This window comes from Acinetobacter sp. UBA6571 (assembly GCF_002434085.1).
Lineage (GTDB): Bacteria > Pseudomonadota > Gammaproteobacteria > Pseudomonadales > Moraxellaceae > Acinetobacter > Acinetobacter radioresistens.
The window spans coordinates 1-49769 of sequence record NZ_DJJJ01000037.1; the positions used below are offsets into that span (position 1 = coordinate 1).

Consider the following 49769-nt stretch of genomic DNA (forward strand, 5'->3'; position numbering starts at 1 on the left):
ATAAATCTCATGTGGACTATTATATGTTATAGCTTCTGTAAGTATATCCATTAAATCTTTAACGGCATTTTTATTTTTTTTAAGCTTACTTACGTATAGCAGCCTCACCAGAATCATATATATTTGCTCAAGGTAATGATTTTAGTTCCTCGGTTTATTTTATAGAATTATTAATAAAAAAATAGTTATTACAACAAGTTGCATAAAATCCAAAAATCGGTTTTTAAAAATTAAATTTATAAAAAACGAAGAGTTAATTTTTTAATCAGGTTTTAAATAACTTGTTTTTTTGTATGAAAAATGTGATAACCCTATGATATTTTTAATTTTATATAATAATTTTTATTTTATAGTTTTAAGGGGATGGTACAATATATTTAGATAAAAACAAAACATTAGTCTCTTATATTGATATAAGGTCAGCATTTTACTTTACATTTAAATATTATATAATTTTATTAAATGAAATAATTAAATACTTATTATACAGATTATTTCTGTCGTTTTATTATAATTAGCTATATTTAATCTGATTACGGCCATTGTTCTTTACATAGTAAAGATTATTATCAGCAATCTTTAAAACTTGTGCAAATTCTTCTGCACTGTCTGGCCAAGATGCGATACCTATAGAAATGGTAATTCTACCTACATTATTAATTTCAAATGCTTCTACAATACGTCGAAATCTCTCTGCACTTTCATAAATTTCCTGCTTATTATTATTTGGAATAACCACAATAAACTCTTCACCTCCGTAACGACAGCACAGATCTTCTTTACGAAAATTTTCCTGTATAAGTTTCGCTAGAATTTTTAATACCTCATCTCCTATATCATGGCCATAAGTATCATTAACGCGTTTGAAACGGTCTATATCTATAAGTAATATAGAAAAATGTATATCAGAATCTATCATTTCTTTAACAAAAATTTCCATACCTCTACGGTTAAAGAGTTGAGTAAGGGCGTCAGAATTAATATGAAAGTTCATTTCATCAATTTTACTGCTAAATTTTTCAATACTAGAAAGTAATAAAAATTTGAATTTTTGTACTTCGTAATACCATGGCTTAATTTTCTTAATTTTCTTAATTTTTGTTTTAGTCTCAGGTTGATTCAAAGCACTCGCCATCTTGGCAAGCTCATGGAGAGGTGAGGCTATAAAAGCAGATGCTCTCCAGACAATATAGAAAATTAATAGATAAAATATAAAGATTACACCACTTAATCTAAAAATAATTGATTTGGTTTCATCAATTAAATCGGCCAATGGTTCTTGTGAAACAACAATCCATCCGGTTGTAGGTATGTAGGCGAAACCAGCTATATATTTTGTTCCTATATCATTGATTAATTCAGTTTTTCCACTTTTTCTATACTCTATAGAGGCCATACTACTATTCTGGGCTACGAGACCCCCGATTTTTTTCCTATTCGGATCAAATACAATTTTTCCATTTCTATCAATGATATAGATATTGTTATTTTTATAGTTATATTCCAGTGGCAGTAATTCATTAATCATGTTAGTTTCTTTTAAATGAATTAAAGTGCCTACATACCCCTTATAGATATGTTTATTATCAAAGATTGGCTGTGAGATAAAGATTACCAAATTATTTCTGACTGAATAATAGGGCGGTGAGATATAAGCATGCTTACTTCGTAAAGATCCCTGAACTCCCAGTGAGGTAGACACTTGTCTTTGATCAAGATTAAGCTGCTTTAATGTGTATTCAGTAACCGATCCTTGGCTATTACCTATAATTAAAGTGTCAAAGTGATGAGAAAGATTTTTAAGTCGCTCAACTTCATGTTCTTTAAATGTACGCTGATCAAAGCCCTGACCTATTATATCTGCGCTGTATTTCAGTTCGTTTAAAGTAACTTGAAGTTTCCTGTCAGTATTCGAAGCAATTTTAGAAGCATATTCATAGTTGAGAAAAGTGATTTCTTGACTAATTCTTTCTTAAAAAGGATATAACTTGCTACTAAGGAGATAACAAATAAAAATGAGACTGCTAAAGCAGTTAAAATTAGAATTAATTTTCTTAAATTAAGTTTAAAAATTTTTCTTTGGTAAGTATTTGGCATGCCAGAAAGTTAGCCAGCTATTAATTCTATTAAATATACACTACGATATGAGTATCCAGGTAGTAATTTGTTTTTGTAAATTCTATCACAAGAGTAAAAAAATTATATAAATAGATAATTAAAATGAATCATTTTTTACTTAAATATATATGTAGTTTACAGGAGAAAAGATAAATTTTATATATTTTCAAAGACAAATTTTTATACGTATTTATAACATTTGTACTATATAAGTAGAAAGAATTAGTAATTTATATCTTCTATAATAACGAACTAGGTAATGAAAAGTTAGGAAAAATATGAAAAATTTAACTATAACTGGTGTTATTTTAGCTGTAACTCTTAGTCTAACTGCTTGTGCGAACAAGAAAGAAGAAAGTGATAAAAACCAACCTGAGTCTCCTCATACATTAGAGCAGGATTCATAAAAATTTATTTATGAAGTTAAGTAAATTATCAAAATATCTATTTTAGTTAATAGTAGCTCATTTATTAAATATTAGAGTTTATTTAAAAAATAGACTACTTAATTTATATGTAGGCTCTTGTTAGATGAATTTATTTTTCATGATTTTGGGTCTAATTTTATTATGTGTTCTGTATGTTTTAATAAATATAGAGCTTTTTAGAAAGAAGAGCAAAAATGAATCCTATAACAATAGATATCCAAAAGATAATAATTCTGCGTCAGATAATAATTCAACCTAATACGAATAACAAAATATTTAATATATTAACCTCTAAGCTTTAAAAGTAAGTTATACGTTAACAACAGAGTAATTATTATGCTTTATGTAATCTCTGGTTCAATTATATTACTCTTAATTTTTATAGGCTATAAAAAATTTAGGCATCGAAAAATTAAAAGTTTACGCTACTGCGAACCAATTAAAAACTCATTTCATGAAATTACTTGTAGTTATCATTATATAAGCACCCTAGAGCAGGATTCCTCATCAAAGCATACAGAATATACAGGGAATAATGGTTCATTTAGTGGAGGTGGAGCTACTGGCTCTTGGGGTAATACTAATAACGATACATCTTCAAGCTCTGATGGTAGTAGTTCGAATGACTAGTTAATTCTACAAACGAACTATATATATTTATTGATTATAAGAATACTTTTTTGTTAGGGTTGTTTTTTTGAAGAAGGGTAGTAAAGATGATGAAAAAAATTACTTATTTAGCTTTAACGCTGGTAGCTACAGGATTAACTGCTTGTGCAAACTCTCCAGAAAATGGAGTATCCAATAATACTAATATGGGTCAGGCTCAGTGTCTTCCGGCAGAAGCTAAAAAACTGGTTGGACATACTGGTTTAAGTGATGAGCAAATTAAACAGAAAACTGGTTCTAAAATTGTTCGCACTCTCACTCCTAATCAGCCAGCTACGATGGACTATCGTATTGAGCGCATTACAGTAATTATAGATCCTGTAACTAACCAGATTAAAGATGCTTCATGTGGTTAAAGAGTTTAAATCATAACTACAATATAGTTACATCTTGTGGGTAGTATGTTTTTTGATTAAAAAAGAGTCTACTACAGGGATGAAGATTTATTAAGTTTACTCTATGAATATGCAAAAAAAGCTTGTCATTTGACAAGCTTTTTTTATATACATCCTTTTACATGAGGTACAGAAAGTAAGAGAAAATGGGTTGGAAGGCTACATATTAAGATGATAGTTTTATATTCAGTCAGTTAAATAATTTGAGGTGAGCAATGAAATTGTTGACTTTATTTGGTATGAGTATGGCAGTTAGCTATTGCTATAAAAATTTAAAACATAATAAGCTAAACTTTTCACAAGCTAATTTTGATGAAACTATTAAACAGTTTATATTAAGGGATTTTCATAGTTAAAGTAACTAATAAAACTCATATGTGAATACAATTTAAAAAGCTCATTGAAAGATGAGCTTTTTAATTATCTATAATATATTAAAATATTAATATAATAATGCTAAAAAAGACATCTAAATTTCTAGCTTATTATTCATTTTTTAATACAAGAGACCTGGGACCTGTTTCTTAGTTAAAAATAGTTTAATATCCATTGAGCAAATAAAGTCACTTTTAGTTTTTTCAATCCAGACATTAGGCTGCATAAAGTTAAATCAAGATATATTAAAAACCATAAAATTTTTAATTAATTCTAGTTAAAACAATGAACTTTCAATATATATTTGAATCTAATAAAGAGTAAATTCATCTTTTAGTCATAAAAATAGAAGAAAATTGAGTCTTAACTTTTTGAGTAGCTCAATTATGCCAAATATCAATGTTAAAAATCTAGACAATATGCTTGCTAGAATTAAGGAAGAAAATCAGTCGCCAGAAAAAATATTGATTGGTTATAAGGCTTATGGGGAATTAATGAATGATAGAGCCTTTTTTGAAGAGGTAGCAGGCTCTGCTATAGACCCTAATAAAAGAAGATATAAAAAGATTAAAATTAAAGTTACTCAAGATGAGTATCAGATTGAAGTAAAGTGTAAGAACTAAAGCGACTTATTTGGGATAACTTCACACCCAGGCAGCAAGCAAAGTCGGGATCAGGCATTAGATAGTACTTATATGGGGATGAGGTATAGCATCAGACAATGCACTGGAAGGCTATTACTGGCAGATCTTGGAGGGGTAGACTGTTTTTATGATTACAAGCGCGTCAAGGTCAAGCGAATATTAATCTTTGTATAGAATTCGACAAATCATTCTGAAAAAATATTAGAGTCTTAATTTATAATTTTATATATAAACTGCGCTTATATATAAAATCGCTGAGGTTTCATACCAACTGGAATGAAGCCTGTGTGATAACAGGCTTTTATAGAGCTAGACCTTAATTTCTTGATACTTGCTTATCCATGGTTGAGCCTGTTCTAACTGAGCAGCCAATTGGAAGAGGAGGTCTTCACGGGCAAACGGTGCAATAAATTGCGAACCTAGTGGGAGATTTTCCTTGTTCCAATATAGTGGAACTGACATTGCTGGAAGTCCAGTAATATTTGCCAGCTGGGTAAAGGGTACCCATTTCAGATTTTCACGAATAATTTGTTCGACCAGTTTTCCGCGTACAAGATAATGTGCTTTACCTAATTTAATTAACATTTTCAGGATCGGTTTTTGCCAGCTTGGTGTGGTAACCTCTCCATTTCTAGGGGCTACTGAAGCAGTAGCTGGTATTAAATAAAGATCATACTGATCAAAAAAATAATTCATTTGTCTGACATAATCGCCCCAGTTATTGAGATTATGAATATACTCATTAGCACTAGTTTGTGCTCCAAAAGCAGCCAAGGCTAGAGAATCCAGTTCAAAATCCTGATCTTTAGCATGAGTCTGCTGCTTGATCTGTGCCAACATATAAGAGAACTGGCTAAACCATGTCGTAATAAAATCTTTGGCTAAGGCCATACCATCGATTGCGGGCTGGTCTTCTATAACAATATGCCCTAAAGACTCTAAAATTTTAGCAGTATGCTGAATTGCATTAACAGCATCTTTAGAAACTGGTGTACCAATAGGTGAAACAGTAGAAAAAGCTATTTTTAATTGCTTGGGTGGCTGCTGAATAACTTCACTATAAGGCTGTAAAGGAGCCTCAATTTTAAAGAGCGAGCTAGATTCAAATCCTTGTGTTGCATCAAGCATAGCTGCACTATCTCGTACTGTTCGTGTCAGAACATGCTGCATAGCTGCGCCGTGCATGGCCTCACTCATACCAGGGCCCCATGGCGTACGACCACGACTAGGTTTAAGTCCGAACAAACCACAATAGGATGCAGGAATCCGGATAGAACCTCCACCATCTCCTGCACCTGCTACCGGTACAATACCTGCTGCTACAGCTGAGGCAGAACCACCAGAAGAACCGCCACTGTTGTGTTTTAAATGCCATGGGTTAGCACAGCTCCCCCATGCATCTGGTTCAGTAATTCCTTTGATACCAAATTCAGGTGTATTGGTGCGGCCTAATGTAATAATACCTGTATTCTCCCAGCGATTTACAATCTCCGCATTAAACTCGGGAATGTAGGGGAGCTTTTTTAATGCCTGACAGCCATAACTGGTCGGTATGCCTTTGTATTCTTGAAACAGGTCTTTTACTAAAAAAGGTACACCGGCAAATGGACCATTTAAATCCAGTTTTGTCCGCTTTTGAGCATACTCATACATAGGAATAATAATTGCATTGAGCTCAGGGTTTGCAATTTCTACGCGTTGTATAGCAAGTTCTAAAAGTTCGGAAGCCTGTACCTGTTTATTCTTAACAAGATGAGCTAGTCCCAAGCCATCATATTGCATATATTCTTGAATTTTCATTATTTAAATATTTCCTATGTATTTTTATATCTTTGATCTTTTATTTCTGGGATGTACACGTATATTATGATACGGAGCAATTTAGCTTAGCTGATTTTTATAATATTACCTAATTGTAAAACCCCTCTGCAATAAATCAAGAGTGAAGATAAATATTGTTTTATAACGTTATTCAAACAAGTTTTTTTACAAATTTATGCTAACTTAAATTTTATGGGGACAAGGTTAAAAAATTCATGAAAAAACTATATCTTACAGCTCTTATTACACTTTGTTCAGGTTGGGTATGGGCAGAACAGCAACCAGTATCAACATCTTCTGCGCAAACTGAAGCCCAGTCAGAAAAATTATCTGCTAATACGATCCGTATTTTTACTCGTCCTGAAATTATGGGTCTATGGGGCATGGAAATTCCTAACAATAAAAAATGTGTAGAATATTATAATTTTCGAAATGACAATGAAGTAATGATTAAAAGTGGTCAAGAGTGGTCGTATGCACTTTATGATTATCAACCTTCAGATGACTTAAAAGACAAGTTGCCTGCGTTAATCATGCAGGTAAGATACGATAATAATCAGACGGATTGCTCTGGTCGACGAGAAGACCAGACGGGTGAGATTTCTCAGTACTTTGTCCAATGGAAAAATACTCATACGATCAATTTTTGTGCTACAGAAAAAGGGCAGGAGTGTTTTGCTACATTAAAGCGAATTTTGCCTTAAACTTCTTTGTACTATTTAACTTTAGTTTTCATAAACCATAAAAAATCAGGTAATAAAAAGCCTCTTGAATCAAAAGGCTTTTTTATCATGATACATCACTAGCTGGCTTTGGTGGCCTCTTGCTGACCTTCAAGCTGTTTAAGTAAATGCTTTTCCAGATAGTGAATATCCATAGCTTGGCTACAGAAATTCTTATCTTGTAAAATAAGATCTTTATGCAATGGAATATTGGTTTTAATTCCAGAAAGAATCATTTCATCTAGTGCCTGTTTCATCCGGGCAATTGCAGTTTCACGATCTTTACCGTGTGAAATCAGCTTGGCAATCATAGAGTCATAATAAGGTGGAATACTGTAGCCTGGATATATGTGTGAATCTAAGCGGATACCTGCGCCACCTGGAGCATAAAATTGCTCGATTTTACCTGGTGACGGCATAAAGGTTGAAGGATCTTCTGCATTGATTCGACATTCGATTGCATGGCCGCGTACTTTAATATCTTCCTGTTGAAGATCAAGCCCGATACCTGCTGCAATACGCAACTGCTGTTCAATAATATCTACACCCGTTACCATTTCAGTCACCGGATGTTCAACCTGAACTCGCGTATTCATTTCAATAAAGAAGAACTCACCATCTTCAAATAAAAACTCGAATGTTCCTGCGCCACGGTATTGCATTAATTTGCAAGCATTCACACATGCTTCAAGAATATCTGCACGTGCCTGTTCTGGCAGAAATGGTGCAGGTGCTTCTTCTAGAACTTTCTGATGACGGCGCTGTAAAGAGCAGTCACGGTCATAAAGATGAATGGCATGACCATTGCCATCACCCAAAATCTGAACTTCTACATGACGAGGTTTTTGCAGAAAACGCTCCATATAAACCGTGTCATCACCAAACCACATTTCAGCATCACGCTGGGCAGCTTGGACAGATTCAAGCAGAGTGTCTACACGCTCGACAATACGCATACCACGGCCACCACCGCCTGAGGCAGCTTTAACAATCAGCGGAAAACCGATTTCTTTTGCTTCAGCAAGAGCATTATTGGTCGTTACAGCATGAGCTGAACCAGGTACGGTCGGTACACCAGATTTTTTCATCGCCATGATTGCTGAAACTTTATTACCCATCAGGCGAATATGTTCAGGACGTGGACCAATAAAAATGAATCCTGAACTTTCTACGATTTCTGCAAATTCAGCATTTTCAGATAAAAAACCATAACCCGGATGAATTGCATCTGCACCGGTAATCTCTGCTGCTGTAATAATAGCCGGAATATTTAGATAGCTTTCACTGCTGGTACCAGGCCCTATACATACTGCTTCATCACAAAAGCGTAGATGCATCAGATCCTTGTCGGCATCGGAATAAATACCAACGGTTTTAATTCCTAAAGTTTTACAAGCCCGGGTGATGCGCAAGGCAATCTCACCTCGGTTTGCAATTAAAACTTTCTGCAACATATGAATCCCCGGGTATTAAGCGCGATAGCGGAATAATGGTTGACCAAACTGGATGACTTCACCATTTTTGACCAGAATTTCTTCAATTACACCGCTTTGAGTGGCTTCAATCGGATTCATGATTTTCATTGCTTCAATAATACCTAACGTATCACCGGCAGAAACAGTCTGGCCAATTTTAACAAATGGCGCTTCACCTGGGCTTGGTGCTGCATAGAACACGCCGACCATTGGAGACGTTTCTACTGCACCACGTGGTGCTTTAGCTGCAGGGGCTGATGCAGCTGGAGTTGGCATCGCAGGAGTAGCCGCCGCTGCAACGACCGGCATACGGCGTGTCAGGGCGATAGACTGATCGCCTTCTTTGACTTCAATCGCCTGCAGGTCGGATTCAATCATCAAGTCGATGAGTTTCTTGATTTTGCGGATATCCATGGATGAGTCTTCCTAATTATGATTGGTGAGAAGAGGGTTTAATTTTTTCGATCGCATAGTCCAGAGCAAAATGATAGCCTTTTGCTCCTAAACCACAGATCACACCGACTGCTTTGTCGGATAAATAAGAATGATGACGAAAAGTTTCGCGGGCATGCACATTAGAAAGATGGACTTCAATATAAGGAAGCGCAACGCCAAGCAAGGCATCGCGTAAAGCTACTGAAGTGTGCGTCAGTGCAGCAGGGTTGATAATAATAAACTGTGTACCATCATCTTGAGCCTGATGAATCCGGTCAACAATTGCACCTTCCCAATTGCTTTGAAAAGTATTCAGAGAAAATCCTGCTTTTTGAGCATGTAAAGTCAGACTTTGATTGATATCCTGAAGGCTAAGACGACCATATACTTCCGGTTCACGTTTACCTAGCAAATTTAAATTCGGTCCATGAATAACCAAAATGGTTGAACTCATCCAGCCTGCTCCAATATCAAAAATATATGCATTCTTTGCAAGATGTCAGCAAAGTTTGCGTATTATGGCATATTATTCTGCAAATTCTTTATAATTTGTATTAATTGAAACAGAAGATCAATGCCAAAATTGAGCTATATATTGAAAACTTTGCAGGGAATTGGCAATGTTAAAAAATGACAAATTTATAATTTTTTTAAATTTTAAAAGATATCATGAACTGGCTAGATGTATTAAAATTTCTAGTAATGGGTTAAAAGTTTACTTATTGCTCTTCTAAAATATTTTTATTTACGAATTTTATCATTAAGTTTTCTGTAAATATTTTTTTATAGATTTAAAAATTATTACATAAATTTTTAAATCTAATTAAATGTTTGATTTATGCAGAAATTCGAGGATTCTATTTTTTGATTTAATATCTTAACTGAATGAGAAATAAAAAATTTATTTTTAATGATATATAATTAAAATATTGAAATTAAATAAATATTTTAAAAAAAATGAGGATCTTAACGAGAGTCCTATTAAAGAAGGTTTGCATACATAAAGTTGGGTTTTTCTTCATTTACTCATGAATCTATTTAAAAATTTTTAATTGAAAAATTTACTAAAGGTGAATTTATAGTTATTAAGTAGCCAATAGATCTAAATGAAATAAATAGGTGATTTACTTAATCTAAATAAATTTTCAGTAAAAATATATAGTATAAATATCATACAGCAAGTTGACCTTTTTGTTCATACTAGCTGGAACTTGATCTCATCCCAGTCTGAATATTCAGCAAGTCATATTGGCAAAATCTTAATTACCAGTAAGTTTCCTGTTTATATCTTGAGCAAAAAGAAGAGGAAACAAGAAGTTATTCTATTTTAATTGGCTTCATCTTGCTCATTTCCTATTTAAAATACTCTTAAAGGCAGTTAGCAGGTTTAGGAATACCAGCAAGACGGCTCAAGTGCCGAGCAACTAGGCCGGTATTAAATTTTTCCTGTAAAAGGGCATTATCAATTAATGGATCATCCAGAGTCTTGATCAGATACTTAATTAGCGGGCGGGTGGCAGGAGAATGCCCATACTGATGGTAAAACTGACGTACGGCTTGTAAGACTCTGAAGTGCCAAGGAGTTAATTCAAGCTCCAGTGATTTTGCCAGTTGCTGAGCAACCTCTTCATTCCACAACGTATAATCGACCAGATGGCCGTCCTGATCCAGTTTAAGATTCATAAAAATAGCCTAAGTATTATTTCAAGCGAATACAACGATTGAATTGCAAAATAATATCTGCAAATTTTAAATAATCAATTAGATCAATAAAATCAGGGAGTTTTTCTATTAAAAGTTCTGTATCAGTTCTTAATATGTAAAGGGAGGCACACTCTTTTAACCACTCGACAGAAAAATACAGCACTGCTTCACCCATAAGGACTATGGTATCTTCAGGACTATAAATTTTCTGTAATTTGCTTAATGCCTGAGGAGCGGAGGAGTAATCTGACTGTACAAGAAAAAGGGTTTTATCTGTCATATATATTACTCGTGAAAATTACCAATACAGAACATGATCAAAAGAGCGGATGAATTCCGCATCAAACTTTACAATTTGAATTTCCTGCTGTGTATTTTTTACAAAAGAAGAGTTTTGGTCTTCTTCCTCTATAAGTACAGGTGTTAAATCATAAAATTCAAAACTATCTAACAGATTTGAAGCAATCTTGAAGGCATGGCGTAACTGGTCAAATTCTAATTTGGAGCGTAATAGAGTGAGAGCTGCATCTTGCAGTAACACTTTGACTTGACAGCCAAAAGTCGCCAAAACCATTGTGGCTGAAAGGCTTTCATGTATCTGTAAACTACCAAGGTTAGGCTGGGTTAATATAACAAGTACAGTTCTCACACAATTCACCTTTTAAAAGCAACAATCTATTGAAAATAACAACTTAGAATTGAATTAAACGTTGAGCAGACTGTACGGCATCTGCCAGTTCACCTAATCCAACCAGTTCAAATCCCTGAGCAAGGTTGTATTGACTGATCTGATGACGCTGTGCATTCTGCTCATCAGTAATGCCACGTGCTAGTGCTGCACTGACACATACCGGTAAGCGAATATTTAGTTTTTGCCACTCGTGAGTCAAACTGCGCTGATCATCTGGTAACCATTGCAAGCTATTGGCTACCATTACACCATCTTGGTAAAAAAATACACGAAAGTTTTCATCTTTAGTTTTTAAGGCCTGAGCAAGACCAAGTGCATGCCAGGCATATATTGAAGTCGGAGCAGAGGTAATTAGTAGTAAGGTACTCATTAAATATTCATTCGGTTTAGATCAGTGATTTGTTTCGATCAGGGTTATGACGGAGCAATACGCATTATCATTTAAGGGTAGTATACAATGATTTTAGGTGACATACTTCCAATTTTAGACAGAAATTAAAAATTAATTAAAAATTAAATAATAAAAAACAATGTATTAAGGCAAAGTAGTCAAGCAATAGAATAACTAAATCCAAGATTTATCTGCACAAAATCCCCTCTATTTCCTTTCATTTTTTAACTTTATCGCTAGAATAAAAAGTAATCTGCACCAAATCTGCACCAAGAAATGAAACTACCAAAACCCATCCAACGCGGGTCAAGTTGGCGCATTACTGTGACTTTCCAAAAAAAACGCTATTCAGTCACTAGAGACTCTGCAAAAGAATGTGAGATTTGGGCGATGGATAAATTGTCCGAGCTCCGGTCCGGTAAAAAAGCAATCGAACAGGGTGAAAAGCCTAAATATCTTTTTAGAGATTTATGCGCAAAATATTATCAAGAACATGGTCGGCATATGCGATCTGCACGAACCATCAATTTCAAGATTAAAAACCTTGATCGTATTGCGCCAAACTTGGCAGACAAGTCTATTTATGATTTTAAACCTGCTGATATTGCAGAGTGGCGGAACAACAGAAAAAAAGAAGTTAAGGTGGCAACGCTTAGAAATGAACACGCAATTTATTCAGCCGTGTTCACATATGCCATGAAAGAACTATTTTTAATTGAGTCTAATGTATGGCATTCGGTTACGATGCCAGGTAAGGAAAAATCAAGAAGTCAGCGGATCACAGAAGAAGATCAAGCCTTGATGCTTAAATCATTAAGCTGGGATGGAACCACAACACCTGAAATATCACGCCACTATGTTGCGTGGGCCTTTCTATTTGCTTTGGAAACAGCAATGCGTCAGGGTGAAATCCTTGCCATGAAAAGACAAAATATTAAAGAAGGTTTTGTGCATTTACCCGTAACGAAAAACGGTGACTCCCGAAACGTACCGTTATCCAAAGAAGCGAAGCGGCTCTTAGTATTACTCCCGAAAACCAATAAGCAGCTTGTACCACTCGATAAGGACAGATTCTGTGCAACATGGATGCGAGCCAAGAAAAGAGCAGGGCTACCGCATATTAATTTCCATGATTCAAGACATGAAGCGATTACAAGAATGGTAAAGGTTCGGAAATTGCCAGTTGAAGTATTAGCCAAGATCACTGGCCATAAAACTATCTCGATGCTGGTGAATACTTACTATAATCCTGATGCTCAGGACCTGGTGGAAATGTTTAATGACAGTGAGAGCTAATTAGCTCTCGGCCTGCCTCTTTTTACTTTTGTGGTGAGCATATCGTGTGCAAGACGTGGATGGTATAAAGCCTTGCCTTGTGTGCCCTGGTTGATCGATACAAGCTTGTCCCTGATTGTTGTCACAGATAAGTTGTATTTTTGAGCCAGGTACGAAGCAGAAACCAACTCCACTTCGACTTCTTTTAACTCCTTCACTATTGCTCCGCCGATTTGCTGGCCCAGCGTGATTTGCGGAGGTCGCTCAGCTTCAACAATGATGGTATAGCGAGCCATTTAAGTCACCTCCTTTACCTTAGCTTGATTTAACTTCTCCATGTGGCCTCCTTAAATTTTGCATTAGTCAGCAGTGCTTCAATTTCAAACAGGCCTACATTGGTAAAGATATGATCCATCTTGCAGCCAAAGACAGTCAGGGTGCGGGTGATAGATGAGTATGTGTATTTCATAGTGATACCGCCGTATATCTATTATGGAATTTGCCACCCCATAGGGCGGCATGGCCCTTATTCACTGATCTCTGCATAGCGACGGTCATAAGCTTCATTGATCCGCGCCGTATCATTGTCTGGAAGGCTATTGATTGCCGGATCACTCATGATGTCATTCAGACGGTCTACACTTTGGGCAGCATCAATATGGGCTATATAGGAATCCACCAGACTTGCCGCATCAGCGAAAATATCCTGCTGTGACAGCACTTCTTTGCGCTGTGCGTAGAGACTCAACAGCTCGTTATAATCTTCCACCGTCATTTTGGCCTTATGGTTTTTAATACTCTGAGCTGTTTCAGTCTCTAGCTGATGCACATCCTGAGTATCTGCAATCATTCGTTCCAGTCCTGCCCGGGTAGAAGTGCTCTTGATCTTGTCTACTGGTGCCTGTCCTTGCTGATAAACACTTTCCTCATCAAGACGCTGTTTGACGTAAGCCAATAAGTAATTTCTATCGACCTCAGTTAATTTGGTCTCCTTCTCGATCTGACTTTTTAAACCATTAATAGAGCTAGCTTGAACGGTACTGGTGAGCGTCTTCATATAGCTCTTTTTAATTTCAGCAGATTTGTTTACATCGACCTGAGCAGTTTCTGATGTTTTATTTTGCTGGATTAAGTTCTCAGCTTCTTGCTGTAGCTGTTTAAGATCTTCCACAGTCAACTCTGCCTCTACGACCTCATTCTCTGTAGAATTCTGGACATTTTCAGCTTCAACAACTTTTGGCTGTTTACGTGCACGTGGTTTCTTTTCTTCCTGAACTGGCTGTTGCTCGGCTTGCTGCTCTACAGGTGCTTCTTTAACGACATTGGCCTTAAGGTCAGAGGTAGTCACCGGTGAGGTCTGCTGTACTGGTTCTGGCGTCACATCAATAATGGCGTCCTGTTCTTCTTCCTGAGTCCGGATACCCATTAAGACTTCTGGTGCGTAGATCCGGCCAAAGAATGAGGCAGCACGATAACGTAGCATCTGTTCAGGCATAGTTTGCCATTTAGATCCGTTCTTTTGATACCAGCCTTCTTTCACTGCCATTTCCATTGAGATTTCAGCAGATTCAAGGCGTTCACCTGTAGCTGTTTCAATGGCCCATGCTTTACAGGTGATATTGCGTAGCTTGACAGTATGGACTTTTTCTTCTGGCAGACTCTTGCGGGCGCGCTCATTCCACTTCCATTCCTTGGTGGTATAGGTCACTTCCACTTCACCACGGTCTTCCATTTCAAAGCGCAGCGGTGAGTACTTGCCAGAGGTATTAATTGCCCCGATCACGAACTGTGATGACCAGGCTGGACGACCTTCGACAATATAAAGGTTCTGCATAATCATCAGCGGATCGGCACCCATGCGGTTTGCCATATTCAGGGCAATAACACAGTTGGCCAGACCATTCGGGTTAGGTTCACTACGGTACAGCCAGTTTCCATTCTGGTCTTTACCGTCTTTGATCTTTAGTGTATCGCGGTAAACTTCCGGTACCATGGTTGAGGCGGCAAGCATTTTGGCAATACGTTGTGCCAGTTCAAAACCTTCCAGTGAAGTCAAGCTGACTTCAACGGGTCTAGGTGCTGCTACAGCAGTCTGACGTGAGGTACGGATCTGTTCAGCGGTCATTACTTGAGAAGTCATTGTTTTAATCCTTATAAAAATTATTTGCGAAATTTGCAGGTGTGGTAAACAGGGCAGTATTTGTCGTGACACATCATTGATTTTGAGTTGCCGTAAAATACGCCGTGCTTAATGAGTTTTGCTGCGTGGTGCAGTAGTCCAGGTTCTTCTTCGGTACCTAGCAGTACCTCTGCTGGTGAGTCGATTTCACCGATACCGACGTGCTGACCTTTATCTGTTTTTCCGGTAGTCAGGCCGTAGATACGGGCAGGGGCCAGTACCGGTTCTTGCAGTGCATGACTGGCCAATACGGTATAAATCCCCATTTGTGGTGTATGGCCTACGGTTTTGACTGTACCGTCTGAAGCAACAGCATTCTTGCCAGATTTAAGGTCACCAATGCCCAGTTCACCCTCATTATTTTCATAGATGCGGTCAATGGTACCTGTAAGCTCAATGCCCAGATCAGCAAGGATGAGAGATTCACAGCGCACTTCCACACCTATAAATTTTTGGGTTGGCGCAATATGAGTGATGTACTTTTGCACTAATGAATGACCAATTGCCTCAGCAGCATTCTGATCCAGGTCGGACCAATCTACTTCTTCACCTGGCTGCCAGATCTGGTGATGCAGGATCTCGCGGCATTCTTCCAGAGTGACGTCTTCACCAATCAGGTTCAGATAGTCCCACTGGGTCACTGCTTCATGAACTGCTGTACCTAAGCGTGTGCGTGCACCGGCTGGAGTTCGTCTGTTTAAAAGATTCTTGGCTTCCCAACGTGCCGGACAGTCAAACAGGTCGGACAGGGAGCTGGCTCGGATTGGAATAATTTTGTCTGGATTTACGGCCGCATTCATTAACGCGCCTCCACAACCTGAACTAAAGCAGAATCAGTTTTAGAGAACTTCGCGTTATAAGCATGGGCTTGCACTGCCTGAGTTTCAGCTTCATTCGCACAGCTACGCAGCATGCATACCAGTGCAAAGACTGAACTGGCAATGAGTAAAATGGCGCAGATGTTAGAGAAGACCGAACCGGGCTTGCTTTGCATTTCTTCAGCCGTGGGTTCTTGAAAAAGAATCTGGGTGGTTTGACTCTTTGGGTGTTGTTGTTTCATAATTACCTCGCAGTGATGCAAAGCACCCATGAGTTCGAAGGCAGGGGTGCTTTTTTATTGTCTACGAGATAAATATTACCAAAAAGGTAATTTATTGCAAGCCTAAATTATCTTATTTGTGATACTGTATGAATGAAAAGAAAAAACCTGCAATTAGCAGGTTTTAAGTTAATAAAAATTAAATATTAAATAGATAAAGTGTAATCTAAATCATATGCTGTTCGGCTCATTATATACATATATTTTTTTAGTATTTCAGACGCATAGGGTTCAGCTATGTTTCCAATACGAGAGACAGGCCATGAGATACTTAATTTATTTTTTCTACACTTAAATTCTGGTGTAATTTCTAGGAATAACGCTATTTGTAAAGCTTTGTTTGCTTGTAAATAGAAATTACGATTAGAACCCTTTTTCGTTTTCAATTCGATGAAATGTTTATTGAATAAATCTTTTATAATTTCGAATCTTTTCTGCATAGCAATTGTTAAATGATTACTAATTGTTTGATTATTTTCGAAGCTAAGATAACCTTCTTTATTGAAAGCTACCAGATCTAAAATGCTTAAATTAACATTTATTGCATTTGTAAAATTAACATAGTATTGAATATCATCAATTTTAAAGTCTAATTTCATTTCCTTTAAGCCAATATATTTATTTTCAAGATCGTAATTCTTTTTAAGGGCTTTGTTTAAGGACTTAAAAGTTCTAGAAAGTTCCTTTTGACTGCGTTTAAGTTGTTGATAGGTAGTATGATATGAACTATACAAATCTATTGGATATTCAGGAGATTGTTGTATAAATTTAGGTATTTCAATTAAATTTATATTTGGATTATCATATTTAATATTTTTTACTCTTAAAGGGGCAAGAATTCCTTCTTTTAAGGCTCGATTGCCATCAAGGCCTCTAAGAGCGATATCGCAAGGCTGCGCTAATAAAATAAATTTTTCTTTCTTATTATTTATTTCAATTTCAAATATATCTCCACAAGAGATAGCGGTGAAATTATTATTAATAACTTTAGAATCATTAAAAATTTCTAATTTTCTGAAATACTCTAAGTTGGGATGAATTTTAAAGTCCTCATGGATTTCTATCGGGATATGTTTTAACTGCCTTAATTTCTCTAATGTAGGCTGGTGTTTGCTTAAATTAAAGAAATCTTTAATGTAATATTTCGTGTTTGAAAGAAAAGCTCGTTCTATAACATATAATTCTGATACCCCTTCAGATTCTCCTTTTTCATAAATATATTTCTCTATATCTTCAGGTGTCAAATCTAATAACAGATTATTTGTATTTGAATAAACACTCTGTAAATGACCCTCTAATTTTTTTAATATTGCAACCATATTCTTTCTTAATGTTACTTTTTTCAAAGCTGCTTTTAATGAGTTATCTAATAATGATTCATTATAAAGTTTCTCTTTAGAAATTACTGAGAAAGTAATTTTATTTTTGAATTCTGGCCGATCTGAATATAAAATTTCAGTTTTTCTTTCATCTTGTTTTGATGTGTTGTGGGTTAAGATAAATGCAGTACTTTTGGATTTTTGTCTAATTAGCTGGATAAGGATATCTAACCCTTTTTCTGGATTACTTTCACCTTCACTTAAATCAATCATATAAAGCGTATCATTATCATTTTTAGTACTGGAAATAAAGCTATAAGCATTACTAAAATTTAAACGTTTATCTTTATCAATTTGTAAATAATTGCAGATTTGCTCAATAATTTTGGGAGATAGTTCTTTTTGATGCTCTGATTTGGAAGCTGTTTCTTGTTCTAAAACAATATTTTTTATCCTCAGCAGATCAACTGGAGCTTTTGTTTGTAAAAAACTGATTAAATCAGATTTAATACTTTCATAAAAAACATCTACAGTATCTAAATCTTTAAAAGCAGAATATTGATTAAGTATCTCATTTATAGAAGTATCATTAAAATTATATTGGCTGCAAACTTCATAATTACTAATAATTAAATTTGCAACTTCTTCAGGTGAGGTATTAAAATGATCATCAATCCATACAATATTATTATAACCTAAAAATCTTGCGGTCTCTAAAGCATTCATAAAACAATCCCACTGAAATCTACAAAAAATTTATACATATTTCCAAATGTGTTTCTTTCAGAAAGTAGCCTTATATCACATTCTTCATCTCTTAATAATTGTTGAGATATAAATAAACCTAAACCTTGACCATCATTACTATCTTCAGGTTTAGCTGAAACAAACATTTCAAATAAATTATTTTCAACTTTTTTATCAATACCTATTCCAGTATCCCAAATAATCAAACCACTATTTGTAAATTCTATAAAGATTTCTTTTTTTATTTTAATATTAAAAATACTATCACTACGTCTTAACCAATAAACACTATTACGAATTATATTATCAATTACTTGTAATAATCTGCTTTGGTTACAGCGAATAGTTAAAGAGTTTCTAGTATTAAGTAAGTTAATTTCTATTTTTTCAAAATCAAACCCATAAGCACGAGAGGTTATATATTCATTAAGGAAGTCAAGTAAATTGATATTAGATTTGATTCGTCGCGCTCTAGGCAACATTGGATCAATTAAACCTATAGTATTAGTCATACTTGCACATGCACTACGCACTGCACGTAATTCAGGAGTGAAATCATTTTCTGAAACATTCTTGATTTTTGAAAGTTTTTGTATATTATTCATCCTCATACGTATTTCTGTTAAATGAGTACGTATTTCATGAGTAAGACCTCTAGCGCTTAAACCTACTGCCGCACTTTCATATAGACTTAATTTCTGTTCGTTGGATATTTCTATATCATTTCTGACTTTAGCAATAGCTTCTTTTAATAATGGTTGTTCATCTAAAATATTATGGATTTGATCCATAGATTCTAATGTAACATTCGTAAGTTTCTCAACTTTAGCTAAGATTTCATTTGTATTAGTTAACTGACTAATCTCATCTTTAAACTCTTAAAACTCATCTCTTAGTAAATTCGAAGCAGTCTTTGCTATAATTTTTGTTTTTTCTTGGCTCTTTACTGAGTCTTCTAGTCTTTCAAGAGCAGGTTTATTAATAATTTTAGAAGCTTTTATTTCATTTTGATCAAGATATTCTTTATATAGATCATCTAAACCTCGTCTAGTATTATTTAAACAATCATTTGCAAATTTTTTACATCTTTCTGCAATAATTAAAAAACCTCTATAAACATCATTTTCAATAAAACCCTCCCGATCTGATTTTTCTGTTAATTTATAATTTTTTTCACCACTTAAGGCAAAGTAACCTATAGTGTTTTTAGGGCGCATATGATAAATACTACCAGAAGTTGCACTTGCTGACAGATTTAACCAGTCTCCGTTAGAACGAATTAGAAATCCATCTCTTAATATGGATATTCCTGACATATTTTTAACGATGTCTTTATTGAATTTCAGACCGCTTACATCAAGTTCTTCATCATTAATATCAATATGGAAAAAATAGAAATTTCCTGAAAATTCTCCTGGAAGATTAACATCTTTCTTATCTTTTATAATTTCATTCCAATATATTCTTTCTTTTAAAATTAAAAAGTAATTTGGATTATCATTCTCAACCCATTCAAATCTTTTCATATTTATAGCTTTTTTTAAGTATTTTAAGAAAGATTTTCCATCATCTGGTGTGAAAACTGTATCGATTTTGATTTGTCTACTTTCATTTCCTCGAGAAGAAACATATAGCTGCTTCTTTATTTTAGCTGTCGCTTCTAAATAAGGTTGATTAGATTCATTTTCTTTCCATTCGAATGAAAAATCTGCTACCGCTCTTTTGAATAGTTCATCACCAATTGCTGTTAAAGCTTGTGAATTACCATCAATTGTAATTGCAACTGGAAAAGATGAAGTAGCCTCAAATGGTGAAATTAATTTCATTAAACTTTGGGAAAGTTCAAAGATTCTAGTATTTTTTTCCCAGTAATTACGTTCATTCAAACCTAATATAGAAACACGTGTTCCTTTGAATCTTTCTGTATTTGGTCTTGTTTCTACTAATACAGGAATTTTATCAATAGTTTCTGCAACTTCACAATCTGTCCATCTAAATCGAGCAGAATGTATTTCATTTTCAGGAGAAGTAGCAGATTCTATTAATAATATATCTCCTAATTTCATTGTTGATAAGCGTCCAAGTCCTTTATCTCCTAATGGAGTCCGACCTAAACGTGTTTTTATTTTTGGTTTATCTGTTTCGGATCTTTTAATAGATGTACTAATTACTAACCATGAGCTTCTAATTTTATCAGCCGTTAAGCCATCTCCTCTATCTTCGATTGTTATTTTCCCTTTATATTTTAAAATACGTTTATTCGTAACTTTGGGGTCTTCTAATTGAGCATATACGCTCTCTGATTCTTGTAAGAATTTAGTGAAATCTATATCTTCTGCGTAATCTATTAAAGAATCTTCTATTTTTGTATCAACATTAATTAAACATAAAGGGGAATCAGCATCATATGCATTTTTTACACACTCTAAAATCGCCTGTTCGGTATCAGTAACAAGTTCTCTCCCCAATTGAATTAGGACATGTGTACTTACTCGTAAAAATGCATTGGTATTATTTATTTCAGACATTACATGCTCTTACTTAAACTCGGCAATAAGTGTTACTTCACTATTAATTGTTTTACTAAAATTATTTCTTGCTGGCATTCGCTTACCTGGTAGTTTTCTAGTAATGTTGGTAATCATTATACCGTTTAGCGATGTTACCATATCTTCTAATATTTTATCGAAAGGTACAGTAATATTTGCTACTGTTCGATTACCTGTAGTAAATACCCAATGCGCTGTATGATTAACATTCCTAATATGTTGTAATGCTTGATAAAAATCATACATAAAACTAGTTACTTTTCTACAGCGCTCACCTTTTTTATTAATTTTTACATGTTCAATAAATTCTCGATAAGTGTGTGAGATTTTAATTAATTGCTCTTCTTTATGAGTAATATCTTTTAAAGAACCGCCTAGACTTTCTTTATCAATACTATTGCTATTTAAAAAAGCTAATTTACTTGTTCCTATTGGTAAATCCTCAATTGGTATCCATTGTAAAGAGAGAAAAGAGAATTGGCCATAAGGTATAGTCGTATGATTATCTCCATATGGAGGGGAGGTAATAAGAATTTGATGGCGTAAATTGTGTGGTAATTCAGCAGAGCGAATATCACTCATTATAAGATTAATATCCGTATTTCTTTTTGAAATAGATTTCTTTAAATGATAATCTTTAATTTGTACTGAGACATCCTCTAAATGTTTTTTAAAGATCTTTATGATTTGTTCAGGGAAAATATAGTTTTCGGGTTTTCTGATGTGTAATTTATAAGTACTTGTTCTACTGTTAGAACATTGACGGATCGTTTCTGCAAATATAACCCATAAAACTTTTCGAATATTTTGTGATTCTATAGATTGAATAGCCCGTCTTAATTTTGATAAGACAATTGCATTTTCATTTAAAAACCATTTTTCACGCCGCGGAAATTCAACATCTATATCTGTATTTTGATCTAACTCGAATTTATTTATTACTTCAGAAGCAACTTCTGAGAGTTCCACTCCTTGATCAATAATAGCTTTCACCTGACAAACTAGGATAGCTAATGGATTAATATCTACACCAACAAAGTCCAAAGATCGTAGAGTTGCTTCAGTTAAAATTGTCCCCGAACCTACAAATGGATCAAAAATATAACTATTTTCGGGAGCATGTTTTAAAATACAATCTAAAATATTGCTTTGCATTGTGGGAACCATCATCGCAGGATACCGGAGTAAACCATGAACGTTAGGCCTAGAATTTGCACCAAGCTTTTGCCATGCCTCTGGTTGAGATGTAGATAAGTTGAATAGTTCATCTTGCAATGATAGATTGTTTTTTAGATCGCTTTTTTTATTAGCTAACATTGCAAAAAAAATCCCAGAAAATAATAAATTATAAAGAGGGAATTGTATGATAATTGCAAAAAAAATACCAGGTAATTTTTTACCTTAATTTTTAAATTAGACGTCTCTATATAACCCGACGACTTTTCCAACCAATTTACATCCTTCTTGGAGCGGTATGATCTTTTCATGCCATTTAGGGTTTAAGGGTTCTAAATACATACCGTTGCTTTCTACAATCAATTTCTTGAAAGTCGCTTCTGTTTCTCCGTCGCATGCAACGATAACCAAATCACCTGTTTTTAAATCACTTATTTGAAAGTCAGGATTTACATATATTTTATCGCTTGGTCTAAAGTCTGGAGACATCGACTCTCCAACTACAATCAGACCATAACCATTTTTACCGCATTTAGGATTTGGTGGTAACCATTCCTTAAATTCAGTACCTGTTGGAATAGAATCCGCTGTTGTCCATGTTCCTGCTTGTACCCAAGAAATTACAGGTACTAACCGTCCAGCTATAGGAAACGGAGCGGTTATATTATTATCAAAATTTATTGATTCGATATCTTCATGAACTTGATCTAGCCAACCATGGGGTTTATTAAAAGCTTCTTCAATTTCACGCGCTACTTTATTTCCAATTCCTTTAATTGGATTGGTTCCAGCAAACTGACTAGTTTGTGACTGCCCCTTATTAATCTTTTCAGCAAAATTAGATACTCCACCAATTTGATCTACTAAAAGGCGGGTGTTTTTATACCTTATCGTTTTGCTGTCCATAAAAAACTCAACTATTTATAAATGAAATCACTAATACAGTGATTTTTTCACTTTTGTAAAGTTTACGATTATCACCAAAAAGGTAAACAAGAAAAAAGGTTGTATTTTAATTACCTAAAAGGTAATATCGGGATTGGTATGAGAGGATCACTTTATGAATTTCCGTGACTTTATTCTTAATAAAAGCCCAAAAGATTTAGAAAAATACGCAAAAGATGCAGGAACGACAGTTGGTTATATAAAGACACATTTACTGTATGGGTATAAAGAGCCACGTAAAATCCTACGTAAAGCATTGTCTACAGCCAGTAATGGTGAGGTTTCTGAAATAGAAGTACTTCAACATTTTGGGTTATATCCTAATCAAGTTGGTAATAATCAAAATAGTAATAACTCAACCTGCCAATAACTACGTTCAAAGGAAAGTGATATGAACATATTAGATGCTGCTTATAACACTGTTCATGACTACAGAGGCGGAGCAAACAGTCTTGCATCACGCATGGGAATTAAAAGTCCGGCTGTACTCAATAGTAAGGTCAATCCCAATACAGATACTCACCATTTATCTTTGCTAGAAGCTTCGAAACTTATGGCATTAACTGGTGATTACCGCATCTTACAAAGCCTGAATTTCGAGCATGGAAAGGTTTCTCTTGATTTACCCACAATTCCTGAATGTAGAGATACCGCACTCACTGATCTGGTTCTAAGTATTGGAATGAGTGGCGGTGACGTATGCGCTATTTTTAGAGAAATGATGGCAGACGGGCGCATTACTCAGGGCGAAGCAACGGATATGTCCAAAGTCATTCATCAACTACATCTGTTCTTGGCTGAGTTAGATCGCCAGGTTCACTTATGCGTAGAACAAAAAGAAAAAGCCTGACGGTCGAGGTCAGGCTTTGTTCCAACAATTCAATTCTGAGGAAATGAATATGAATACCAATTTAGCAGAACATATCCTTCATGGCAAATCAGTGCAGGGCGATTTCATTACAGGTGATGTGGTGGTGTTTGCAAGCCGCATTGCGATGGACGGGCTACAAACCGTCAAAGCCCAACAGAGCAGCCATTACTACCTGCTGGAAGGCGGGCAGATTGTGCATGAGCAGGATATACGTCCGGCCACACTCGCTGAACTCAAGGCCAAGCGCCGCTTGGCTGAACCGGTAGCATTATTTGTTACGGAGGCTCCATGAACCATCAGTTTGATGCACTGCCCGAATATAAGCAGCTCCAGCAGGTGCAATCCTTCTATGAGCCGGCGCTGCGCATATTAAACGAGCTGATCGAGCGCAACAAAGCCAACCTGCGTAAACGCGGCTATAACGAGGCCAATGCTGCACTGGCCCGGGACGAGTTCAGGGCACAGATGTCCCGCCGTTTCAGAATCACGATGTACCTGTCGGCCCAGATCGAAAGCAGTCTGATGAGTGCCGGCAAAGTTAAATATTTCGGTGGATATATCCAGCCTGCTGATGCGGCTGGCCACCCTGAGGAAAAGGTGAAGCCATGAGCTTAGATGCAACCAACTGGGCCTGGAGAGTCGGACTGACCGAGAAGAAAGGCGGTAGTCGCATACCGCTGAAACGGCTTATCCTGCTCTCGCTGGCAGACCGTGCCGGTGAAGACCATTGCTGTTACCCTAGCATGCAGCGTCTTGAAAAAGACACCGGACTTGAACGCAAGACTGTACTCAAGATTATTGCCGAGCTGCTAGAAGACCGGCTGATTGTCGATACCGGTGAGCGCAAGGGCAGCACCAGACGGGTAAAAGTCTACCGGTTAAATGGGGTCAATGGACGCGAAACCATGCCAAAAACGGCACCATTACAGGAAAAAAATTTATCTGAAATAGTACCGGAAACGGAACAGTCCCAAAAACGGAATCATTCCGTTAACGGCATGTTGAATAGTGCCAATAACGGGACTTTGAATAGTGCCGTTAACGGGACACAGAATCTCCCAATGAATCTTTCAGAAGAATCTAAAAATAAAAAAGACTGGCTTTGCTTTAAAAAACTTCGTGAAGAAATTTTTCTGGCCGATGACAGCATCGATTTTGACACCCTCATGAACTCGAAGTGGTCTGAGCGGGAAAAGCGGGCCTTTGAAACCTACAACGTGGGCAAGAGCATGAGCTGTGATCTGATGATCTATCACTTTGCTGACTGGCTGATTAACGCCTACCGAACCAAGTATTCAAATCCGCAGCAAGCTGCACCTGTTAAACCGGCAGGCGCAGGGAGTCAGTCGAATCGGCTTTCTGAAAAACAGATCCACACCTTCGCCCAGAAGCTCTCACAGCATCCCGAATTCTCAGGGCGTTTTAGCGAACCCGGTGAGTCATACGAAAAACTGGCCGCACGCATCGCCGTGAAACTGGCTGATCCGATACAGGCGAAGAAATGGGAGCCTTACCTGAAACAGGTAGGATTCAATGGTTCACTGGCAGCAGGCGCGTAATGACCAGTATGTCTCTGGTTGACTACCACAAGCTCTATGGCACTAAAAAACGTGCCAAAGCCAAGCGGCAGAGCAAGGTGAAAGGGGAGAAGGCTGCAAGTGAGGGAGAGGCAAAGCTGGCCAGCGATCTTAAAGCGCTCAAGATTGGCTTCGTACAGGAGTTTTACTTTCACCCTGAACGACAATGGCGAGCAGACTTTCATATTTTAGAAACAAAGATTTTAGTTGAGGTGGAAGGCGGGATCTGGACAGGTGGCAGGCATACACGGGGTAAAGGGTTTATTCACGATATGGAAAAGTATAATGCGGCTACAGTGCTGGGTTATCAGGTTTTACGGTTTAGTACAGAGCAAGTGAAAAGCGGTTTGGCGGTTCGGCAGATTGAAAGGTTATTAGGGGGCTTTAAGTGATGAATGCAGCAGTAACAATTATGCAAACAACGGATTGGACACGTTTTAGTACTGAGGACTGGTTCCGTCAATTTGGTGCCTGGATGAATGGCAATACTGAAGTCAAGCGTCTGGTCTACAAATCATTGCCCACGCGTAAGTTGAACCAGAAACAACGTGAGCAGCTCATTGCAAAATATATGAATGATGAAAGTTTTAGAGAACCAGTTGTACGCCGTGGAGTGACCTGTCAAATAAGCGATAATGAGGCAAGAGCATTTCAACGAATAATTTTAGATATACGGCAGATTGAGAGTGAACCATTACAAGAGTGGATGGATGTAGTTTGGGCACGCTTTGTTATGAATGAGTCAGTAAGAGAAATTGCTACCAATAGAGAAACGTCAATTATCCAGATCCAACAAGATACCAAGTGTGGATTAGCCTTTATCTCTGGCCGCTACCCTAATCTTATTTCTGGTTTACTCAAAAAGTAGTGCTTGCTTGTATATACGGGTTATGGCATATTTGTGATAACTTGGCGAATTTGTATATAATCGCCATTAAATAAAGCTCGCATTTGCGGGCTTTTTTAATATTAAAAAAACTTAACATTCGGGTATTACAAAAGATACTTTCAACACCTGTAAGTAGGCTAAATTAGAAAGAGCTTTATATGCTTTCGAAACAAGCAGATGTTCCTTATCAAGGCTCGCTCCTGATCAATAAAGTCTAAGAGAGGTTCTTATGTCAGCCCAGTCAACCTATTACATAGGTGGAATGTATAATGGCCAGTTGGTAGAACCATCACATTTAGGTTCAGAAGAGATCCTCAAAGTTATCGAAGAGTTTACGGCGCAGGATAAAGAGACCCTGTTGTATAAAAGAGTTCAAATCAACAAGGATGGTACGATTAAATCTTTCTACTTGCTGGAAGGCGCAGAACCGGCCGATTATAAAGAATTAATCTTAAACATCTGGTCAAATGTACCAGTAGATGTGTATGGTATCTAAAATCAATGTAAATGGATTAGACATTGAAAACTATTATCAAAAATTATCAGCGCCTTGCTCAAGAAACCTATGTGAAGGTATATAGAGAATACGGGTTTAGTACTAATGGTTTAAAGGACTTAAATCTTTTACTCACCGAATTGAAATTTAAAACTAAAAGTAAAGAAATTAAGATTCCTCTTACTCGAAGCTATTTAAAAACGTTAAAACCTATAGAAAGATGGGGTATAGAAGCACGGATAGATTTCAGTGTAATACCTGATCGGGAGCTTACCCAAAGTTTTATTAATTGGTATGTAAACCTGATTGAAACTATATTTACACAAAAAGAAAAAACCTTTCCTCTAGCGGATGAAAAAGAGGAAGGCTATCAAGATATTGTGAACTACTTTAAAAGAAAGAACTCTTCAGTAAAAGCTAGATCTGATAACTTTTATAAAAAAGTGCATAAGAGAACACAACAGCTAAAAGCAGATTGATGATTCACTATTTACTAAATACCCACCGTGAAGTTCCAAAATATGAAAAAATTTATTGCTTCAGGATTTTTACTGACGGTTCTCTGTGCATGTTCAAATTACCAGTCAGATATTGATCACGTATCTGAACAAAAAACAGATAAACAAGCAGAAGATACACTCCATGAGTGTTTGCCACTTCGGGCCAAAGAGCTTGTAGGGAGAACTGATTTAAGTGATCAGGAAATCAAAAAGATGACCAATTCAGAGATACTTCGCTATGCAAGAGTAGGTGAGGCTGTTACAGAAGATTATCGACCAAACCGAATTACAGTTATTAAGGCTTCAAATACCAACAAGATCATTGACGCTTCATGTGGTTAGAAAGAAAGGGGGCGAATACTGTTTATCTGTATTGATCTTGATTAAAATGAGTTCTATTTGCATTGATTACAAATTAGCCTTTATCACTAGTATCTTTAACTAATTGTTTGAACTAATATTGCGCTTAAATTCCGGGGATATATCTTCTTTGAGTCTTAAATCATTCTTTGGTTTAACTCAATTGCGTTACCTATTGCATTGTCAACAAAGCTGACTTGGATAAGTGAAAATTTTATCTTTAGGGACCTTACATCACAAACTAAACACCTTGCAGCTATAAGTAATTACTTACAAAAATTTTAAAATGTTTTTTTACGGTTTTTACGTGGTTACTATTTAGTTAGGTCAGGAGGTTAATGTGGAAGATGTAAGACTGTTGTATGTAAGTAAGCTAAAAGATTGTGCCAACCCTATGAATGAGCTGTTCAACATTCTTACTGAAGCATTAAACTTTAATACGCCTCATAAGATTTATGGTGCTCTCTATTACGGCAATGGCTACTTTGTCCAATGCCTTGAAGGGGAGAGGGAAAAAGTTGAACATCTTTATTTTCAGAAGATTCTTAAAGATCCACGTCATGAAGAATGTGAAGTGCTGTTCTTAGAAAATATTGATGAACGAATGTTCTCCAAATGGCATATGAAATATGCGAGCTATCATAAAGATGTTATAAATTTCTTTATGGATAAGCATAAAGAGAGCTTTAATCCCTATTTGTTGACTAATGAAACTATTCCTGACTTTGTAGATTTATTATCTCGACAGCCCGACAGTTTTTATACCTTAAGCCATAGTTGATTTATTCTGTTTCAATATTAAGTTAGCTTATTTAATTTTTAAAAAGTTATTCAATTAATCTTGAAGATATATAAAATAAAACCTGCCCCGCAGGTTTTATTTTATATATTGGATCAGAGAATAAGAACATGCTTGAAGAACTAGCAAATAAAAGAATATTAGTGAGTGAATACGATACATACTATTAACTCTATTATCCAAAAAAATTACTCAAGAAACTCGATATTTTGTCTATATTCAAATGACCCTTTTTACTTAAGGGTACTTTGGTAACCTACTTTAATTGTCTTTTCTCCCTGAAAGAAAGGCTCTTAAAGTTTTAATGAATTTGTATACACTTAGTTTTATACAAATCCTCATTAGCCTATCCTTAAGAGGATAGGTTTTTTTTATTCATAAGATTTTAGTTGGAGACAGATTTTTAGAAATTTGTTTATATTGTTTATTTAAAAATCTCTAATTTAATTTCAAGCTATGTTTAATAAATAAACAACATGAGATACATTAAGCACACCGTTATTGCTATTAAAACAACTACATATATTTGAATTTTAAATTATATTAATATTAATTCTATTACTTTCCTTCCGATAGAAGAGTGTGTGTAGTAGTACCCCTTAACCTGCTTTTACCTCTATGAAAGCAGGTTTTTTTAACCCTTCATTATTAGTTTATTAGCTTTAAATATCCATCTACCGAAAGCTCATATCACTCCCAGTATGAGCTTTTCTATTTAATGAGAGAGATTTTAAATATGAGTGATTCAGATATACTGAAAACATTACAGGTGTTAGAGAAAACACATGGTAATTCAAAAGAGGTTGTTTATAGCGCTCATCTCTCTGATGAATGCGTATATTTGTTTTCAGATATAGGATATGCCGGAAATAATCCTACTCCCAGGCATGAGTGGCGCATGAATAAGGCAGATCCTGATTTGGAAATAAAGTTAAAGAGTGCAGTTCAGCTTATTCTGGATGAAGCCCAAGTGGCTTAAGGATAATGGGTGAACTGAAAGTATGAAAGGAATTAACTTTATTATTGAAGATCTCATAAGCTCTAAACACCTTATGAGATCTTTTAAAATTTATTCTCATAACTACAGATCAAATCCTAGATTTTTTAAAATAACTTATGCAATCTATTTGATTAAATTAATTAAAATTACTTAGACATTTATACTATATTTATTTTGCTAGGGCTCTGATATAGCTAGGTGTTTGCCGAAAAATTAAGAAGTTTTTATCATGTCTAATTATAGAATTACTTATGAAAGATTAATCTCTAGTATCAATAATAAGCTGGAAGTAAATAAAAACACGGCTATAAGTTTTGAAGAGAAATATTCTGATATTGAGCCTGGAGTAGTAGAGAAACTGGAAATTTACTATGATGCTAAAGGGTATGAGTTTGACTGGCTAGAAGAAGATAACTTATTGGTGGTGCTTATAACACCTAAATAACTGAACAATAGTTTTAAGCCACCTACGGGTGGTTTTTTTATGGGTGTAAGTTATGGATATAGACCAATACAAAGTTCTAACCAAAAAGAAGCCATTAAAAAAGGTACCAAGAGCAAAACCATTACCTAAGGCAACTCAAAAATATCTCGAAGCTGAAGAAACCCTTTTTCAAGAACTAGAAGAACACTCAATTGGGTATGAACGAAAGTTTCAGTTTAAAACCACTAAGCACTGGCGATTTGATTTTCATATTGTAAAGCTGCGACTGCTAATTGAGATTGAAGGCGGTCCTTGGTCTGGTGGACGCAGGGGTAAGCTGGCCAATAAAGCATGGAGCATGGATCGTTATGACCATGCAGAAGAACTGGGTTATACGTTCGAACGTTTTCATCCTGATTCAATACTTTCAGGCTATGTCATTAACTGGATTAAAAAAGAACTGGAGCGAATGAATGATAGAACAGTTCAGACCATTCCCACCGCCGGATCTGATTGATCAGGCAGAGGAAGAGGAAGCAATCCGGCTGGCACCCGCCGTTGAATTAAAAGAATGGGTGCTTAAAAACTTTTTAACCTTGGGTGGCCAGCTGCACAATCCGGACCATGATCATATCGCTGAGCTGCTTCATGATGATGAAACCTTCCTGGCATTTGCTTGGGCTTCATCTGCGGCAGTAGCGAAAAAACGTGTGGTACTGGGCCAATGTGAAAAGGTGATGTTTAACCAAGGTGGTTGGAAGAAGGCTAGGCAAGAACAGCAGATGCGGGACTGGTTTGGCTATGTACCTGTTTATCTCATTACAGTAGATGCAAGCTTTTGCGAAAACTCTAATGATCGTGAGTTCTGCCGTTTGATTGAGCATGAACTTTATCATATTGGTGTTGAACGTGATGAGGACGGCGAAATCATTTATAGCGATATGACCGGCTTACCAAAGCATTATCTTGCTGGCCATGATGTAGAAGTGTTTTTTGGTGAAACCGAACGCTGGGGAGCTGATGAGTCAGTTAAGCGTTTACTGGAAATTGCGAAGAATGCGCCGTTTGTTTCTGAAACTAATATTGCTGCGTGTTGTGGAAACTGTGTGATTGGTTAGAGCTGAAAGGCTCATTTTTTTTGCCTGTCTTGTTGGACGTAGCATGACAAAGGGGTATTTATGGCGGCACTTAAAGAGCCTGTAAAAATCTTTATAGTTCAGTCTCTTGCTTGCTTTGAAACACCTCAACAGGTGGCTGATGCTGTCCAACAAAGATTTGGTATAGAGATTGACCGTAGACAATGTGAGGGTTATGACCCCACAAAGTTTTCAGGCAGAAACCTAAGCAAGAAACTGACAGAACTATTTGAGCGTACCCGCAAGGATTTTCGAGAAAATATCGAAGATATAGCGATTGCTAACAAGGCTTTTCGTTTGCGTGAGCTTCAAAAGATGTATGAAGATTCAGGTCGAAATAAGCGCGTAAAGCAGAACCTGTTAAAGCAAGCATTTCAAGAAACAGATGGCCGTATCACAAAGACAGATATAACTACAAACGGTGAATCTCTTAATGCGGCGAAACCTACGGTAATTGAACTGGTGGCTCCTAATGTCAAAGGTACAGATTGAATTACCACCTAAACTCATCCCGCTATTTAGCACCAGCAATATCCGTTACAGGTCTTCATGGGGTGGCCGTGGTTCAGGTAAGACCAGAAGCTTTGCACTGATGACAGCGATCAAGGGTTATATATATGCCGAGGCTGGTGTGAGCGGGTTGATCTTAGGTGCGCGTGAGTTTATGAACTCATTAGCTGATTCATCTATGGAAGAAATAAAACAGGCGATTCGCTCAGTTCCTTTTTTAAAAAGCTATTACGAGATGGGTGAGAACTTCATTCGTACTAAAAATAAAAGAGTGAGCTATGGATTCGCTGGTCTACGCCACAACCTGGACAGCATCAAGTCTAAAGCGCGTATTCTGCTGTGCTGGGTAGATGAGGCTGAAACCGTTTCTGAGATGGCATGGCGCAAGTTACTACCTACAGTGCGTGAAGATAACTCTGAGGTGTGGATTACCTGGAACCCTGAACGACGTGATAGTGCAACCAGTACACGTTTCAGACATGAAGAAATTTATGATGACCTGACCGGTGAACTGATCGGTCTCGGTGTAGAGATGAACTATACCGATAACCCATGGTTTCCTGAGGTCCTTGAAATCGAGCGCCGCCGTGATCAGGCCACTCTGGATGATTCGACCTATCGCTGGATCTGGGAGGGAGAGTATCTGGAATTATCTGAAGCACAGATCTTTCGAAACAAGTTTGAAATTCAGGAATTTGAGCCTGATCCCTATAGCTGGGATGGACCATATCAGGGTCTGGATTTTGGCTTTGCTCATGATCCGCTGGCCGCGACACGTTCATGGATTCATGACGATTGCCTCTGGATTGAGTATGAGGCAGGCGCTGTAGGGCTAGAACTGGATGATACGGTAGAGTTCTTGTCAAAACTCATCCCTGATCTTGAAGATTATGCAATCTATGCCGATAACGCACGACCCGAGTCTATTAGCCATCTAAAACGAAACGGATTAAGCCGTATCAAGGCATGTGAAAAAGGAAAGGGTTCAGTCGAGGATGGTATTGCCTTTATCCAGTCATTCAAGCGGGTCTATATTCACCCTCGGTGTAAGGAAACCCTAAATGAGTTTAGAAACTACTCTTATAAAAAAGACCGGTTAACGGATGAGGTGTTACCAATCATCATTGATGCCTATAACCACTACATCGATTCAATCCGTTATGCCCTGGAGAAAATATCCAAGGGCAGGCGTAAAGCTAAACCTGCTACAGCAGGAAGCCGAACATTCTCGTAAGGAAAACCTATGGCAAAGTCTAAAAAAGGCAAAGCAGCTAAAAAGGCTTTGTCTTATGGCAACTTATATACACAAGAAGCAGTTACGCAATTTCTCTCTAACTTTGGCCGACAGCCAGATACGGATGAGGTTTTACGTAAAGCGGGTATAGCCCGGCATAGACTGAAAATTATGCTGGATGATGACGAAATTGCCCAAGCAATAGAGACGCGTATTGATGCATTGCTTGCTACACCATTTCGGATTGAACCAAGTGATACTCCTGTTGCAGCGCTACTGAATATCGAACTAAAAGAATGGTATTTTGAAATTGCATCTGCTGCACTAAACGCCTTGTTATTTGGTTACTCCGTACAGGAAGCCGTATATGAGCTTAAGCCTGAAGGGTATGTGGGACTGCAATGGATTGGTGAAAAGCCCATGCAATGGTTTGAACCAAAAAATGATGGACGATTAATCTACCGGCAAGACGGTTACGGTCGAGAAGAAGAAATTGATCAAAAGATAAAGTTCTTTCTGACACGCCGTAAAGCCACTTATGAGCAACCCTACGGAAAAGCACTGTTAGCCACACTATATTGGCTTTATTTCTTTAAACAGAATGGCTTTAAATTCTGGGCCAAGTTCCTGGAGCGTTTTGGTACACCCATACTTCTCGGCAAGGTGGATACAACTGGCACAGAAGATATGGCTAAAGCTTTGCTCAATGCTCATGCTCAAAGTGTTCTCGCAATTGATAAGGACGATGATGTAAGTGTTCTGACTGCCGGAGCAAATGGAACAGCCGGCTCATCATTCGATATGTTTAATAGCGTTCTAATTCGGCAAATTCAAAAGGTTGTATTGGGACAGACACTCACCAGTGGTACAGATGGAACTGGCAGTCGCGCTCTTGGTCAGGTACATGAAAATGTGCGACAGGATAAACTGAAATCTGATATGCGGCTAGTGACTCCAACGATCCAGGCAGTAGTTGATGCCTTATGCATGCTCAATGGATGGGATGAACATAAGGTGAGCTTGGGTGAGGAAGCTAAACCTCTTAACAAAGAGCAGGCCGAACGGGATGTTCACCTGAAAAATGCAGGTGCAAACTTATCGGATGACTACTTTATTCGTGAGTATGGCTTGCAAGAGGGTGATTTAAAGTCTGTAACTGACTTGAACCAACCCGATCTGCAGTTTAAGGCTTTACCCCATAAAGCCTTTAGTTTTGCAGCAAATGCCAGAAAACTTTCACCTGAACAGCAGGAAGTAGAAGAGCTGACTGATGCACAGCACAATATCGAACTCTTAAGCAATGCCCAGGTAAACGAGCTCCTGCAGAAGAGTGGAACACCAGAAGAACTGGCCTTTCATCTAATGCAGCTAATGCCTGAGGCTAATCAGTCGCAGTTCACGGCGAATCTGGAACGGGCTTTATATGCAGGTGATGTGCTGGGGTATATGACAGCAAGTGAGGGGAAATGAAGCCAGTCACATTCTTAGAGGCCTTACAGTTTGCCCGGTCTCGTAAAATTGTACTGCCTGATGAGTTTTACTCTCTGGATCTCAAGACACGACAACTGGCCACCACGGTCAGTTTTTTATCGAGCATAGAACAGATCCAGACTGTGATAGCCGCTGTAAACAAGGCTATTGCAGATGGCTCGACATTTGAGGACTTTAAGAAAGTGGTCGCTAAAAATGAAATCAAGCTAAGTGAGCCTTATCTCAAGAATGTTTTTAGGAGCAATATTCAGACGGCGTATAGTCATGGACGCTGGCAACAGCAACAACGCAATAGAGACAAACGACCATACCTGATGTATTCAGCTATCGATGATAGCCGGGTCCGTCCAAGTCACCTGGCATTGAACCGGATTATTCGTCATATCGATGATCCGTTCTGGCTCATGTATTACCCGCCGTGGGGCTTCATGTGTCGCTGTACAGTGATTGCCTTAACCGAGAAGCAGGCATTGAAATATGGTATTACACCTGATGATCAGCTACCGGAAGTGGCTGAGGAAATGGGGTGGAGTACTAGTCCAATGACCTATGGCGATCTATCTGGTCTGGTAGATCAGAAGATCCTGGATTCTGACATGGATAAAGCATTTTTGCTGAAGCAGAAAGAGGTCATCAAAGCCGAGTGGACGGCAAGTAAAAAGCTGGCCAGTTTATTTGCTCCAATGGATGAGCAGAGCCGTGATCTATTTGAAACCATTGTTGAGACAGTTTTACCTTTAGATCCGGAAATACGTCCAAGTACAATTAAGACTTTCCTGGATTATGTACAAGGCAATGATTCAGCTCTTACGGCGCAGTTAAAGCAGCCCCCTGTCACTCTGGCTGAGGAAGTGCTTAAACGCTGGTTGAAGGAGGATTTAGGCAGGTTGCAGGCAGTAGCATCGAATAGTACAGCGACAGTGACCGGATCAGCTTCACTAGCCTACGCTGCATCATTGGAGGTAGGTAAGGTCATTACTCTGGATGCGCCGTTACTGCTTGCAGGTTCTGGCTCAAATATCGTGATTCAGATTGAGAATGCTAAAGGTTTAGGTATTGATCTGGATAAGCTAAATGCAGGGCAAGGCGTACTGTTTCCCTTAGGCATATCTTTTCAGGTAGTTTCAAGGGAAATAGTAAATGGTCAGATGGTTTATACACTGAAAGCCTTAACTAACTAGATTTCAGAAATTAATTTGGACCACTCCATTCGGGGTGGTTTTTTTATGGAGCATGAAAAATGCCAGATCCAAATGAAGAACGGCTGAAATATCTATTTAATACATCAGCCATTGAGGTACCTCAGGCCAAAGAGGGAGATAAGCGTACATTTAAAGGTACGGCGTATAGCGGTGGACGTGTAGATGGTCACTGGTATTGGGGCCGTACCGGGGTGGTCTTTGATCTTGAGGGTATCGAAATTGATTCACCTACTGCATTACTGGAAGAGCACTTCGGCTCTAATCGTATAGGCGTAGTTAAAAAAGTCGATACCAATGGAAAGATCGATGTAGAAGGACACTTCCTGACTAATGAACGGGCCAAGGAAATTGTTCAGGACTCTGATGACGAGTTTCCGTTTCAAATGTCTATGTTCATTGATCCAGGCTCAGTTGAAGAGGTAAATACAGGCCAGACTGTTGTGGTTAATGGTCAATCATTTACCGGACCTATCGCCGTTTTTCGTAACAACCGTATTCGTGAATTCACGATCTGCTCTACCGGTGCTGATCGGAACACATCAATCAAAGCCTTCTCAGGCAAACCTAACTCCAATCAACCACCAGAAGAGGACACAGACGTGACCGAATTAGAAAAAGCACAGGCTGCTCAAAAGCAGGCTGAAACTGAGCGCGATAATGCACTAGCTGAACTCAAGCAATTCAAAGCACAAAAGCGTTCTGATGAAATTGCAGCTTTAGAAACTGAGCTGAAAACACAGTTCAGTGCTGAAGACAAAACGGCTTATACCAATATGGATGATTCGGTTTTCACCTTCACGGCTAAACAGCTTCGCCAATTCTCGGCAGGCAATCAACAACCACCAGCTGGACAACAGCAACAACAAACACCAGGTGTAAATCCAGCATTTGCTCACTTGTTTAGCCATCAAGCTAATCCTGGGCAAGGTGGACAGGCTCCACAAGGTTCAGCACTGGACCAGGCATTTAACCAGTTTGCCGCAGCACAACAACAGGGGACTAAATCATGAGCCAAGTCATAACTGGAACTATTGAAAATAAACAGTTGGTGGTCGGTGATGGTATTCGTACCGAGAATGCCAAACCTAAAACAGGAGTCATCTATTTACGTGGGGATTTATTATACGTCGATGCCAACAATGTAGCAGATCATCCGACGGTAACTGAAAACGTAGTAGGTGAGTGGAATGCGATTGCACTGGCAGACATGAGTGCAGAGCAGTCGACCTACCATGCCAATCATAATCTCGAAATGCCGATCTATGTACAAGGTGCCTTTGATGTGGCTGTTGTTACAGTCAAAGGTGAGGCGCTTGCAACAGGGCAGATGGATGCTGTGCGAGCACAGGGATTAAAAAATAAAATTGAACTTCGTAAAGTGGTAGGGAACTAAGACATGAGTCAAACTTTTACATTTCAAAATGCACCCATTGAGTTGCTGGATGTACCACAGCTGGTGCTGCTGACTGATACTACTCAAAAGGTGGATACCTGGTTGATGGACCGGTTTTTTCCTCAGCGTGTTTCTTATACCAAGAAGGAAGTCCCTGTAGGTGAGCTGAACACCGCAACCCCACTTGCACCTTTTGTCACTCCGACAGCAGCTGGCCGACAGATCAAGGTAGGTGAGTCTGGTAACGTTAAATTCGTTAAACCGGCTTATTTAAAACCGATGATGACGGTGATGCCAAGCGAAGTACAAAATACGGCACTGATTTCACAGCTACGCCGTTATGGTGTGATTGCTACAGGTTCAAATCGATTGTCTGATGCAGACTTGCTGTTAATCGACCAGGCACAAAAGGCTCTGTACCTGCGTCAATCTATTGAAAACCGGAAGCTGCTGATTGCCCGTGATGTACTGCTATATGGTAAGACTACTTTTGCCTCAGCAGATTTCCCGATGTACGAAGTGGATTATGAGCGGAACCCGGCCTGTAACTTCACACCTCTAATTAAATGGGGACAAGCAGGAGCCACACCGGTTAAGGATATTCAGGCGATGATTGACTTGGCTGTTGAACATTCAGGTACATCACCAATCATGGCATTAACCACTTCTAAGGTGTACAACACATTAACTAAAGATCCTGAGTTTAATGAGAAATTCATTACACCGTATAAAGGGATCAGTGTGCCGCTCACCCCAACCTTTGATCAATCTGATAAGCCACAATTCCGAGGCACAGTGGACAATATCGAAATCTGGACCTATGACGCTAAGCATAGTATGGGGGGTAGTACCGAACGCTTTATCCCTGAAGACTTCTTTGGTCTGGTTGCCGACGCCAATGGCTGGATCGCACATTGTGCATTGCAAAACGTTGAAGCATTCGGTCAGGCTCTAGAGTTCTATTTAAGCCAATGGCAAGAAAAGAATCCTTCAAGCATTCAATTACTCGCTGAATCCTCTCCACTGGCTGTTCCAAACAACAAGAACGGTTTAGTGGGTGGTCGTGGCTTTGTATAAGGAGAACTCAATGCCAAAGTATATTGCAAGACAGTCGATCGGACATTTCCGTCCAGGTCAGGAAATAGAAGGGCTTGAAGCTAAACAACTTCAGGCCCTTTTAGCATCTCGGGCTATTGAAGAATATCAGGAGCCGGAAGAGCCTAAAGCAGATGGTGCCGCTGCACGTTTGGCTGAGCTTGAAAAGGCTAATGCAGAGCTGACAACGGCTAATAAAACCTTAGCAGATGACAAAGCTAAAGCTGAGCAGGAAGTTGCTGAGCTTAAAGCAAAGGTGGCTGAGCTTGAAAAGGCCAAGTCAGCGTCTAAGTCTAAGACTAGTGACAAGCCAGCTGAACAGGGTGCTGATGCAGCCAAGTAAGGTGATCTATGTACGCAACAGAAGCAGACATGGTGAAGCGGTTTGCTGATGACATTGAAGAACTAAAGCTGATGCATGCAGATGCAGCAGTTTCTATCAATGAAGCGCTTCAGGATGCGGCAGAAGAGATTAACGGTTATATCGGTGGTCGTTATCCTCTGCCTCTTCCCAATGTGCCCAGTAATCTGAACCGCATGGCCTGTGATATTGCCCGTTACCGGCTTTATTACCAGCAACCCACTGAAGAAGTACGTAACCGTTATAAAGATGCGATTAAATTTCTTGAACGGGTACAAGATGAAAAAGCACATCTACAGATTCAGACCGCAACCAATGAAATTGTAGATGATCAGCCCAAGGGCCGGCCTACCACAATGCCCATCGGAACCAGTTATGTAGGAGGCGTGTTTGGTGATGAAACGCTAGACAAGATGCCTTCATTTAAATAAGGAGGAGGTATGGCTTTTGCTATAACAATTCGTCCTGACAATGAATCTGCCGTAATGGCAGTACTGCAGCATATGGCCGATTTCGACAGCAGAAAGGAGGATATGTTTGTCGAGATTGGTGGCTATGGAGTTTATTCCACTCAAGACCGGTTTATCGGTCAGCATGATGTAGATGGTAACCCATGGAAACAGTCATGGCGGGCTCAGATGCAAAATGGTCAAACAGGCCGTGATACGGGTGAATTAATGAATGAATTACACTATAACCTGCGCCCTGATGGTGTTGAGTGGGGTTCAAACAAAATGTACGCCCATGTCTTTCATTTTGGTGCCACCATTCTGCCTAAAACGGCGGAGTACTTAACCTTTGCGGTGGGTGGCCAGTTCAGGAAAGTGAAACAGGTCAATATCCCTTCTCGTACCTTTCTGGGCATCAATCAGGATGATGATGAAGAGATCCTTAATATTATCGGGAGGCATATAGGTGTCTGACTTTTTTGCAGTACGTGGAGAAATTGCCGAGAAGCTCAAGGAGATTCCGGATTTCAAGCAGATCTATACGCCGTTGAACTCTGTACTGGTGACTGAAATGGGTCAGGTAACCCCATCAGCTCACGTCAACTTTGTGCGGATTCGCCCTAAGGATAGTGCGGGCAAGGGAAAAATGAACATGATCAGCCAGCAGTGGGCGGTCACCGTGGCCTGTAAGAATGCCCGTTCACAGTCTATAGATGGTTCAGCGGTAACAGATCAGGCGGGTAATCTTCTTGAAGATGTTATTCAGTTGCTCTCAGGCTGGAAGCCAGCCTCGGCACGTGGAGAATTGATGCTGGTTGATGTGAAAGAAGCTTTTAGTACAGGTTTTGCATATCTCACCGCAGTATTTGAATCAGAACGATTTATCTAGGAGCCAGTTATGGCAGCAAAACAATATATAGCCCAGCAACCTTTAGGGCGTTTCAAAAAAGGGGATTTCGTGGGTGGACTCACCGATGCTGAAATCCGACAGCAATTAGATGCTGGTACAATCAAGGAGGTAGAAAAGCCTTCTGAAGAGCCGAAACCAGCTGCAGCAAAAACTACAAAAGAGGTAAAAGCAGATGGGAAATAAACCAGACGTTATTTCGTTACAGGGTGAACTGTTCCTGGCTAAAATTATTAATGGTGCAGTATCAGGTATGTTTCCGGTAGGAAGTATGCCAGCCCTGCAGCTTCAAATTACTTCGGATTCAACCGATCACTATGAGTCCAAAACAGGTTTTCGTACGAAAGATGCAGTACTGCGAAAGCAGACAGGAGTATCTGTAAGCGGTACCCTGGAAGAGGTAACCAAGCAAAATCTTGCCATGGTGATGAGTGGTAAAGTTACTGAAGTATCTGCAAGCACTATTGCTGATCGCTCACTAGGTACTGTTGAAGCTGGGACCATGATTGATCTGGGTGAGCGTAATCTGTCAGAAGTTAAGTTTAAAGACGGCGCTGATACAGATATTGATGCCAATACCTATGTACTCGATTCGGCATTCGGTACAGTAATTTTTAATATTGCACCGACTGGTGACGTTAAGTGGTCAGGTAAAGCCGGAAAATTAACACGTACTGCGATTGCAAACGATATCGGCAATGAATACCGCTTCTTCTTTAAAGGTGTTGATACCTATAAAGGAGATAAGGTTGCCGTGACTTTATGGCGTGTGGAGTTTTCACCGGAAACGGAATTTGATCTGATCAATGAAGATTTCTCTAGTTACGATATTGAAGGTGAATGTCTGGCTGACATTACCAAGGTAAATGATGCTGAACTTAGCATGTTTGGCCACATTGATCGTTTTAATGTAGCAGCTTGATACTAAAGCTGAGTAACTGAATCCAAAATACAGGCACAGAGGCGCATAAGCGTCTTTTTTTGTGCCTGTTCACTAAAAGATTTATATTAAACAAATTAGATAAAAGTTAATAAAAATAAATAATCTATATTTAGGAAGATGAAATATAAGCTTTATTTTTTCACAAATTATCTAGATATATTAATAAGAATGAGAATAATTATCAAAAATTAACAGATGTTTTGATGTTTTACTTTTAAGATGGGCCCTATTAGGCATCTATGTTGAATTCAAAAATTAAAAATGGAGAATATAAGTATGAAATATCTCTTCTTGGCGCTAGCAGCAGGTGTATTTCTAATGGGGTGTAATTCTAATATGGCTAAGGCTTCTAAAAATACTACTACAGACAAATCCTCAGAAAATTTAAAGCCCAAACAGATCATCAATATTACTGAAGAACAGCAATTACTGAAGTTTATTGGACCAAATAATCAAACATATATCCTTAGAACTACAGATAACTTTGAAACGGCGGAACTAAGTGATCAGTCAGGTAAAACTTATCGACTTAAACGAGCCGTATCAGCAAGTGGGCTCCGCTTAGCAAATAGCCAAGGGGTATCAATCCACTTTAAAAATGGTGAAGGTATTCTAGAACTAATTAAGGATCAGCCTATCAATGTTACTGAGGTTAAGCCTTAAACCTGAGAGATAAACATCGTATTAAATGAATAAAAGCACCTTCGGGTGCTTTTTTATTTCTTGAACTTTATTTTGAGATTCCATCATGAATGATTTTTTTCTAGCAGCTAATCGCTCTATCACAGTGAATGATGTTGAAGTTCACCAGATCCAGATGAAAGATTTTGACCAGTGGGCGGTACATGCCGAAAAGGTAAAAGGCTTCTTAAAGGGAAAAGATTATTCAGATGAAATTTTAAGCGAGCTTTTTAAGACTCATTCAATTGAAGTGCTGGATATGTGCAGTTTGGCCACCAAGCTTCCAGCAACCAGTTTGATCGATCTGGCCACAACATCGGAACAGCAATTTAAAGAAGTTTTATCAGCAGTACTGCAGGTCAACGGCGCTTATTTTAAAGAGGATCAGCCTAAACGCCGTAATAAAAAGCAGGCAACAAAAGACAATGATTCCACCTGGTTTGACTCATTCCAGTTGTTGATCAGTGCTGGCCATACTCATACCGAAATCATGAATATGAGCTATGGTACGTATAGTGAATATTTAAAATCAGCCCAAAAGGATTACCGGAATAAGCTTGCGGCAATGACCAGTGTAGTGAGAACCGCTCAGCATGCATCTGCTAAAGAACTAAAGAAGTTTCTTGATGAGCTAAAAGAAGAAATAGTGTGAATTATGTAACATTTTCACATAATTAAATTTACCATTTCCGATTAGAATAGTCGGCATTATAAGAGTGCACTTGAGCTTAATCATGAAAAGAGTATTAACAGCGGAAAGTAGAGCAGCATATAAGAAATGGTTTGACTCATTCAGCAGTGACGAGCAGAGAGAGTTAGTGAATATGGGTGTGGCATGCGGTGCCGACTCAAAGTTTTTTAAGCATGAAATTTTAGATATCCTGAGTCATCTGGACAATGAAAGGCTGAAAAGTAATCGTCTTTTATTCAAGAAATTTGCTGAAAGATATATTTCGTTAGTGCCTAACCATATTCGTCCTCATGTAAATTGGGCGCTTTTAGAAAACAGTCGTGATTATCGCGCTTGGTTTGCAAATAGACAGATGTTTGTTTTTAACTGTCTGGTCGTTAAAGATATTTATGAGCATAGCAAGGATAAGAACTCAAGCTACTTATTATGGGTCCCCATCATTGATGACCATACCCCGGAAACTTGTAAAAGTTTCAGTAGCAAAGTATTTAATATTCTTGATAAGGAGTTTCAAGAACATGCTGTTGAGCATTGGAGCAGACCGCAAGAAGGTTGTAGATGTAGTTTGATCTCGATTACCCATGCACAGGCAGAGAAATACCTGATAGATATGAACATGAGTGCATAGAATAAAGAGATATAAGTGAACAAGGATGTTCTTTCACATTGCGATAATTTAGACCAGTCGGTTAAGATGCTCGAAAATGTAAGCATTGCGGATCAACCATTGAATAAATAATTTAAATTTTTATCACTTCATATAGCCCACCATTTGGTGGGTTTTTTATTGCGAGTAACAATATGGCCGGTAAAGAATTAACCTTTAAAATTGTGATGGAAGCTGATACTAAGAACTATGTATCGAATATCAAGGAATCTGAAAGTGTTACCAAGGCTATTTATACCGCAATAAAACAGGAATCTGAAAAACTGAAGGCTGCATCTGAAGAGACTGCTCAAGAAATTGGAAAAATAGTTCCTGATGATTTGCAGAAGAAAGCTGATCAGGCTGCCAGCAAGATCAATAATCTTGGTAGCGAACTTCAGGATACTGCAACTAAGGCAAATAAGGCAGGCTTTGAAATCGGTGAAGCCATTCCAGGTGATACAATTCAGCTGGCGGAAATATTAGGTACTAAATTCTTTACAGCGGCCAAGGAAATTGAAGCTCTTGGTGACAAATCGGTTATCAGTGCTAGTGAACTACGCTCAATGTCGAGTATTGGTGAGCAAGGTCTTAATGAGCTTAACTCAGCACTAAAAGCTGCTCAGGCTGAATTGGTTCGTTTGCAAAGTACGGATGGTACCTTAAAAGATATTGAAATCGCCAAGCAGCGTGTTCTAAGTATTGAAGATGCTATTAAAGAAACATCCAGTGCATTTAATTACTATCAGGACGTTGCTGTAAATGCCATGCGTGGCGTGGACAATGCCACCCAATCGACCATTAACCAGTTACAGCAGTTCAGTGCAGTAGATCTATCAGGTGTAATAGGTGAAGCGCAGACTGTAACTCGTGCTATCGAGTCAATGGGAAGCGGTGCAACAGTATCTACGCGTGAAGTTCAGCGTATTGGTGAATTAGGCTCTAACGCGATTAATGCCTTAGAAAGAGAACTGAACGAGGCTAAATTAGCTTGGCAGGCCCTATCAAGTGCCAGCCATGATATTTCCCTTGAAGAATTGAATCAGGCTAAACAAAAAGTTGAACGCTTGGAGCAGGCTCTGGACCTGACTGAAAACTCAATGAATGAGTTTAGGAGTGCGGCCCAGCAAGCAGCACCAGTGGTGGATCATCTGGATCAGTCTCTGGAAAAGACAAACCATGAGCTTAAGGATACAGAAACTTTTGGGCAACGGGCGGCAAGTGAGGTTGAAGGCTTAAGAAATAGCTTCAATGCTTTAACCGGTGTTTTGGCTGCAGTGGGTATTGGTACAAGTGCAATGGAAATTGCACAGGTATCTGATCAGTATAAAACACTATCTGGCCGTATTCAGATTGCGATTGGTGATAATGCCAACTTAAAACAGGCAATGGATGATGTTGCAAATGTAGCCATAAAAACCAATTTTAATCTTGTGGCTACCGGTGATCTGTTTGCACGGCTGACTAAAATTGGTCAGGAGATGAAGTGGCCGCAAGAGCAGGCTTTAGCACTGACTGAAACTATTAACCGCGCCATTCAGGTGGGTGGTGGTAGTGCAGAAGCGAATGAAGCTGCAATTATCCAGCTTAATCAGGCGTTAGGTTCAGGTGTACTACGAGGTGATGAGTTTAACTCCATGGTTGAACAGTCACCCCGACTGACACAGGCAATGGCCGACGGATTGGGTGTGACTACTGGCCAATTACGTGAGATGGCTAATCAGGGACAGTTGACCACCGCCGTAGTGACCAAAGCTATTTTAAGCCAGAGTGAAGTGATCACTGCCGAGTTTAATAAATTCCCAGCTACGATTGGCGCTTCTATTGAGAACCTGAAAACAGCCTGGACAATTTATATCGGTGAAGCAGATGCAGCGAGTGGAGCAAGTGCTAAGGTAGCCCAAGCCTTAAAATTTGTTTCTCAAAACCTTGATGCACTTATTACAACCCTTACTGCTGCAGCTCAGGCATTTATCGCTTATAAAGCTATTGGAATGGCAGCAGTATTTCTGGAAAAAGCCAATGCAGCGAAGGCTGCACAAGTTGCTATCGCTACAGAAACCGTAGCACTGACTGCAAATACCGGTGCAAATACAGCCAATACACGTGCTACCCATCTTACGGCAGTAGCTAAAACCGAACTGGCTGCTGCAACCAATGCAAGCACAACCGCAAATACAGCAGCTACCGGAGTGTTTGGACGGGTTACTAATGCCACAAATGGCCTTAAGGCAGGATTGGTTTCTGTTTTATCCAGGTTTGGAGCATATGGTGCTGCAGCAGCCGGTGTCGTAATCGCTAGCAATTTGATGATTGACGGTTTTAAGGCAACTGATGAATGGCTACTACGACAGGGTTCTAATTTTATTGACTGGGCTGTAGCGAGGGCAACAGGTACAAAGTCGTTGGCCGAGCAGGAACGCGATCTGGCAGCAGCAGAGGAGGAATCACGAAAGAAACAGGAAGCAAGTACTGCGGCCAAGGAAAAACATGCTGCAGCTGCCGAGAAGAGTAAAGATAAAACCTATCAGCTGACCGAACAATCCAAAAAGCTTATTACAGAGTTTGATGCATTAATTGCAAAGGGTGAACCTGCTAAAGAAGCCTTGGAGAAAGTCTCTCAGGCTATGAAGTTTGATTCGACCAAAGGTATTAATGACACAATCACTGCTTTAATTCTCCTGAAAAACCAAGGGAAAATTACGGGCGAAGAATTGCAAGGAAGTTTAGGCAAAGCCTTAGATGGCAAGGACCTGGTTGTTTTTGAAGCGAATGCCAGAGCTGCTTTTGCAGGAACGTCAAAGGAAGCCGAAAAGAATGCTCAGATAACTGAAGCTGTGATGAAGGCGGCATTAGATCGTACCGGACTAAGTACAGAACAGCTTCAAGGTCGTTTCTCAGCTGCATTTCAATCTGCCAGTAATGATGTACAGCTGGTCGTTAGTAATCTTGAAACTTATAAAGCTCAGGGTATTGATACCGGACTGGCACTTTCAGCCAATTTAAATAAAGCAATTGATACTGCCCAGACTCGTGCCGAACTGGACTATGCCAAGAGCTCTCTAATTGCTTTTGGCAAACAGGGATTGGTAGCAGGTGATCAGGTAGCCTTGGGCTTGAGTAAAATTGAGGAAAAGGCGCGGCAGCTCCCTGCTGTACTTGATCCTGTACAAGCCGCATTTGCCGCTTTAGGTATTCAAACTAAAGAGCAATTAAATGGCGCTGCAGTGAGTGCCCAGAATAGTTTTGAAGTTATCAGTAAAAGTGGGCAGGCAACTGTTGAAGGTATTAAGCAGGCTTATATTCAGATGTTAAATGCCGCACTGGCAACAGGAGATAAGGCCCAGATTGCAGCTGTTCAGGCAAAAGCAGCAAGTCATGGGTTACAGGTGCAGATTGATGATACTGGTAAAGCAGTGGTTCAGACGGCTTCGGAATGGGTCAAGGCGAATATCCAGATTGAAAATTCTGCACGAGGTATTAAGGATGGCTACCGTGAAGCTGGCCGGGTGGCAAGAGAGGAGGCCAAATCCTCTACTGAAGCCTGGTCAGAAGCGCTTACTGCCATGCAGGGCAAGCTTAAAGCCTCTAAAACTGGAGTCATGGCTAAAAACGGTTATTCAGTTGATGAGATTGAGCAGCAGCTGACTGAAATGGGATATAGCGGTAATGCCCGGCAAAAGGCTAAAGAGCTATTCGAGACGGCACAACAGGGTCCAGGTGGTTATTACCGTTCAGCTTCTCATGAATATGCTGCGCGTTACGGCGTTTCTGCATACGACAACCAGAAACAGACCGGCAACTACATGTTCATTGCCGAGCAGCTGGAAAAGCTGGAAGAGTATGCAGGCAAGTCGGGCAGTACTGGTTCCAGAGTCAATGTAAACAATCTGGCCCCGGACGTGAGCTATCCTAAAACCAGCACTCCAACTGCTGAGCCTTCACGTACCGTCATCAACCAGATCTCTATTAATGGCCGCACAATTAACGTCCCTGTGGATGAGGCTAATCAGGGTAGTTTTAATGATTTCCTGACTGAACTGGAAAGGATAAAAAAGAGTAGCTAATGAAATTAATACGAGTGTCTACATCAGAAACCGTCCCATTTGAGGACGGTTTTTTATGGTCTGATGAATTTGATTGGAAGCCCATCGAGCAGAAACAGAGTCGGGCTATTGATGGTTCTCTAATTATCCAGGAGGGCCGTAAAAAGGCAGGTCGTTCAATTGTGCTGGAACCGGCAGATAACACGATGGGCTGGATCAAACGCCGTGATTTACGCACGGTTCAAGCCTGGTCTGCTTTATCTGAACAATTCATTCTGGCTTTTGAGTATCAGCACGACAGACGTGAATTTCATGTGATTTTTAACCATGAAGCCGGGGCTTTGGAAGCTGCTCCAGTGAAGGGAATTCCATCTGTATCTGACGATGACTATTACAACGTGACTTTACGCTTTATTGAAGTGGGGGAACTATCCAGTGGCAATTGAAACTAAAAATCTGGTGCTCTATAAATCTGAGCGCCTGAGCGATACAGAAGATGGTGGCGGCAAGTACTCTGGCCAGATTATTGAAGATGGCCAGAGCAATAACCTGTTTAATGATGTGAGTGAGCTGGACCGCACCATGGGTGATGTGTCACTGCGTAAACTGTTCCCCGCCGTAACAACGAATGATACAGACCTGCTTATGGGCGCTACGGTCTTTATCTCGGAAAACCCGAAAGACCCCAATGTCTCAGCTTTACTGTTTAGTACAAAGTCGTGGATTGATGAGCGCAAGTCTGCCCAGAACCGGATTGAAAACTATCTGGCCAAGGGTGGACAGGCAGCAGGGAGTCCACTGGATACACATTATGCCGGTATGAAAACCCTGCAGGTGGCGATGTTTTTGAGTGAAGTCGAAAGCTCGGTGGGCAGCACGCTGGTACTGGTCTCAAAAGAAGGCCAGGCACTACAGCATGAACAATATGTCCGCGTCACTAAAGTCGAGACCCGTATTGCCAAGATGGTCATCGATGGGAAGGAAGTTGAGTACAAACTGGCTACTTACAGCATTAATGATCCACTCGATCAGGATTATGTCGGACTCTCTGCAAGACAATGGTATAGCGGCGAAAAGTCCGAAACGATTTTACGGGATACCATCGTAGCCGATACCGGTAAATACTATGCATCCAGTAATCTCAAGTCTGCTGCAAAAGTCGGTGAGTTTACTGTAAATGCAGAAAGTATCTTTGCCCAGCTGGTTCCATCTGCCCAGACCGAAACGCCAATTGTAGATGTAAACGCAGCCGGGGAAAGTATGGTACTGGTACCGGGTAACACTGCTGCTATTACTGCAACTTACTCGACCACCATTGGTACCGCTCAGAACCTATATATCGGCTCATCTGTTATGCCTTCCAGCATGTCTTTTAACCTGTTTGGCCAGCAGATCACTGATCAGGGCGGACTGCTTAAAAACACTTCAGGTACTCAGGTTGGAACAATTGATTACCAGCGTGGCTTGATCCAGTGGACACAAGCTGCAGGTGCAGGATCTGCAAACTTAAGTATTACCTTTAAGCCTGCTTCAGCTCCCAACCAGTACTTCCAGTCTGAAACCCGGCCTGTCACTCAACAAAACCAGAGTGCCAACTGGACCGGTGTACTGGTACCACCGCCTGCGCCGGGTAGCCTTTCAGTTTCTTATATGTCGCAGGGCAAGTTTTATGAACTGAAAGATGACGGCTCCGGGCGGTTGTCTGGCTCGAGTGCTTCATTTGGTTCAGGCAATATCAATTATGAAACCGGCTCCTGGTCTATTACGACGGGTGCTTTACCGGATGTGAATACACCAATTCTGTTGCTGTGGGGTACACCGCTGGCTACGTTTATACGCTCAGGTCTTGCGGTTGAACCGGCAGCATTCGAGTTTGATTTACAGCAGGCAGGAATAGCCTCAGGCAGCGTGACTGTAAAATGGCTGCTGGAAGGCGAACAGAAAACTGCAACTACAAATACGCTGGGCCAGTTTAGTGGCGATGCCAACGGTACCTTTAACTATGCCACCGGTCAAGGCCGGCTGGTACCGAATAAACTGCCGCAGAAAAATACGGTCTTCACTATCAATTATAGCTACGGGGCATCTACATTCCAGCAGATCGATAGCGTTATGCCGGTGGACCGGAAACTTAATTTCAAGATCGGTACCGGTGCAGCCATTCAGCCCAACAGTATTGAACTCAAGGTTCCTCTTACCAGCCAGCTGGGAAACGCTGTGGGCTCTGTCACGTTGACGGATATTCCAGTGAATGCCGAAGTCGGCAATCTGGTGGATAGCAAAGGTAAAGTACAGGGCACCATTACCTATGCAACAGGTGCGGTGGAAATTATTCCTGAGGCAAGCGCCACGCTTTACAGCAAATCCTATGCACCAATTGAAATCTATAGAGCGGGGTAAGTTATGTCATTTTATTTACCAACCACTTCCAACATCAGGGAAGAAGTGGTGCAGCTGGGCGCTTATACCAGTCTCGACATCCAGGCGCGTTACCGGGACAATTCGGATACCAGTGCCGGAGTTAAACAGGTTACCGGTGACAAGTTGCGCTTTGATCTGACCCAAGGCTTTGATGAGCAGATTCTATCCGGCGCGGTGCGTTTTATGCTAGGTACGGATACCTATCTGGACCGTACTGGCACCCTGGTACGCAATGTAAATCCAGCCAATAACAGTGGCACCAGTTCCGGCAGTATTCAGTATGGTACTGGTAAGATCGAAATCGACAGCTGGACACCGAATACGGATAACCGCCTGACATTGCAGTCTTTATCCACCACCACAGATATGCCGCCGGTCAACCGTATCAGCTTTAGAACACCGGTCAGTCCGCTGCGCCCCGGATCGTTAACAGTCGTCGTAGCCACTTTAGACTATGGCCAGCTGACATTGCGGGCTGATGACGATGGCA

At 39.1% G+C, this 49769-nt stretch carries 57 protein-coding genes and 2 pseudogenes; 40 read left to right on the forward strand and 19 right to left on the reverse strand.

All coding sequences use genetic code 11. From position 1 onward, the window contains the following. Positions 1–514: 514 nt before the first annotated feature. Positions 515–2097, reverse strand: a pseudogene (locus tag B3X18_RS07625) (sensor domain-containing diguanylate cyclase). Positions 2098–2396: 299 nt separating this feature from the next. Here B3X18_RS07625 and B3X18_RS07630 point away from each other — a divergent pair. The 3 genes from B3X18_RS07630 (at position 2397) to B3X18_RS07640 (ending at position 4608) form a co-directional block, all read left to right on the forward strand. Further along, positions 2397–2525 carry a hypothetical protein gene (locus tag B3X18_RS07630; protein ID WP_005014493.1) on the forward strand — a complete coding sequence of 43 codons (129 nt, stop codon included), beginning with the start codon at positions 2397–2399 and terminating at the stop codon, positions 2523–2525. Between the two features lie 737 nt (positions 2526–3262). After that, on the forward strand, positions 3263–3571 hold the full coding sequence (locus tag B3X18_RS07635) for an I78 family peptidase inhibitor (protein ID WP_005025747.1): 309 nt from the start codon (positions 3263–3265) through the stop codon (positions 3569–3571). A gap of 800 nt (positions 3572–4371) precedes the next feature. Next, on the forward strand, positions 4372–4608 hold the full coding sequence (locus B3X18_RS07640; RefSeq protein ID WP_005014486.1) for a hypothetical protein: 237 nt from the start codon (positions 4372–4374) through the stop codon (positions 4606–4608). A 330-nt stretch (positions 4609–4938) separates the two neighbouring features. On the opposite strand, the gene B3X18_RS07645 is transcribed toward B3X18_RS07640, so the two are convergent. Beyond that, a complete protein-coding gene (locus tag B3X18_RS07645; RefSeq protein ID WP_005025753.1) occupies positions 4939–6429 on the reverse strand; it encodes an amidase in 1491 nt (496 codons plus the stop codon). Positions 6430–6665: 236 nt separating this feature from the next. Here B3X18_RS07645 and B3X18_RS07650 point away from each other — a divergent pair, with 236 nt between their 5' ends. After that, positions 6666–7154, forward strand: a complete 489-nt coding sequence (locus B3X18_RS07650) for a hypothetical protein (protein WP_005025756.1) — start codon at positions 6666–6668, stop codon at positions 7152–7154. 98 nt (positions 7155–7252) lie between these two features. Here B3X18_RS07650 and accC read toward each other — a convergent pair whose 3' ends face one another. The 7 genes from accC to tusD form a co-directional block, all read right to left on the reverse strand. Continuing rightward, positions 7253–8626, reverse strand: coding sequence for an acetyl-CoA carboxylase biotin carboxylase subunit (gene accC, locus B3X18_RS07655; RefSeq protein WP_005025758.1), 1374 nt, complete (start codon positions 8624–8626; stop codon positions 7253–7255). 15 nt (positions 8627–8641) lie between these two features. Next, entirely contained in the window at positions 8642–9061 is a 420-nt protein-coding gene (gene accB / locus B3X18_RS07660; RefSeq protein WP_005014474.1) for an acetyl-CoA carboxylase biotin carboxyl carrier protein, read from the reverse strand. 16 nt (positions 9062–9077) lie between these two features. Continuing rightward, the gene (aroQ, locus tag B3X18_RS07665; RefSeq protein ID WP_005014473.1) at positions 9078–9536 is read right to left on the reverse strand and encodes a type II 3-dehydroquinate dehydratase; all 459 of its coding nucleotides are present in this window, start codon (positions 9534–9536) and stop codon (positions 9078–9080) included. Positions 9537–10450: 914 nt separating this feature from the next. Continuing rightward, positions 10451–10765 (reverse strand): TusE/DsrC/DsvC family sulfur relay protein, encoded by a 315-nt coding sequence (locus tag B3X18_RS07670; protein WP_005025762.1) that lies wholly within the window; start codon positions 10763–10765, stop codon positions 10451–10453. A 16-nt stretch (positions 10766–10781) separates the two neighbouring features. Continuing rightward, entirely contained in the window at positions 10782–11066 is a 285-nt protein-coding gene (locus B3X18_RS07675) for a hypothetical protein (RefSeq protein WP_005025764.1), read from the reverse strand. 18 nt (positions 11067–11084) lie between these two features. Next, on the reverse strand, positions 11085–11435 hold the full coding sequence (locus B3X18_RS07680; protein ID WP_005025766.1) for a hypothetical protein: 351 nt from the start codon (positions 11433–11435) through the stop codon (positions 11085–11087). A 43-nt stretch (positions 11436–11478) separates the two neighbouring features. Then, a complete protein-coding gene (tusD, locus tag B3X18_RS07685) occupies positions 11479–11847 on the reverse strand; it encodes a sulfurtransferase complex subunit TusD (RefSeq protein ID WP_005014468.1) in 369 nt (122 codons plus the stop codon). 297 nt (positions 11848–12144) lie between these two features. Here tusD and B3X18_RS07690 point away from each other — a divergent pair, with 297 nt between their 5' ends. After that, positions 12145–13164, forward strand: a complete 1020-nt coding sequence (locus B3X18_RS07690; RefSeq protein ID WP_005404975.1) for a tyrosine-type recombinase/integrase — start codon at positions 12145–12147, stop codon at positions 13162–13164. On the opposite strand, the gene B3X18_RS07695 is transcribed toward B3X18_RS07690, so the two are convergent. The 10 genes from B3X18_RS07695 to B3X18_RS07740 form a co-directional block, all read right to left on the reverse strand. Continuing rightward, positions 13161–13439, reverse strand: a complete 279-nt coding sequence (locus B3X18_RS07695; protein WP_034430129.1) for a hypothetical protein — start codon at positions 13437–13439, stop codon at positions 13161–13163. The two genes, B3X18_RS07690 and B3X18_RS07695, sit on opposite strands and share 4 nt — an antisense overlap. Positions 13440–13468: 29 nt before the next feature. Beyond that, complete coding sequence (locus B3X18_RS07700; RefSeq protein ID WP_005404974.1) at positions 13469–13612, reverse strand: hypothetical protein; 144 nt, start codon at positions 13610–13612, stop codon at positions 13469–13471. Positions 13613–13669: 57 nt separating this feature from the next. Continuing rightward, positions 13670–15283: a recombinase RecT gene (locus B3X18_RS07705; protein ID WP_034682179.1), complete on the reverse strand. Its 1614-nt coding sequence runs from the start codon at positions 15281–15283 to the stop codon at positions 13670–13672. A gap of 20 nt (positions 15284–15303) precedes the next feature. After that, the gene (locus B3X18_RS07710) at positions 15304–16122 is read right to left on the reverse strand and encodes a RecB family exonuclease (protein ID WP_034688582.1); all 819 of its coding nucleotides are present in this window, start codon (positions 16120–16122) and stop codon (positions 15304–15306) included. Continuing rightward, a complete protein-coding gene (locus tag B3X18_RS07715; protein ID WP_034688648.1) occupies positions 16122–16382 on the reverse strand; it encodes a hypothetical protein in 261 nt (86 codons plus the stop codon). The genes B3X18_RS07710 and B3X18_RS07715 overlap by 1 nt, the downstream gene beginning before the upstream one ends. A 185-nt stretch (positions 16383–16567) precedes the next feature. Continuing rightward, on the reverse strand, positions 16568–18466 hold the full coding sequence (locus B3X18_RS07720; RefSeq protein ID WP_034688584.1) for a hypothetical protein: 1899 nt from the start codon (positions 18464–18466) through the stop codon (positions 16568–16570). Beyond that, positions 18463–19278, reverse strand: a complete 816-nt coding sequence (locus B3X18_RS07725) for a sensor histidine kinase (protein WP_034688586.1) — start codon at positions 19276–19278, stop codon at positions 18463–18465. The genes B3X18_RS07720 and B3X18_RS07725 overlap by 4 nt, the downstream gene beginning before the upstream one ends. 87 nt (positions 19279–19365) lie before the next feature. Then, positions 19366–21015: an ATP-binding protein gene (locus B3X18_RS07730; RefSeq protein WP_034688587.1), complete on the reverse strand. Its 1650-nt coding sequence runs from the start codon at positions 21013–21015 to the stop codon at positions 19366–19368. 9 nt (positions 21016–21024) lie between these two features. Then, a complete protein-coding gene (locus B3X18_RS07735) occupies positions 21025–22353 on the reverse strand; it encodes a DNA methyltransferase (protein ID WP_034688589.1) in 1329 nt (442 codons plus the stop codon). Positions 22354–22449: 96 nt separating this feature from the next. After that, entirely contained in the window at positions 22450–23118 is a 669-nt protein-coding gene (locus tag B3X18_RS07740; RefSeq protein WP_034688591.1) for a LexA family protein, read from the reverse strand. A 154-nt stretch (positions 23119–23272) separates the two neighbouring features. Here B3X18_RS07740 and B3X18_RS07745 point away from each other — a divergent pair, with 154 nt between their 5' ends. From B3X18_RS07745 to B3X18_RS07915, 35 genes and pseudogenes are all read left to right on the forward strand, one after another. Then, a complete protein-coding gene (locus tag B3X18_RS07745; protein WP_034688592.1) occupies positions 23273–23527 on the forward strand; it encodes a hypothetical protein in 255 nt (84 codons plus the stop codon). A 21-nt stretch (positions 23528–23548) separates the two neighbouring features. Beyond that, positions 23549–24007 (forward strand): phage regulatory CII family protein, encoded by a 459-nt coding sequence (locus tag B3X18_RS07750; protein ID WP_034688594.1) that lies wholly within the window; start codon positions 23549–23551, stop codon positions 24005–24007. A gap of 91 nt (positions 24008–24098) precedes the next feature. Beyond that, positions 24099–24320 (forward strand): hypothetical protein, encoded by a 222-nt coding sequence (locus B3X18_RS07755; RefSeq protein WP_228155586.1) that lies wholly within the window; start codon positions 24099–24101, stop codon positions 24318–24320. Continuing rightward, positions 24317–24637: a hypothetical protein gene (locus B3X18_RS07760; RefSeq protein ID WP_034679937.1), complete on the forward strand. Its 321-nt coding sequence runs from the start codon at positions 24317–24319 to the stop codon at positions 24635–24637. The genes B3X18_RS07755 and B3X18_RS07760 overlap by 4 nt, the downstream gene beginning before the upstream one ends. Further along, positions 24634–25587 (forward strand): helix-turn-helix domain-containing protein, encoded by a 954-nt coding sequence (locus B3X18_RS07765; protein ID WP_034688599.1) that lies wholly within the window; start codon positions 24634–24636, stop codon positions 25585–25587. The genes B3X18_RS07760 and B3X18_RS07765 overlap by 4 nt, the downstream gene beginning before the upstream one ends. Continuing rightward, the gene (locus B3X18_RS07770; protein WP_034688600.1) at positions 25587–25997 is read left to right on the forward strand and encodes a DUF559 domain-containing protein; all 411 of its coding nucleotides are present in this window, start codon (positions 25587–25589) and stop codon (positions 25995–25997) included. Before B3X18_RS07765 ends, B3X18_RS07770 begins: the two co-directional genes overlap by 1 nt. After that, a complete protein-coding gene (locus tag B3X18_RS07775) occupies positions 25997–26473 on the forward strand; it encodes a hypothetical protein (RefSeq protein WP_034679944.1) in 477 nt (158 codons plus the stop codon). Before B3X18_RS07770 ends, B3X18_RS07775 begins: the two co-directional genes overlap by 1 nt. A 250-nt stretch (positions 26474–26723) precedes the next feature. Then, positions 26724–26990 (forward strand): hypothetical protein, encoded by a 267-nt coding sequence (locus tag B3X18_RS07780; protein ID WP_034688602.1) that lies wholly within the window; start codon positions 26724–26726, stop codon positions 26988–26990. 23 nt (positions 26991–27013) lie between these two features. After that, on the forward strand, positions 27014–27469 hold the full coding sequence (locus tag B3X18_RS07785; RefSeq protein WP_005019479.1) for a hypothetical protein: 456 nt from the start codon (positions 27014–27016) through the stop codon (positions 27467–27469). A 42-nt stretch (positions 27470–27511) separates the two neighbouring features. Continuing rightward, positions 27512–27832: an I78 family peptidase inhibitor gene (locus tag B3X18_RS07790; protein ID WP_034675365.1), complete on the forward strand. Its 321-nt coding sequence runs from the start codon at positions 27512–27514 to the stop codon at positions 27830–27832. A 358-nt stretch (positions 27833–28190) separates the two neighbouring features. Next, complete coding sequence (locus tag B3X18_RS07795; protein ID WP_005019483.1) at positions 28191–28631, forward strand: BLUF domain-containing protein; 441 nt, start codon at positions 28191–28193, stop codon at positions 28629–28631. Positions 28632–29385: 754 nt separating this feature from the next. Further along, positions 29386–29628 carry a hypothetical protein gene (locus B3X18_RS07800; RefSeq protein WP_005019484.1) on the forward strand — a complete coding sequence of 81 codons (243 nt, stop codon included), beginning with the start codon at positions 29386–29388 and terminating at the stop codon, positions 29626–29628. 250 nt (positions 29629–29878) lie between these two features. Continuing rightward, complete coding sequence (locus B3X18_RS07805) at positions 29879–30094, forward strand: hypothetical protein (protein ID WP_005019487.1); 216 nt, start codon at positions 29879–29881, stop codon at positions 30092–30094. Between the two features lie 52 nt (positions 30095–30146). Then, on the forward strand, positions 30147–30590 hold the full coding sequence (locus B3X18_RS07810; RefSeq protein WP_034675362.1) for a hypothetical protein: 444 nt from the start codon (positions 30147–30149) through the stop codon (positions 30588–30590). After that, positions 30550–31191, forward strand: a complete 642-nt coding sequence (locus tag B3X18_RS07815) for a putative metallopeptidase (RefSeq protein ID WP_034688660.1) — start codon at positions 30550–30552, stop codon at positions 31189–31191. Before B3X18_RS07810 ends, B3X18_RS07815 begins: the two co-directional genes overlap by 41 nt. Before the next feature lie 60 nt (positions 31192–31251). Continuing rightward, on the forward strand, positions 31252–31701 hold the full coding sequence (locus B3X18_RS07820; RefSeq protein ID WP_051590404.1) for a DUF2280 domain-containing protein: 450 nt from the start codon (positions 31252–31254) through the stop codon (positions 31699–31701). Beyond that, positions 31682–32953 carry a PBSX family phage terminase large subunit gene (locus tag B3X18_RS07825; RefSeq protein WP_034675359.1) on the forward strand — a complete coding sequence of 424 codons (1272 nt, stop codon included), beginning with the start codon at positions 31682–31684 and terminating at the stop codon, positions 32951–32953. Before B3X18_RS07820 ends, B3X18_RS07825 begins: the two co-directional genes overlap by 20 nt. A gap of 9 nt (positions 32954–32962) precedes the next feature. After that, entirely contained in the window at positions 32963–34423 is a 1461-nt protein-coding gene (locus B3X18_RS07830) for a phage portal protein family protein (RefSeq protein WP_034675356.1), read from the forward strand. Next, entirely contained in the window at positions 34420–35625 is a 1206-nt protein-coding gene (locus B3X18_RS07835; protein ID WP_034679959.1) for a phage minor head protein, read from the forward strand. Before B3X18_RS07830 ends, B3X18_RS07835 begins: the two co-directional genes overlap by 4 nt. Positions 35626–35684: 59 nt before the next feature. After that, a complete protein-coding gene (locus tag B3X18_RS07840) occupies positions 35685–36656 on the forward strand; it encodes a hypothetical protein (protein WP_034675350.1) in 972 nt (323 codons plus the stop codon). Further along, positions 36653–37039: a hypothetical protein gene (locus tag B3X18_RS07845; protein ID WP_034675347.1), complete on the forward strand. Its 387-nt coding sequence runs from the start codon at positions 36653–36655 to the stop codon at positions 37037–37039. Before B3X18_RS07840 ends, B3X18_RS07845 begins: the two co-directional genes overlap by 4 nt. Before the next feature lie 3 nt (positions 37040–37042). Continuing rightward, complete coding sequence (locus B3X18_RS07850) at positions 37043–38116, forward strand: major capsid protein (RefSeq protein ID WP_034675345.1); 1074 nt, start codon at positions 37043–37045, stop codon at positions 38114–38116. 10 nt (positions 38117–38126) lie between these two features. Continuing rightward, positions 38127–38477: a hypothetical protein gene (locus B3X18_RS07855; protein ID WP_034675343.1), complete on the forward strand. Its 351-nt coding sequence runs from the start codon at positions 38127–38129 to the stop codon at positions 38475–38477. An 8-nt stretch (positions 38478–38485) separates the two neighbouring features. Continuing rightward, positions 38486–38926, forward strand: a complete 441-nt coding sequence (locus tag B3X18_RS07860) for a gp436 family protein (protein ID WP_034675340.1) — start codon at positions 38486–38488, stop codon at positions 38924–38926. Positions 38927–38935: 9 nt separating this feature from the next. After that, positions 38936–39418 (forward strand): phage virion morphogenesis protein, encoded by a 483-nt coding sequence (locus B3X18_RS07865; RefSeq protein WP_034675337.1) that lies wholly within the window; start codon positions 38936–38938, stop codon positions 39416–39418. After that, the gene (locus tag B3X18_RS07870) at positions 39411–39833 is read left to right on the forward strand and encodes a phage tail terminator protein (protein ID WP_034675334.1); all 423 of its coding nucleotides are present in this window, start codon (positions 39411–39413) and stop codon (positions 39831–39833) included. The genes B3X18_RS07865 and B3X18_RS07870 overlap by 8 nt, the downstream gene beginning before the upstream one ends. Before the next feature lie 9 nt (positions 39834–39842). Beyond that, positions 39843–40037 (forward strand): hypothetical protein, encoded by a 195-nt coding sequence (locus B3X18_RS07875; RefSeq protein ID WP_034675330.1) that lies wholly within the window; start codon positions 39843–39845, stop codon positions 40035–40037. After that, positions 40027–40773, forward strand: coding sequence for a hypothetical protein (locus B3X18_RS07880; protein WP_005019518.1), 747 nt, complete (start codon positions 40027–40029; stop codon positions 40771–40773). Before B3X18_RS07875 ends, B3X18_RS07880 begins: the two co-directional genes overlap by 11 nt. Positions 40774–41070: 297 nt before the next feature. After that, a complete protein-coding gene (locus tag B3X18_RS07885; RefSeq protein ID WP_034679960.1) occupies positions 41071–41457 on the forward strand; it encodes an NADH-ubiquinone oxidoreductase subunit 6 in 387 nt (128 codons plus the stop codon). An 85-nt stretch (positions 41458–41542) separates the two neighbouring features. Further along, entirely contained in the window at positions 41543–42127 is a 585-nt protein-coding gene (locus B3X18_RS07890) for a hypothetical protein (RefSeq protein WP_034679962.1), read from the forward strand. Between the two features lie 82 nt (positions 42128–42209). Continuing rightward, a complete protein-coding gene (locus B3X18_RS07895; RefSeq protein ID WP_034675323.1) occupies positions 42210–42794 on the forward strand; it encodes a hypothetical protein in 585 nt (194 codons plus the stop codon). Between the two features lie 173 nt (positions 42795–42967). Then, positions 42968–46879 carry a tape measure protein gene (locus tag B3X18_RS07900; protein WP_286935326.1) on the forward strand — a complete coding sequence of 1304 codons (3912 nt, stop codon included), beginning with the start codon at positions 42968–42970 and terminating at the stop codon, positions 46877–46879. Then, on the forward strand, positions 46879–47304 hold the full coding sequence (locus B3X18_RS07905; RefSeq protein ID WP_286935328.1) for a hypothetical protein: 426 nt from the start codon (positions 46879–46881) through the stop codon (positions 47302–47304). The genes B3X18_RS07900 and B3X18_RS07905 overlap by 1 nt, the downstream gene beginning before the upstream one ends. Continuing rightward, a complete protein-coding gene (locus tag B3X18_RS07910) occupies positions 47294–49258 on the forward strand; it encodes a hypothetical protein (RefSeq protein ID WP_105919072.1) in 1965 nt (654 codons plus the stop codon). The genes B3X18_RS07905 and B3X18_RS07910 overlap by 11 nt, the downstream gene beginning before the upstream one ends. A gap of 3 nt (positions 49259–49261) precedes the next feature. Then, a pseudogene (locus B3X18_RS07915) lies at positions 49262–49769 on the forward strand (hypothetical protein); the annotation flags it as partial.

What these genes read in the sequence shown, in the direction of transcription:
- B3X18_RS07630 (WP_005014493.1), top strand. Translation starts at nt 2,397, where the DNA reads ATGAAAAATTTAACTATAACTGGTGTTATTTTAGCTGTAACTCTTAGT.
- B3X18_RS07635 (WP_005025747.1), top strand. Translation starts at nt 3,263, where the DNA reads ATGATGAAAAAAATTACTTATTTAGCTTTAACGCTGGTAGCTACAGGA.
- B3X18_RS07640 (WP_005014486.1), top strand. Translation starts at nt 4,372, where the DNA reads ATGCCAAATATCAATGTTAAAAATCTAGACAATATGCTTGCTAGAATT.
- B3X18_RS07645 (WP_005025753.1), bottom strand. Translation starts at nt 6,429, where the DNA reads ATGAAAATTCAAGAATATATGCAATATGATGGCTTGGGACTAGCTCAT.
- B3X18_RS07650 (WP_005025756.1), top strand. Translation starts at nt 6,666, where the DNA reads ATGAAAAAACTATATCTTACAGCTCTTATTACACTTTGTTCAGGTTGG.
- accC (WP_005025758.1), bottom strand. Translation starts at nt 8,626, where the DNA reads ATGTTGCAGAAAGTTTTAATTGCAAACCGAGGTGAGATTGCCTTGCGC.
- accB (WP_005014474.1), bottom strand. Translation starts at nt 9,061, where the DNA reads ATGGATATCCGCAAAATCAAGAAACTCATCGACTTGATGATTGAATCC.
- aroQ (WP_005014473.1), bottom strand. Translation starts at nt 9,536, where the DNA reads ATGAGTTCAACCATTTTGGTTATTCATGGACCGAATTTAAATTTGCTA.
- B3X18_RS07670 (WP_005025762.1), bottom strand. Translation starts at nt 10,765, where the DNA reads ATGAATCTTAAACTGGATCAGGACGGCCATCTGGTCGATTATACGTTG.
- B3X18_RS07675 (WP_005025764.1), bottom strand. Translation starts at nt 11,066, where the DNA reads ATGACAGATAAAACCCTTTTTCTTGTACAGTCAGATTACTCCTCCGCT.
- tusD (WP_005014468.1), bottom strand. Translation starts at nt 11,847, where the DNA reads ATGAGTACCTTACTACTAATTACCTCTGCTCCGACTTCAATATATGCC.
- B3X18_RS07690 (WP_005404975.1), top strand. Translation starts at nt 12,145, where the DNA reads ATGAAACTACCAAAACCCATCCAACGCGGGTCAAGTTGGCGCATTACT.
- B3X18_RS07695 (WP_034430129.1), bottom strand. Translation starts at nt 13,439, where the DNA reads ATGGCTCGCTATACCATCATTGTTGAAGCTGAGCGACCTCCGCAAATC.
- B3X18_RS07700 (WP_005404974.1), bottom strand. Translation starts at nt 13,612, where the DNA reads ATGAAATACACATACTCATCTATCACCCGCACCCTGACTGTCTTTGGC.
- B3X18_RS07705 (WP_034682179.1), bottom strand. Translation starts at nt 15,283, where the DNA reads ATGACTTCTCAAGTAATGACCGCTGAACAGATCCGTACCTCACGTCAG.
- B3X18_RS07710 (WP_034688582.1), bottom strand. Translation starts at nt 16,122, where the DNA reads ATGAATGCGGCCGTAAATCCAGACAAAATTATTCCAATCCGAGCCAGC.
- B3X18_RS07715 (WP_034688648.1), bottom strand. Translation starts at nt 16,382, where the DNA reads ATGAAACAACAACACCCAAAGAGTCAAACCACCCAGATTCTTTTTCAA.
- B3X18_RS07720 (WP_034688584.1), bottom strand. Translation starts at nt 18,466, where the DNA reads ATGAATGCTTTAGAGACCGCAAGATTTTTAGGTTATAATAATATTGTA.
- B3X18_RS07725 (WP_034688586.1), bottom strand. Translation starts at nt 19,278, where the DNA reads ATGGATCAAATCCATAATATTTTAGATGAACAACCATTATTAAAAGAA.
- B3X18_RS07730 (WP_034688587.1), bottom strand. Translation starts at nt 21,015, where the DNA reads ATGTCTGAAATAAATAATACCAATGCATTTTTACGAGTAAGTACACAT.
- B3X18_RS07735 (WP_034688589.1), bottom strand. Translation starts at nt 22,353, where the DNA reads ATGTTAGCTAATAAAAAAAGCGATCTAAAAAACAATCTATCATTGCAA.
- B3X18_RS07740 (WP_034688591.1), bottom strand. Translation starts at nt 23,118, where the DNA reads ATGGACAGCAAAACGATAAGGTATAAAAACACCCGCCTTTTAGTAGAT.
- B3X18_RS07745 (WP_034688592.1), top strand. Translation starts at nt 23,273, where the DNA reads ATGAATTTCCGTGACTTTATTCTTAATAAAAGCCCAAAAGATTTAGAA.
- B3X18_RS07750 (WP_034688594.1), top strand. Translation starts at nt 23,549, where the DNA reads ATGAACATATTAGATGCTGCTTATAACACTGTTCATGACTACAGAGGC.
- B3X18_RS07760 (WP_034679937.1), top strand. Translation starts at nt 24,317, where the DNA reads ATGAACCATCAGTTTGATGCACTGCCCGAATATAAGCAGCTCCAGCAG.
- B3X18_RS07765 (WP_034688599.1), top strand. Translation starts at nt 24,634, where the DNA reads ATGAGCTTAGATGCAACCAACTGGGCCTGGAGAGTCGGACTGACCGAG.
- B3X18_RS07770 (WP_034688600.1), top strand. Translation starts at nt 25,587, where the DNA reads ATGACCAGTATGTCTCTGGTTGACTACCACAAGCTCTATGGCACTAAA.
- B3X18_RS07775 (WP_034679944.1), top strand. Translation starts at nt 25,997, where the DNA reads ATGAATGCAGCAGTAACAATTATGCAAACAACGGATTGGACACGTTTT.
- B3X18_RS07780 (WP_034688602.1), top strand. Translation starts at nt 26,724, where the DNA reads ATGTCAGCCCAGTCAACCTATTACATAGGTGGAATGTATAATGGCCAG.
- B3X18_RS07790 (WP_034675365.1), top strand. Translation starts at nt 27,512, where the DNA reads ATGAAAAAATTTATTGCTTCAGGATTTTTACTGACGGTTCTCTGTGCA.
- B3X18_RS07800 (WP_005019484.1), top strand. Translation starts at nt 29,386, where the DNA reads ATGAGTGATTCAGATATACTGAAAACATTACAGGTGTTAGAGAAAACA.
- B3X18_RS07805 (WP_005019487.1), top strand. Translation starts at nt 29,879, where the DNA reads ATGTCTAATTATAGAATTACTTATGAAAGATTAATCTCTAGTATCAAT.
- B3X18_RS07810 (WP_034675362.1), top strand. Translation starts at nt 30,147, where the DNA reads ATGGATATAGACCAATACAAAGTTCTAACCAAAAAGAAGCCATTAAAA.
- B3X18_RS07820 (WP_051590404.1), top strand. Translation starts at nt 31,252, where the DNA reads ATGGCGGCACTTAAAGAGCCTGTAAAAATCTTTATAGTTCAGTCTCTT.
- B3X18_RS07825 (WP_034675359.1), top strand. Translation starts at nt 31,682, where the DNA reads ATGTCAAAGGTACAGATTGAATTACCACCTAAACTCATCCCGCTATTT.
- B3X18_RS07830 (WP_034675356.1), top strand. Translation starts at nt 32,963, where the DNA reads ATGGCAAAGTCTAAAAAAGGCAAAGCAGCTAAAAAGGCTTTGTCTTAT.
- B3X18_RS07835 (WP_034679959.1), top strand. Translation starts at nt 34,420, where the DNA reads ATGAAGCCAGTCACATTCTTAGAGGCCTTACAGTTTGCCCGGTCTCGT.
- B3X18_RS07840 (WP_034675350.1), top strand. Translation starts at nt 35,685, where the DNA reads ATGCCAGATCCAAATGAAGAACGGCTGAAATATCTATTTAATACATCA.
- B3X18_RS07845 (WP_034675347.1), top strand. Translation starts at nt 36,653, where the DNA reads ATGAGCCAAGTCATAACTGGAACTATTGAAAATAAACAGTTGGTGGTC.
- B3X18_RS07850 (WP_034675345.1), top strand. Translation starts at nt 37,043, where the DNA reads ATGAGTCAAACTTTTACATTTCAAAATGCACCCATTGAGTTGCTGGAT.
- B3X18_RS07855 (WP_034675343.1), top strand. Translation starts at nt 38,127, where the DNA reads ATGCCAAAGTATATTGCAAGACAGTCGATCGGACATTTCCGTCCAGGT.
- B3X18_RS07860 (WP_034675340.1), top strand. Translation starts at nt 38,486, where the DNA reads ATGTACGCAACAGAAGCAGACATGGTGAAGCGGTTTGCTGATGACATT.
- B3X18_RS07865 (WP_034675337.1), top strand. Translation starts at nt 38,936, where the DNA reads ATGGCTTTTGCTATAACAATTCGTCCTGACAATGAATCTGCCGTAATG.
- B3X18_RS07875 (WP_034675330.1), top strand. Translation starts at nt 39,843, where the DNA reads ATGGCAGCAAAACAATATATAGCCCAGCAACCTTTAGGGCGTTTCAAA.
- B3X18_RS07880 (WP_005019518.1), top strand. Translation starts at nt 40,027, where the DNA reads ATGGGAAATAAACCAGACGTTATTTCGTTACAGGGTGAACTGTTCCTG.
- B3X18_RS07885 (WP_034679960.1), top strand. Translation starts at nt 41,071, where the DNA reads ATGAAATATCTCTTCTTGGCGCTAGCAGCAGGTGTATTTCTAATGGGG.
- B3X18_RS07890 (WP_034679962.1), top strand. Translation starts at nt 41,543, where the DNA reads ATGAATGATTTTTTTCTAGCAGCTAATCGCTCTATCACAGTGAATGAT.
- B3X18_RS07895 (WP_034675323.1), top strand. Translation starts at nt 42,210, where the DNA reads ATGAAAAGAGTATTAACAGCGGAAAGTAGAGCAGCATATAAGAAATGG.
- B3X18_RS07900 (WP_286935326.1), top strand. Translation starts at nt 42,968, where the DNA reads ATGGCCGGTAAAGAATTAACCTTTAAAATTGTGATGGAAGCTGATACT.
- B3X18_RS07905 (WP_286935328.1), top strand. Translation starts at nt 46,879, where the DNA reads ATGAAATTAATACGAGTGTCTACATCAGAAACCGTCCCATTTGAGGAC.